General features: G+C 59.1%; 58 protein-coding genes and 1 pseudogene (2 of these 59 only partly in view). 31 read left to right on the forward strand and 28 right to left on the reverse strand.

Features of this window, described 5'->3' with window-relative positions; translation table 11 throughout:
* Together glp and moaB are read right to left on the reverse strand one after the other, a co-directional pair.
* On the reverse strand, positions 1-1,031 hold the 5' portion of the coding sequence (glp, locus tag EL257_RS18670; protein WP_126365111.1) for a gephyrin-like molybdotransferase Glp. The gene continues 196 nt to the left of window position 1, outside the view; 1,031 of the gene's 1,227 nt are visible here — the first part of the coding sequence; its start codon is at positions 1,029-1,031; its stop codon lies beyond the left edge, outside the window.
* Positions 1,015-1,554 (reverse strand): molybdenum cofactor biosynthesis protein B, encoded by a 540-nt coding sequence (gene moaB / locus EL257_RS18675; RefSeq protein ID WP_042560237.1) that lies wholly within the window; start codon positions 1,552-1,554, stop codon positions 1,015-1,017. Before moaB ends, glp begins: the two co-directional genes overlap by 17 nt.
* Positions 1,555-1,635: 81 nt before the next feature.
* Here moaB and mobA point away from each other — a divergent pair, with 81 nt between their 5' ends.
* Together mobA and EL257_RS18685 are read left to right on the forward strand one after the other, a co-directional pair.
* Entirely contained in the window at positions 1,636-2,238 is a 603-nt protein-coding gene (gene mobA, locus EL257_RS18680) for a molybdenum cofactor guanylyltransferase MobA (protein ID WP_126365113.1), read from the forward strand.
* Between the two features lie 78 nt (positions 2,239-2,316).
* A complete protein-coding gene (locus EL257_RS18685) occupies positions 2,317-2,538 on the forward strand; it encodes a YgdI/YgdR family lipoprotein (protein ID WP_126365115.1) in 222 nt (73 codons plus the stop codon).
* 77 nt (positions 2,539-2,615) lie between these two features.
* Here the strand turns inward: EL257_RS18685 and EL257_RS18690 are convergent, their stop codons facing one another.
* The 3 genes from EL257_RS18690 to EL257_RS18700 form a co-directional block, all read right to left on the reverse strand.
* Complete coding sequence (locus tag EL257_RS18690; protein ID WP_126365117.1) at positions 2,616-3,506, reverse strand: pseudouridine synthase; 891 nt, start codon at positions 3,504-3,506, stop codon at positions 2,616-2,618.
* A 70-nt stretch (positions 3,507-3,576) separates the two neighbouring features.
* The gene (locus EL257_RS18695; RefSeq protein WP_126365119.1) at positions 3,577-3,894 is read right to left on the reverse strand and encodes a transcriptional regulator; all 318 of its coding nucleotides are present in this window, start codon (positions 3,892-3,894) and stop codon (positions 3,577-3,579) included.
* A 163-nt stretch (positions 3,895-4,057) separates the two neighbouring features.
* A complete protein-coding gene (locus EL257_RS18700; RefSeq protein WP_126365121.1) occupies positions 4,058-4,294 on the reverse strand; it encodes a glutaredoxin family protein in 237 nt (78 codons plus the stop codon).
* Positions 4,295-4,502: 208 nt separating this feature from the next.
* Here EL257_RS18700 and EL257_RS18705 point away from each other — a divergent pair, with 208 nt between their 5' ends.
* Positions 4,503-6,215, forward strand: a complete 1,713-nt coding sequence (locus EL257_RS18705; RefSeq protein ID WP_126365123.1) for a cation:proton antiporter — start codon at positions 4,503-4,505, stop codon at positions 6,213-6,215.
* Here EL257_RS18705 and EL257_RS18710 read toward each other — a convergent pair.
* The gene (locus EL257_RS18710; protein ID WP_126365125.1) at positions 6,212-7,420 is read right to left on the reverse strand and encodes an ammonium transporter; all 1,209 of its coding nucleotides are present in this window, start codon (positions 7,418-7,420) and stop codon (positions 6,212-6,214) included. The two genes, EL257_RS18705 and EL257_RS18710, sit on opposite strands and share 4 nt — an antisense overlap.
* A gap of 303 nt (positions 7,421-7,723) precedes the next feature.
* Between EL257_RS18710 and EL257_RS18715 the strand changes: the two genes are divergently transcribed.
* From EL257_RS18715 to EL257_RS18750, 8 genes are all read left to right on the forward strand, one after another.
* Positions 7,724-8,038: a DUF883 family protein gene (locus EL257_RS18715; RefSeq protein ID WP_126365127.1), complete on the forward strand. Its 315-nt coding sequence runs from the start codon at positions 7,724-7,726 to the stop codon at positions 8,036-8,038.
* 2 nt (positions 8,039-8,040) lie between these two features.
* On the forward strand, positions 8,041-8,427 hold the full coding sequence (locus tag EL257_RS18720) for a phage holin family protein (RefSeq protein ID WP_126365129.1): 387 nt from the start codon (positions 8,041-8,043) through the stop codon (positions 8,425-8,427).
* Positions 8,424-8,756, forward strand: coding sequence for a hypothetical protein (locus EL257_RS18725; RefSeq protein ID WP_126365131.1), 333 nt, complete (start codon positions 8,424-8,426; stop codon positions 8,754-8,756). Before EL257_RS18720 ends, EL257_RS18725 begins: the two co-directional genes overlap by 4 nt.
* 124 nt (positions 8,757-8,880) lie before the next feature.
* A complete protein-coding gene (locus EL257_RS18730) occupies positions 8,881-10,044 on the forward strand; it encodes an EAL domain-containing protein (RefSeq protein WP_126365133.1) in 1,164 nt (387 codons plus the stop codon).
* 69 nt (positions 10,045-10,113) lie between these two features.
* A complete protein-coding gene (locus EL257_RS18735; RefSeq protein ID WP_126365135.1) occupies positions 10,114-11,442 on the forward strand; it encodes a deoxyguanosinetriphosphate triphosphohydrolase in 1,329 nt (442 codons plus the stop codon).
* A 325-nt stretch (positions 11,443-11,767) separates the two neighbouring features.
* On the forward strand, positions 11,768-12,394 hold the full coding sequence (locus tag EL257_RS18740) for a response regulator transcription factor (protein WP_126368184.1): 627 nt from the start codon (positions 11,768-11,770) through the stop codon (positions 12,392-12,394).
* Between the two features lie 8 nt (positions 12,395-12,402).
* Positions 12,403-16,047, forward strand: coding sequence for a transporter substrate-binding domain-containing protein (locus EL257_RS18745; protein ID WP_126365137.1), 3,645 nt, complete (start codon positions 12,403-12,405; stop codon positions 16,045-16,047).
* A gap of 48 nt (positions 16,048-16,095) precedes the next feature.
* Positions 16,096-19,041 carry an HD domain-containing phosphohydrolase gene (locus EL257_RS18750; protein ID WP_126365139.1) on the forward strand — a complete coding sequence of 982 codons (2,946 nt, stop codon included), beginning with the start codon at positions 16,096-16,098 and terminating at the stop codon, positions 19,039-19,041.
* On the opposite strand, the gene EL257_RS18755 is transcribed toward EL257_RS18750, so the two are convergent.
* Together EL257_RS18755 and EL257_RS18760 are read right to left on the reverse strand one after the other, a co-directional pair.
* Entirely contained in the window at positions 19,042-19,524 is a 483-nt protein-coding gene (locus EL257_RS18755; protein WP_126365141.1) for a GAF domain-containing protein, read from the reverse strand. It lies immediately after the preceding gene.
* Positions 19,521-20,411, reverse strand: a complete 891-nt coding sequence (locus EL257_RS18760) for an ATP-binding protein (protein WP_126365143.1) — start codon at positions 20,409-20,411, stop codon at positions 19,521-19,523. The genes EL257_RS18755 and EL257_RS18760 overlap by 4 nt, the downstream gene beginning before the upstream one ends.
* 166 nt (positions 20,412-20,577) lie before the next feature.
* On the opposite strand from EL257_RS18760, the gene EL257_RS18765 reads away from it, so the two are divergent.
* The gene (locus EL257_RS18765; protein WP_126365145.1) at positions 20,578-22,899 is read left to right on the forward strand and encodes a hybrid sensor histidine kinase/response regulator; all 2,322 of its coding nucleotides are present in this window, start codon (positions 20,578-20,580) and stop codon (positions 22,897-22,899) included.
* Here EL257_RS18765 and EL257_RS18770 read toward each other — a convergent pair.
* From EL257_RS18770 to msrB, 3 genes are all read right to left on the reverse strand, one after another.
* On the reverse strand, positions 22,883-23,344 hold the full coding sequence (locus EL257_RS18770; protein ID WP_126365147.1) for a MarR family winged helix-turn-helix transcriptional regulator: 462 nt from the start codon (positions 23,342-23,344) through the stop codon (positions 22,883-22,885). The genes EL257_RS18765 and EL257_RS18770 overlap by 17 nt on opposite strands.
* On the reverse strand, positions 23,341-23,826 hold the full coding sequence (locus tag EL257_RS18775) for a glutathione peroxidase (RefSeq protein WP_126365149.1): 486 nt from the start codon (positions 23,824-23,826) through the stop codon (positions 23,341-23,343). The genes EL257_RS18770 and EL257_RS18775 overlap by 4 nt, the downstream gene beginning before the upstream one ends.
* A 188-nt stretch (positions 23,827-24,014) precedes the next feature.
* Positions 24,015-24,410 carry a peptide-methionine (R)-S-oxide reductase MsrB gene (msrB, locus tag EL257_RS18785; protein WP_126365151.1) on the reverse strand — a complete coding sequence of 132 codons (396 nt, stop codon included), beginning with the start codon at positions 24,408-24,410 and terminating at the stop codon, positions 24,015-24,017.
* Between the two features lie 213 nt (positions 24,411-24,623).
* On the opposite strand from msrB, the gene EL257_RS18790 reads away from it, so the two are divergent.
* Together EL257_RS18790 and htpX are read left to right on the forward strand one after the other, a co-directional pair.
* The gene (locus EL257_RS18790; protein WP_126365153.1) at positions 24,624-25,835 is read left to right on the forward strand and encodes a pyridoxal phosphate-dependent aminotransferase; all 1,212 of its coding nucleotides are present in this window, start codon (positions 24,624-24,626) and stop codon (positions 25,833-25,835) included.
* A gap of 303 nt (positions 25,836-26,138) precedes the next feature.
* Positions 26,139-27,026, forward strand: a complete 888-nt coding sequence (gene htpX, locus EL257_RS18795; RefSeq protein ID WP_126365155.1) for a protease HtpX — start codon at positions 26,139-26,141, stop codon at positions 27,024-27,026.
* A gap of 191 nt (positions 27,027-27,217) precedes the next feature.
* On the opposite strand, the gene EL257_RS18800 is transcribed toward htpX, so the two are convergent.
* Positions 27,218-27,874 carry a thiopurine S-methyltransferase gene (locus EL257_RS18800; protein ID WP_126365157.1) on the reverse strand — a complete coding sequence of 219 codons (657 nt, stop codon included), beginning with the start codon at positions 27,872-27,874 and terminating at the stop codon, positions 27,218-27,220.
* Positions 27,875-27,976: 102 nt separating this feature from the next.
* Between EL257_RS18800 and EL257_RS18805 the strand changes: the two genes are divergently transcribed.
* Positions 27,977-28,744, forward strand: coding sequence for a DODA-type extradiol aromatic ring-opening family dioxygenase (locus tag EL257_RS18805; RefSeq protein WP_126365159.1), 768 nt, complete (start codon positions 27,977-27,979; stop codon positions 28,742-28,744).
* 165 nt (positions 28,745-28,909) lie between these two features.
* Here the strand turns inward: EL257_RS18805 and EL257_RS18810 are convergent, their stop codons facing one another.
* Positions 28,910-30,583, reverse strand: a complete 1,674-nt coding sequence (locus tag EL257_RS18810; protein WP_126365161.1) for a DEAD/DEAH box helicase — start codon at positions 30,581-30,583, stop codon at positions 28,910-28,912.
* Between the two features lie 422 nt (positions 30,584-31,005).
* Between EL257_RS18810 and EL257_RS18815 the strand changes: the two genes are divergently transcribed.
* A complete protein-coding gene (locus tag EL257_RS18815; RefSeq protein ID WP_126365163.1) occupies positions 31,006-31,797 on the forward strand; it encodes a crotonase/enoyl-CoA hydratase family protein in 792 nt (263 codons plus the stop codon).
* Between the two features lie 108 nt (positions 31,798-31,905).
* On the opposite strand, the gene EL257_RS18820 is transcribed toward EL257_RS18815, so the two are convergent.
* Positions 31,906-32,661, reverse strand: coding sequence for a spermidine synthase (locus EL257_RS18820; RefSeq protein ID WP_126365165.1), 756 nt, complete (start codon positions 32,659-32,661; stop codon positions 31,906-31,908).
* Positions 32,662-32,813: 152 nt separating this feature from the next.
* On the opposite strand from EL257_RS18820, the gene EL257_RS18825 reads away from it, so the two are divergent.
* Positions 32,814-34,160 carry a class II 3-deoxy-7-phosphoheptulonate synthase gene (locus EL257_RS18825; protein ID WP_126368186.1) on the forward strand — a complete coding sequence of 449 codons (1,347 nt, stop codon included), beginning with the start codon at positions 32,814-32,816 and terminating at the stop codon, positions 34,158-34,160.
* Between the two features lie 600 nt (positions 34,161-34,760).
* On the opposite strand, the gene EL257_RS18835 is transcribed toward EL257_RS18825, so the two are convergent.
* Positions 34,761-35,990 (reverse strand): winged helix-turn-helix domain-containing protein, encoded by a 1,230-nt coding sequence (locus tag EL257_RS18835; RefSeq protein WP_126365167.1) that lies wholly within the window; start codon positions 35,988-35,990, stop codon positions 34,761-34,763.
* Between the two features lie 64 nt (positions 35,991-36,054).
* Complete coding sequence (locus EL257_RS18840) at positions 36,055-36,276, reverse strand: DUF1127 domain-containing protein (protein ID WP_126365169.1); 222 nt, start codon at positions 36,274-36,276, stop codon at positions 36,055-36,057.
* 97 nt (positions 36,277-36,373) lie between these two features.
* Between EL257_RS18840 and EL257_RS18845 the strand changes: the two genes are divergently transcribed.
* A complete protein-coding gene (locus tag EL257_RS18845) occupies positions 36,374-37,228 on the forward strand; it encodes a LysR substrate-binding domain-containing protein (protein WP_172604561.1) in 855 nt (284 codons plus the stop codon).
* Here EL257_RS18845 and EL257_RS18850 read toward each other — a convergent pair.
* Positions 37,218-37,964: a sulfite exporter TauE/SafE family protein gene (locus EL257_RS18850; protein WP_419866584.1), complete on the reverse strand. Its 747-nt coding sequence runs from the start codon at positions 37,962-37,964 to the stop codon at positions 37,218-37,220. The genes EL257_RS18845 and EL257_RS18850 overlap by 11 nt on opposite strands.
* A 111-nt stretch (positions 37,965-38,075) precedes the next feature.
* On the opposite strand from EL257_RS18850, the gene EL257_RS18855 reads away from it, so the two are divergent.
* From EL257_RS18855 to EL257_RS18870, 4 genes are all read left to right on the forward strand, one after another.
* Positions 38,076-39,032 carry a LysR substrate-binding domain-containing protein gene (locus EL257_RS18855; RefSeq protein WP_126365173.1) on the forward strand — a complete coding sequence of 319 codons (957 nt, stop codon included), beginning with the start codon at positions 38,076-38,078 and terminating at the stop codon, positions 39,030-39,032.
* 74 nt (positions 39,033-39,106) lie between these two features.
* Complete coding sequence (locus tag EL257_RS18860) at positions 39,107-39,562, forward strand: MarR family winged helix-turn-helix transcriptional regulator (protein WP_126365175.1); 456 nt, start codon at positions 39,107-39,109, stop codon at positions 39,560-39,562.
* Between the two features lie 338 nt (positions 39,563-39,900).
* A complete protein-coding gene (locus EL257_RS18865) occupies positions 39,901-40,320 on the forward strand; it encodes an organic hydroperoxide resistance protein (protein WP_007940002.1) in 420 nt (139 codons plus the stop codon).
* Positions 40,321-40,356: 36 nt separating this feature from the next.
* A complete protein-coding gene (locus tag EL257_RS18870; RefSeq protein ID WP_126365177.1) occupies positions 40,357-41,367 on the forward strand; it encodes an alpha/beta hydrolase in 1,011 nt (336 codons plus the stop codon).
* 93 nt (positions 41,368-41,460) lie between these two features.
* Here the strand turns inward: EL257_RS18870 and EL257_RS18875 are convergent, their stop codons facing one another.
* Together EL257_RS18875 and earP are read right to left on the reverse strand one after the other, a co-directional pair.
* Positions 41,461-42,030 (reverse strand): elongation factor P, encoded by a 570-nt coding sequence (locus tag EL257_RS18875; protein WP_123466546.1) that lies wholly within the window; start codon positions 42,028-42,030, stop codon positions 41,461-41,463.
* Between the two features lie 48 nt (positions 42,031-42,078).
* The gene (gene earP / locus EL257_RS18880) at positions 42,079-43,221 is read right to left on the reverse strand and encodes an elongation factor P maturation arginine rhamnosyltransferase EarP (protein ID WP_126365179.1); all 1,143 of its coding nucleotides are present in this window, start codon (positions 43,219-43,221) and stop codon (positions 42,079-42,081) included.
* A gap of 124 nt (positions 43,222-43,345) precedes the next feature.
* On the opposite strand from earP, the gene EL257_RS18885 reads away from it, so the two are divergent.
* On the forward strand, positions 43,346-43,765 hold the full coding sequence (locus tag EL257_RS18885; RefSeq protein ID WP_126365181.1) for a hypothetical protein: 420 nt from the start codon (positions 43,346-43,348) through the stop codon (positions 43,763-43,765).
* A gap of 2 nt (positions 43,766-43,767) precedes the next feature.
* Complete coding sequence (locus EL257_RS18890) at positions 43,768-44,250, forward strand: GreA/GreB family elongation factor (RefSeq protein ID WP_126365183.1); 483 nt, start codon at positions 43,768-43,770, stop codon at positions 44,248-44,250.
* 9 nt (positions 44,251-44,259) lie between these two features.
* Here EL257_RS18890 and cysB read toward each other — a convergent pair whose 3' ends face one another.
* The 5 genes from cysB to EL257_RS18915 form a co-directional block, all read right to left on the reverse strand.
* Positions 44,260-45,234, reverse strand: coding sequence for an HTH-type transcriptional regulator CysB (cysB, locus tag EL257_RS18895; protein ID WP_007908591.1), 975 nt, complete (start codon positions 45,232-45,234; stop codon positions 44,260-44,262).
* A 113-nt stretch (positions 45,235-45,347) separates the two neighbouring features.
* The gene (locus EL257_RS18900) at positions 45,348-45,851 is read right to left on the reverse strand and encodes a universal stress protein (RefSeq protein ID WP_126365185.1); all 504 of its coding nucleotides are present in this window, start codon (positions 45,849-45,851) and stop codon (positions 45,348-45,350) included.
* 95 nt (positions 45,852-45,946) lie between these two features.
* The gene (locus tag EL257_RS18905; protein WP_126365188.1) at positions 45,947-46,852 is read right to left on the reverse strand and encodes a 5'-nucleotidase; all 906 of its coding nucleotides are present in this window, start codon (positions 46,850-46,852) and stop codon (positions 45,947-45,949) included.
* 23 nt (positions 46,853-46,875) lie between these two features.
* The gene (locus tag EL257_RS18910) at positions 46,876-47,832 is read right to left on the reverse strand and encodes a putative 2-dehydropantoate 2-reductase (protein WP_126365190.1); all 957 of its coding nucleotides are present in this window, start codon (positions 47,830-47,832) and stop codon (positions 46,876-46,878) included.
* Entirely contained in the window at positions 47,829-48,215 is a 387-nt protein-coding gene (locus EL257_RS18915) for a thioredoxin family protein (RefSeq protein WP_126365192.1), read from the reverse strand. The genes EL257_RS18910 and EL257_RS18915 overlap by 4 nt, the downstream gene beginning before the upstream one ends.
* On the opposite strand from EL257_RS18915, the gene EL257_RS18920 reads away from it, so the two are divergent.
* Both EL257_RS18920 and EL257_RS18925 read left to right on the forward strand, forming a co-directional pair.
* Positions 48,214-48,657 carry a PilZ domain-containing protein gene (locus EL257_RS18920; protein WP_126365194.1) on the forward strand — a complete coding sequence of 148 codons (444 nt, stop codon included), beginning with the start codon at positions 48,214-48,216 and terminating at the stop codon, positions 48,655-48,657. The two genes, EL257_RS18915 and EL257_RS18920, sit on opposite strands and share 2 nt — an antisense overlap.
* 143 nt (positions 48,658-48,800) lie before the next feature.
* Positions 48,801-49,877, forward strand: a complete 1,077-nt coding sequence (locus EL257_RS18925; RefSeq protein WP_126365196.1) for a 3-deoxy-7-phosphoheptulonate synthase — start codon at positions 48,801-48,803, stop codon at positions 49,875-49,877.
* Between the two features lie 61 nt (positions 49,878-49,938).
* Here EL257_RS18925 and EL257_RS18930 read toward each other — a convergent pair whose 3' ends face one another.
* Positions 49,939-50,220, reverse strand: a complete 282-nt coding sequence (locus tag EL257_RS18930; RefSeq protein WP_003226804.1) for a GNAT family N-acetyltransferase — start codon at positions 50,218-50,220, stop codon at positions 49,939-49,941.
* A gap of 639 nt (positions 50,221-50,859) precedes the next feature.
* On the opposite strand from EL257_RS18930, the gene oprI reads away from it, so the two are divergent.
* Entirely contained in the window at positions 50,860-51,111 is a 252-nt protein-coding gene (gene oprI / locus EL257_RS18935; RefSeq protein ID WP_003183784.1) for an outer membrane lipoprotei OprI, read from the forward strand.
* 125 nt (positions 51,112-51,236) lie between these two features.
* On the opposite strand, the gene EL257_RS18940 is transcribed toward oprI, so the two are convergent.
* The 3 genes and pseudogenes from EL257_RS18940 to EL257_RS18950 all read right to left on the reverse strand — a co-directional run.
* Positions 51,237-52,205 carry a L,D-transpeptidase family protein gene (locus EL257_RS18940; RefSeq protein ID WP_126365198.1) on the reverse strand — a complete coding sequence of 323 codons (969 nt, stop codon included), beginning with the start codon at positions 52,203-52,205 and terminating at the stop codon, positions 51,237-51,239.
* Positions 52,206-52,387: 182 nt separating this feature from the next.
* The gene (locus EL257_RS18945; protein ID WP_003226812.1) at positions 52,388-52,681 is read right to left on the reverse strand and encodes a hypothetical protein; all 294 of its coding nucleotides are present in this window, start codon (positions 52,679-52,681) and stop codon (positions 52,388-52,390) included.
* A gap of 57 nt (positions 52,682-52,738) precedes the next feature.
* Positions 52,739-53,026, reverse strand: a pseudogene (locus tag EL257_RS18950) (arylesterase); the annotation flags it as partial.
* Positions 53,027-53,072: 46 nt separating this feature from the next.
* Here EL257_RS18950 and EL257_RS18955 point away from each other — a divergent pair.
* The 4 genes from EL257_RS18955 to hxsB all read left to right on the forward strand — a co-directional run.
* Positions 53,073-54,524 (forward strand): tyrosine-type recombinase/integrase, encoded by a 1,452-nt coding sequence (locus EL257_RS18955; RefSeq protein WP_126365200.1) that lies wholly within the window; start codon positions 53,073-53,075, stop codon positions 54,522-54,524.
* Positions 54,525-54,734: 210 nt separating this feature from the next.
* The gene (hxsA2, locus tag EL257_RS28490; protein ID WP_095007815.1) at positions 54,735-55,019 is read left to right on the forward strand and encodes a His-Xaa-Ser repeat protein HxsA2; all 285 of its coding nucleotides are present in this window, start codon (positions 54,735-54,737) and stop codon (positions 55,017-55,019) included.
* Positions 55,019-55,321 (forward strand): His-Xaa-Ser system protein HxsD, encoded by a 303-nt coding sequence (hxsD, locus tag EL257_RS18965; RefSeq protein ID WP_095007814.1) that lies wholly within the window; start codon positions 55,019-55,021, stop codon positions 55,319-55,321. Before hxsA2 ends, hxsD begins: the two co-directional genes overlap by 1 nt.
* Positions 55,314-56,124: the 5' portion of a His-Xaa-Ser system radical SAM maturase HxsB gene (gene hxsB / locus EL257_RS18970; protein ID WP_126365202.1), read on the forward strand. 647 nt of this gene lie beyond the right edge of the window; 811 of the gene's 1,458 nt are visible here — the first part of the coding sequence; it begins with the start codon at positions 55,314-55,316; its stop codon lies beyond the right edge, outside the window. Before hxsD ends, hxsB begins: the two co-directional genes overlap by 8 nt.

Raw genomic sequence — 56,124 nt, forward strand, 5'->3', positions numbered from 1 at the left:
CAGTCAAAACCCGCTGGCACCGGGAACCTCAAGGGTTCGACGTCCTTGACACCTTGACGGCGCAGCAAATAGGGACGGGCGAGCAAGGCGAAGGTGACGAGCGTCGAAGCCGGGTTACCGGGCAAGCCGATCACTGGCACGTTGCAGAAATGGCCGACGGTCAACGGTTTGCCGGGTTTGATCGCCAGTTTCCAGAGTGCCAGTTCGCCTTCTTCTCGCAATGCGATGCCGAGAAAGTCAGCTTCTCCCACCGAAACACCGCCGGTGGAGAGAATCAGGTCGACATCCTGCAACTCGCCCAGTCGAGCGCGAGTGGCCGCCAGATCATCCGGCAGAATCCCGGCATCAACCACTTCGCATCCCAAGCGCTGCAGCCAGCTGCAAAGAAGCACACGATTGCTGTTATAGATCTGCCCCGGGCCCAGCGCCTGTCCGGGCTCGACCAACTCGTCACCGGTGGACAGCACCGCGACACGAGCCTTGCGCACAACGTTCAGACCGGCGCAGCCCAAGGAAGCGCACAAGCCTTGTTCGATCGGGCCCAGGCGATTTCCGGCTTGCAGAATCAACTCACCAGCGGTGGTTTCCTGGCCTTGCGGGCGAATGTTCTGTCCTACCGTCAGGGCCTCGTTGAAGCAAACCCGTTCATCGCCTTGAACCACGGCGTTTTCCTGCATTTCAACGCAATCGGCACCTGACGGGACTGGCGCGCCGGTGAAGATCCGCGCGCACGTGCCAGGCTGCAACGGTTCAGGGGCTTGCCCGGCGAAGATCTTCTGGCTGACGGGCAATGCCTCGCCGGTCCAATCGGCCAACCTGAGGGCGTAGCCATCCATGGCACTGTTCGGCCATGGCGGGAGGTCCAGCGTCGAGATCAGATCGTCGGCCAGCACGCGCCCATCGACCTGGGCCAACGGCAGATATTCGCGCTCGGTGATCGGCGAGGCCTCTGCCATTTCCAGCAGACGGGCCAGTGCGGCCTCGACCGGCATCAGCGTGCCGGTCTTGCCCGGCTTACCCACGGGATTCACAAGGCGCCGCCTGTTTGAGATGGGTAACGAAATTGCACGGACGATGACGCGCGTCCAGTTGCTCGCCGAGAATGCCGTCCCAGCCGGTACGCACGGCGTTCGTCGAACCTGGCAAGCAGCAGACCAGCGTGCCGTTGGCCAAACCGGCCAGCGCGCGGGATTGCACGGTTGAGGTACCGATATCCGCCACCGAGATTTGCCGGAACAACTCACCGAAGCCGTCCACTTGCTTATCCAGCAAGCAGGCAACGGCTTCCGGGGTGCTATCACGTCCGGTAAAACCGGTACCACCGGTGATCAGCACGACCTGCACAACATCGTCGGCAATCCAGTTCGCGACTTGCGCGCGAATTTTGTACAAGTCATCTTTAAGCAACACCCGCGCTGCCAGGTTGTGGCCAGCCGCTGCCAGGCGGTCGACGAAGACCTGGCCGGAGGTGTCGGTTTCCAGCGTTCGAGTATCGCTGACAGTCAGCACCGCTATATTGAGCGGTACGAAAGGTACATCAGCCTTGGCTTTCATAGGCTCATCCAGTTGTAGGGGAAACAGCCCGGTGTTATATCACAGCGCCCCCTTTTTTCGCCGCCCCTGTGGAGAGCCGCCATGCCCTTGAATAAGCCATTGCCACTCTGTTCGATTCTGCTTCTGGCGGGCGGACGCGGCCAGCGCATGGGTGGCCAGGACAAGGGGTTGCTTCCATGGCTGGGCGAGCCTCTGATTGCACACTTGCAGCGCAAGGTGCGTGCGCTGACGGACGATCTGATTATCTCGTGCAACCGTAATCGAGAGCTCTACGCGCCATTTGCTGATCAGCTGGTGATGGACGACGAAAGCGGTTTTCCAGGGCCACTCGCCGGGATTCGTGCAGGCCTGAAAGCCGCGCGCCATAGCCATCTGCTGGTGTTGCCGTGTGACGTACCACGCATCGACGCTGCCCTTCTGCAAAGCATGCGCGAGAGCGCTGATCTGCATTCTGAAAAACCTTTAATGTTGCGCCATGGCGAACACTGGGAACCCTTGTTGTGTGTCATTCCGGTAGCGCTTTCATCGGCATTCGATGACGCCTGGAATGCCGGCGAACGCAGCCCCGGTCGGGTGATGCGCAGCCTCGGTGCCACGGCTCTGCAGTGCCCTGAGAACGACCCGCGCCTCGCCAACCTCAACACCCCCGAACTGTTAAGTTCTTACAACACTGTGTCAGACTGACACCACTCAAGGAACTTGCACGCCTTGCATACGTCTCAAGCTCAGTAACCAAAAGAATTCCCATTCGGAGACACACCCATGACTCAACGGACCCTCGCCACTTTCATGCTCGCACTGGGCCTGGCCACCCTCGCCGGTTGCTCCTCGCCTACAGTGATCACCTTGAATGACGGTCGCGAAATCCAGGCCGTCGACACCCCGCAATACGATGATGATTCGGGCTTCTACGAGTTCCAGCAGCTGGACGGCAAAGAAACCCGCATCAACAAGGATCAGGTTCGTACCGTTAAAGAGCTGTAAGCTCGGCGTCGAAACCAGATACAGAAAAGCCCGCATTCAATGCGGGCTTTTTCATGGGCGCTGGAAATCCTCGGGTGTTACCACTGCAAAGTGATTCGACTTTCGAATTGACGTTCTTCGCCGCTCACCGGATCGATGAATCGCAACCCCTGAGCAAGAAGCTTCAACGGATTGGCGTAATCGTCTTCGATGTCTTGCAGGACGTTGGGATAGAACGGATCGTTGCAAATGCTGGCGCCCAACGCGGTCATGTGGACTCGTAGCTGATGCTTCTTGCCGGTCACCGGAAACAACCCGTAGCGCCACAGATCGCCGTTCTTCTCCCTGACTTCCACTGCCGTTTCGGTGTTGCTGACTCCCGGCCCTTCCTGCATGCGGAAAAACGGTTCGCCATCAACCAGACGACTTTTGTGCACCAAAGGAAAATTCAGCTCAGGCAATGCCGGTGCAATCGCTTCATAACGCTTGTCGATCTGCCGCGTCGGAAACAACGACTGGTAAGCCGCGCGGGTTTGCGGATTGGCCGAGAAAATCACTAGCCCTGCGGTATGTCGATCGATCCGGTGCAGCGGCACCAGATGGGTATTGTCCAGACGACGAATCAGCCGCCGCAGCAAAGTTTGCTCAACGTATTCACCTGCGGGCGTCACCGGCAGAAAATGCGGTTTGTCTGCCACGACCAGATGTTCATCGGCATACAGAATCGACTCGACCACCGGAATCGGTTTTTCGTCCGGCACTTCGCGAAAGTAATGAATGCGCAAACCTTCCTTATACGGCAGATCCAGCGCAATCGGCTGACCCTGACTATCCAGCACCCTACCCCGTGCAATGCGGTCCAGCCATTGCTCACGGCCGATGGCCCGGAAGTGCTCGCACAGGCAATCGAGAACCGTCGACCAGTTGCCCGGAGGCAGATACAACGTGCTGGCCTGTTGCTGTGCAGCAGAAAATGATGGGGTGGACATACGGATATTCAAACTCTCGAGGCAGGCCGGCATTATCCAACACTTGAGTCAGAAGCAACTAGCCCAATCCTCAGGCCGGAATCGACCTGAGCGCCGCCGCTTCTGTGAACTCCTTCAGCCAGCGCAACACGTCGACCGCCTCCCAGCGCCCCGGATCATACAAGGCGTATAACAAGCCCTGGTAACCGACCACATCCAGTTGTTTGTGGTAGCCGGCGCGTTGAAACAGCGCCTCGATCTCGGCAAAACACGTATTGAAATGCACTTTGTTAAAGGGCGTCTTGCCTTCCGTGACCAGGCCGTCGAGGCGCAATTCGATGACGGCCTCGCGCACCACGTCAACCGACATCCGGTTCACGCTGTTCTTCAACTGTTCGACATTGACCACGGTTTATCCCTCTGACGTCCGGTTTCCTGCGCCACCCTGTGATAACCACGGGATGCAGCAGGCTGAAGCATTTACTGTATGAACATACAGTAACCGAATAAACGGCAAAGTGCCAAGGAATGGATAAACGCGCACGACCAGCGGAATGCCCAAAAAAATCGCCTCAGCGAAGGAAAGCCACCACTTGATCGGCGCTGAACGGCCAGTCCAGCTCCGCACCGGTATCAACGCGGCGCAGCACCGGAATACGCAAGCTGTAAGCCTCGTACCACGACTCATCTTCGGCAATGTCCACCAGTTCCACCAGCAGACCATGCTCGACAAAGGGCATCAATTCGGCTTCGGCGACTTCGCACAGATGACATCCAAGGGTGCCGAACAACTGACATTCAGGAGGCATGATGACTGGCCCAGGTAATGGAGCGCCCATTCTAGGACGCGCTGGAAAACCCGTCGACCCACCGCCGCCGAAAGGTCCAAGCACACCTGCGGCCACTGCCGCGCAAAACCCTGACGCACATCAGTCCGGCAAAAAAACGATTAAGCGATGCTCTCGGTCTTTTTGCCTCTACGCTTGAGAGGCCAATGCCCTGACATCGGAGTGTCCAGTGTTTGCCAATCTGTTGATCATCCTCGCCTCGTCGCTCGTGGTAATTGCGCTGTTTCGCCGCCTGCGTCTGCCTCCGGTGCTGGGCTATCTGTGCGTGGGTTTGCTGGTCGGCCCCAGCGCGTTCGATTGGGTCAACGAAAGCGAGCATCTGCCAGATGTTGCGGAGTTGGGCGTGGTGTTCCTGCTGTTTTCCCTCGGGCTCGAGTTCTCGTTGTCGAAGATGATCGCGCTGCGCCAAGTGGTGTTTCGCCTCGGCAGCCAGCAGGTGCTGATCAGTACCGCGCTGTTGGGATTGCTGCTGATGTGGCTGGGCATGCCGCTGACGCCAGCCCTGATGCTCGGCGCCGGACTGTCCCTGTCGTCAACGGCGATCGTCAGCAAAGAGCTTGGCAGCCTTGGCGAGGTATTCACCAGCCACGGCCAGAATGCGATTGGCGTTTTGCTCTTTCAGGATGTAGTGGCGGTTCTGTTACTGACGCTGGTGCCGGTATTCGCCGGCAACGGTACGCAAGCATGGTACTGGGCACTGCCGCTGACACTGGTGAAAACCGTGGTGCTCTTTGTCGGGCTGCTGCTCGCCAGCCGCTGGCTCTTGCCACGGCTGTTTCACGAAGTGGCGGCCTCGCGCTCGGCGGAATTGTTCGTTTTGCTCGCGCTGGTGATCGTTCTGCTCACTGCATGGCTGACGCATTTGCTGGGGCTGTCGCCGGCGCTCGGTGCCTTTCTGGCGGGCATGCTGCTCGGTGAAAGTCATTATCGGCACCAGATCGAGGCTGATATCCGACCGTTTCGCGACATCCTGCTCGGGGTATTTTTCGTCAGCATCGGCATGCTGATCGATCTGCAACTGTTCGCCAGTGATGGGCTGCTGATCATCGGGCTCACCGTCGGCTTGATGGTGATCAAGGGCATCGTTGTCGCCCTGCTGGTGAAATGGCGCGGCAGCGACGGTGAAACAGCATGGCGCAGCGGCCTGGCCCTGGCTCAGGGCGGTGAATTCTGCTTTGCGCTAATGGCGCAGATGCAGCAAAACAGCCTGCTGCCTGAACGGCTCGGCGCCCTGCTGTTGGCGGCGACGTTTTGTTCGATGGTGATGACTCCGCTGTTGCTGCGGGTCGCGCCACGTATAGCAGCGGCGTTGCATCGCAAACCCAATCAGGCGGCGCAGATCGAAAAGATCAGCGCGCTCAACGCCGACCTCGACCAGCACGTGGTGATTTGTGGCTACGGCCGAGTCGGCCAATCCATCGGGCGTTTCATGCGCAGCGCCCGGCAACCTTTCATCGCGCTGGACAGCGACCCGGTGCGCGTGCAAGAAGCTGCGACCAGCGAAAACGACGTGCATTACGGCGACTCATCACGCGGCGATCTGCTGACGGCGGTTGGCTTGTTGCGCGCGAGATTGCTGGTGATCGCCGTCGATCAGAGCGACGTCGCCCTGAGCATTCTCATGCAGGCGCGCCGGCTCAATGCCCATGTGCCGATTCTGGTGCGCACCCGCGATGACAGTCAGTGGGCCGAGCTGAAAGCCGCCGGCGCCACCGAAGTGGTGCCGGAGCTGCTGGAATCGAGCCTGATGCTCGCCTCTCACGCGCTGGTCATGCTCGGCCTGCCGGCGCACCAAGTGCAGGAACAGGTCGATCAGGTGCGCATCGACCGCTATCGCCTGCTTCACGGTTTCTATTCGGGGGCCGAAGGTGAGGAGACTTAGTCCTGGCTCACTGCGCCGATCTTGTGCAGCGAGAGGTCGGCGCCGTAATACTCTTGTTCCTGGCTCAGGCGCAGCCCATGCAACGCCTTGATCACGCCATATACGAGGAAGCCACCGATCAGCGCGACCGCAACGCCGAGTGCGCTGCCGATCAATTGGCTGATCAGGCTGACGCCGCCGATGCCGCCGAGTGCGCTCTGGCCGAATATGCCACAGGCGACACCGCCCCATACGCCGCACAAGCCGTGCAATGGCCACACGCCCAGCACATCGTCGATGCGCCACTTGACCTGCGCGGCCGTGAAGCACCAGACGAACAACGCGCCGGCAATCGCCCCGGTGACCAGCGCGCCTACCGGGTGCATCAGGTCGGACCCGGCACAGATCGCTACCAAGCCAGCCAACGGGCCGTTGTGCAGAAAGCCTGGGTCATTGCGCCCGACGATCAACGCCGCCACAGTGCCGCCGACCATTGCCATCAACGAATTGACCGCCACCAGGCCGCTGACGCCTTGCAACGTCTGCGCGCTCATGACGTTGAAGCCGAACCAGCCGACGATCAGAATCCACGAGCCCAACGCCAGAAACGGAATGCTCGACGGCGCGAAAGCTACCAATCGGCCATCGCGATACCGGCCGTTACGCGGACCAAGCAACAGCACCGCGGCGAGCGCCAGCCAACCGCCCATGGCATGCACCACCACAGAGCCGGCGAAATCGTGAAAAGCTGCGCCGAACTGCTCCGTCAGCCACGCTTGCAGACCGAAATTGCCGTTCCAGACCATGCCCTCAAAGAACGGATAGATAAACGCTACGATCAATGCCGTCGCGCACAACTGCGGTACAAACCGCGCACGCTCGGCAATGCCGCCGGAAATGATTGCCGGGATCGCGGCGGCAAAGGTCAACAGGAAGAAAAACTTAACCAGCCCGTACCCGTGATCGGCGCTCAAAACCGCCGCCGGCTGCATGAAGGTCACACCGTACGAGATCCAATAGCCTATAAAGAAATAGGCCAGCGTCGAAACGGCAAAGTCACTGAGGATTTTCGACAAGGCGTTGACCTGATTCTTCTGCCGGACCGTACCGACCTCGAGAAAGGCGAAACCGGCGTGCATCGCCAGCACCATCACAGCGCCGATCAGAATGAACAAGGTGTTGGAGCTGTGAACCAGCGTGTCCACAGCGCTTTGCAGATTTTCCATAGAACGGCAGACCTGAAGGCGGAAAAAGCACCAAAGCGGTTCATGTGCACATTCCATGCACCAATGTGCGACGGCAGATCATTCACGCGAAAACTGAATGAGCCACTTTGGCGCACATGGCCGATGTCCTGACACGAACCGGGCTTATTTAGGATAAGGTTTTCGAGGCATACGCTCGGCAACAGCGCACAACCTCAAGGCAACGCACCACGACACAGCAAAAGTTGTACCAGCCATTTCCACTGAACCTTCACGCAAGGCTCATACTCGAACGCTTCAGACGTCACCTACGGAGATCCACCAATGGCCAGCATCAAGGCAAAAAACGCTCAAGAAATCCTGATGAACGACTTCCAGACCCTGGTCGCCGACACCGAACGGTTGCTCGAGCACACCGCCACCCTGGCCGGCGATCAGGCAGATGAACTGCGCGAACAGATCCATGAAAGCCTGTTGCGAGCCCGTGAAACTTTGAAACTGACCGAAGAAACGCTGCGCGAGCGCGGCCAGGCAGCAGTGACTGCGACCGAAGATTATGTTTCGGCCAACCCATGGCAATCGGTCGGTATCGCCGCAGGCGTGGGCTTCCTGATTGGCCTGCTGGCCACTCGGCGCTGATCATGTCGATCGGTGAATCCGGCCCGACTGCGGGCACCGCCTCTTCCACGCGGCGTCTGGGCGCCGCCGTTCTCGGTTTGCTGCACAGCCATGTCGAACTGTTCGGCATAGAGTTGCAAGAGCAGAAGTCGCGCACCGTCAGCCTGCTGCTGTTTGCAGGCCTGGCGCTGGTCTTCGCCCTGTTGCTGCTGGTGGGGTTGTCGACGCTGGTGATGATCCTCTTTTGGGACACCTACCGCCTGCCAGCGATCATCGGCCTGTGCGTGTTTTACACGCTGGCGTCGATCTTCTGCGGCGTGCGTCTGAAGGCAGCGATCTTCGATGAATCCTCGCCATTCCACGGCACGCTCGAAGAGCTGGCCAACGATCGGGAGCGCCTGCTGCCATGAGCCTGCCTGAACTTCCACACAACAGCTCGCGACGAGAAATGCGCAAGGCGTTGATTCGCCTGCGCATGGAAATGCACCGCCAGGAAATCCGTCAGGAAGCCGGGCAAGTGCTGCAACCGCTGCATCGCATGCGCGGCATGACGCAAAACCTGCAGAGTGGTTTTGGTATCAAGCACGCGCCATTGTGGGGCGTAGCGGCTGTCACCCTGCTGGGCTTTCTCACCGGCAAGGGCGCGAAAAGCGGCGGCGGTGGGGCGAGCCGGTTGATTCGGCTCGGTACCACCCTCGGCCCGTTGATCAAACTGGTCATGCAGTCTGGCAAACGCTGAGCAGACGCATCTGGCTACATTCTTGCAACACTGTCGGGATGGACCTCCGTATCCGGAGGTTCAATCCCGCGCGCCTACCCGGCCGGCGGGGTCAAACCAGAACAACAATGACTAAGGAGGCTCCGTGATCGACGGGCAACCGCTCGCCTGCTTTCAGCCTTTCATCGATACCGCCACCGGACGCATCGCAGGCGTTGAAGCATTGGGTCGCCTGCGCCAGGCCGATGGCCAACTGACCTCGGTCGGACCGCTGTTCGCCGACCCGCGCACACCCGCCATCGCTCTGCGTCGCATGGACCGGCAGATCCGGGACAATGCACTGAGCCGTCTGCGCGACGCGCCGCCTGAATGGTTTCTCAGCCTGAACATGTCGCCCCGCTGGATCAGTCGCCTGCGGGCCGATCAGGCCCTGCCCAGTCTCAAACAACTGGCGCGGCACGACGTTGATCCACAACGCATCGTCTTCGAAATCACCGAACTGGGTGGTAACAGTCAACGCTTGAGCGAAGTGGTTGCGCGCTATCGCGAAGCCGGCGCAAGAATTGCCATCGACGACTTCGGCGCCGGTTATTCGCAACTCGATCGCGTGCTCGCGCTGCAACCGGATATTCTCAAACTCGACATGCGCCTGTTCCAGGCCGCGGCGTTGGGCGGCCCCAGTAGTGATGTGGTCAAGGCACTGGCGCAAATGGCCGAGAAAACCGGCTGCTGGATCATCGCCGAAGGTGTCGAGACCGAGGCGCAGCTGAATTTCGCCCTGGAATGCGGCTCGCGTTATGTGCAGGGCTTTCTCTTCGCGCGGGCCGAAGAAGCGTTTTTCGCCAGCGACGCGTTCGTGCCGCGGTTCGCCGAATTGCGTCAGCGCTATGTGCAGCAGAAGCTTATCGAACGCGGTCGGTTGATGCAGATGCGCCAGCAACTCAGCGAGTTGATGGCGATCCTGCAAGCCTGGGCGCAGACCCATGCGCCTTTGAGCGCGTTACCGCAACTGGAGGCGTTTCCATGGTTGCTGCGGTTCTATCAATGCGACCGCCATGGCACGCAACTGACGCCCAATCTTGAGTGGCGACACAACGGTTGGGTCGCTGACAATCGTTATCTGGGACACAACTGGTCGTGGCGCCCGTACTTCTATCATTTGCTGGCTGAAGGTTGGGAAGAACGGCGCTTGACGCTTTCCAACACCTATCGCGATGCAACCAGCAATCAGTATTGCCTGACCGCCGGACAGTTTTTTGATAACGGCGATCGGCTGCTGTTGATCGACATTGATGCGGCGGGCCTGTAGTTCCGCTTGCAGGCGCCGGGCTGAACCGGGAAGCTAGGGTGATCAGTCACCAGACGGAGAGAATCAGCCTTGGATTGGCAAACCCTGCTCAACCGCGAACGACTCGGCAAGCCGCTGCACAGCCCTCAGGAACTCGGCCGAAGCCCTTTCCACAAAGATCATGACCGCATCATATTTTCCGGTGCCTTTCGCCGCTTGGGTCGCAAGACTCAGGTGCACCCGGTGTCGAGCAACGACCATATCCATACGCGCCTGACCCACTCGCTGGAAGTCAGTTGCGTCGGCCGTTCGCTGGGCATGCGCGTCGGAGAAACCCTGCGCAGCGCCCTCCCCGACTGGTGTGATCCGGCCGATCTGGGCATGGTCGTGCAATCGGCCTGCCTGGCCCACGATATCGGCAATCCGCCTTTCGGCCATTCTGGTGAAGATGCCATTCGCCATTGGTTCCAACAGGCCGCCGGGCGTGGCTGGCTGGACGGCATGAGCGAAGCGGAGCGCGGTGACTTCCTCAATTTCGAGGGCAACGCCCAAGGCTTCCGCGTGCTCACGCAGCTCGAATACCATCAATTCGACGGCGGTACGCGCCTGACCTACGCGACGCTCGGGACCTATCTGAAATATCCCTGGACCGCTCGGCATGCCGATTCGCTCGGTTACAAAAAGCACAAGTTCGGTTGCTACCAAAGTGAACTGCCGCTGCTTGAGCTAATCGCCCACAAACTCGGCCTGCCGCAACTCGAAGATCAACGCTGGGCGCGGCATCCATTGGTGTACCTGATGGAAGCGGCCGATGACATCTGTTACGCGCTGATCGATCTGGAAGACGGTCTCGAAATGGACCTGCTGGAATACGCCGAAGTCGAGTCATTGCTGCTTGGCCTGGTCGGCGACGATCTTCCGGAAACCTATCGCCAGCTCGGCCCGGAGGATTCGCGCCGACGCAAACTCGCCATTCTTCGCGGCAAAGCCATCGAACATCTGACCAACGCTGCGGCGCGGGCATTTGTCGAGCAGCAGGACGCATTGCTCGCCGGCACGCTGCATGGCGACCTGGTGGAACACATGCACGGCCCCGCCAAGCGTTGCGTGTTGAATGCCAAGGACATGGCGCGCAAGAAAATCTTTCAGGATAAACGCAAGACTCTGCACGAAATCGGCGCCTACACCACGCTGGAAATCCTCTTGAATGCTTTCTGCGGTGCCGCACTTGAACAACACAATGGGCGCACACCCTCCTTCAAGAGTCGCAGGATTCTCGACTTGCTCGGCAACAACGCGCCTGACCCGAACAGCCCGCTGCACGCGTCTTTCCTGCGCATGATCGACTTCATCGCGGGCATGACCGACAGCTACGCCAGCGACATGGCGCTGGAAATGACCGGTCGCTCCCACCGTTGAAAACCCACCGCTGGACCGACCCGTCAACGGGTCGGTCGAGTACCCACAACGACATTGACCGCACTCTTGCCAACGGTTCGAAAACAAAACTCTTAAACAAACAACAACACGACGGGCAAACTGTCTTCGCCAACACAACGTTCTCGACTTTCGCCTATAAACACAAGTGCTGTTACTTACGCACGGCCCAGCACAGTGGTAGTCCCAGTCCTTTTTAATTGTAGGACTTTTCCCATATAGCCTCTGAGACCCCATCGGTCCCTGCGACCATTCATTCATCTGAGCTAAGGTGCGCGCTTTATTCGTGCTTGTATGGGATTTGATTATGAACTCCGTTTTTATTGTCGACGATCACCCGGTCATACGTCTTGCCGTTCGAATGTTGCTGGAACATGAGGGTTACAAGGTCGTCGGCGAAACCGATAACGGGGTCGATGCCATGCAAATGGTCCGTGAGTGCGCGCCAGATCTGGTCATCCTCGATGTCAGCATCCCCAAACTGGATGGTCTCGAGGTACTCGCCCGTTTCAACGCGATGGGCTCACCGTTGAAAATCCTCATCCTGACGGCGCAATGCCCCACCTTGTTCGGCATTCGGTGCATGCAATCGGGCGCATCCGGTTATGTCTGCAAACAGGAAGACTTGAGCGAACTGGTGAGTGCGATCAAGGCTGTACTTTCCGGTTACAACTATTTCCCCAGCCAGGCATTGAATCCCGTGCGCAGTGATGATGCCCGCTATACGGAGCTAGAGTTATTCAAAGCGGTGAATGACCGCGAGTTGATGGTTCTGCAGTTATTTGCCCAGGGACGCACTAACAAGGAAATCGCCAAAGGCATGTTTTTGAGCAACAAAACAGTCAGCACTTATAAAAAACGGCTGATGCAAAAACTCAAAGCCAAGTCCCTTGTAGAACTTATCGAGATGGCCAAACGAAACGCACTTGTGTGAGAGGCAACATGCCCAGTCGATTGAAGGACTACCTGATTGCATTGAGCATTTTTATTTGCTTGTGCATGCCTTTGCGCACCAGCGCCGACACCTCGTCAGACTTTGCCTTGTTGAGCCGGTCGGCGAGCGAATCGGTCCAGGTTGTTTTCGAGGCACCGCAACGGCAATGGTTGCAGACCCGCAACGAACTGGTCCTGGGAACCTCCGCCCCTGATTACCCGCCCTTCGACATGACGGTCAGCGGTCGTGACTACGAAGGATTGACCGCCGATTACGCCGGCTTGCTGAGTCAGGCCACGCAGTTGCCCATCCGCATCCGCCGGTTTGCCTCCCGGGCTGAAGCGATCCGGGCGCTGGTCGACGGGAAAATAGATCTGTTGGGCACGGCGAACGGTTTCGAAGCCGACGACGCCCGACTTGCATTATCCCAGCCTTACGCCGTCGACCAGCCCGTCCTGGTCACCCGCGAAGGTGAAACCCGTCGCCTCAGCGAGGGACTGGCCGGAATGCGCCTGAGCATGGTTTATCACTATTTGCCGCTGGCCGAAGTCAAAGCGCTGTACCCCAAAGCACTGATTACCTGCTATCCCTCCTACCAGAATGCGATCAACGCCGTGGCCTTCGACCAGGCCGACGTCTTTCTCGGCGACACGCTTTCCACCCATTACATGATCAACAAGGGCTATCTGAACAACGTGCGCATGGCCAATTTCGGCAAGCAGGAAGCCAACGGTTTCAGCTTCGCAGTGCGCCGGGACAATACCTCGCTGTTGAGCGTCATCGATCAAGTGATCAAAGCGATACCCCGTGGCGAGCGCGACAATATCGCCAAACGCTGGACTGCTGGCAGCGACCTGCTGCTTACCGACCAAAAGCTGCAGTTGACCCAGCGGGAAGAGGATTGGCTGAAACGTCACCCAGTGGTCAAGGTGGTGGCAAACGAGGCTTTTGCACCGCTGACGTTTTTCGATAGCGATGGCAATTTGCGCGGCATCAGCGCGGATCTGCTGGAGTTGATCCGCCTGCGCACCGGCCTGCGCTTCCAGATCCGCCGCAGTCGAAACGATGCCGAAATGATCAAACAGATCGACGCCCATCAGGCTGACCTGATCGCAGCGTTGCTGCCGACCACGGAACGGGAAAAAACCCTCAGCTTCAGTCGTCCGTATCTGGAGAACTCTTACGTCCTGTTGACCCGCAAGACTGCCGACAGTCCGTCGCACCTGAACCAGCTCAAGGACAAGCAACTGGCAATCGCCCAGGGCAATCCGATGGTCGAATATCTGCGCCGCGAGTTCCCCCGCATTCACCTGATCGAGACAGCGGACACCTTCAGCGCCGTATCAATGCTCGCCGACGGTCACGTCGATGGCGCCATCAACACGTTGGTCATTGCCAACTATTTCATCTCGTCACGGATGTTTGAGCAGCCGCTACAGATCACTACCACCATCGGCACCGGTCAGGCCGCTTTCTCACTGGCCACTGCACGGGACAACCCGGAGCTGGCCTCGATCCTCGACAAAGCCTTGTTGAGCATTGCCCCTGAAGAACTCGGCGTCATCAACGGTCGTTGGCGGGGTTACTCTGCCGCATCGCAAAGCGCCTGGCGCAACTACCAGCGATTGTTCTATCAGGTGGTGCTCGGTGCGTGTCTGCTGCTGATGCTGCTGCTGGCGTGGAATGCCTACATGCGGCGCCAGATCAATCAACGCAAGGCAGCGGAGCGCGCGTTGAGCGATCAATTCGAATTCATGCGCTCGCTGGTCAACGGTACACCTCACCCGATCTACGTCCGCGACCGCGCGGGACTGTTGCAGAGTTGCAACGACAGCTACCTGCAGGCGTTCAGCGCCCAGCGCGAAGACGTAATCGGCAAAACCGTGATGGAGGGCTCATTGAGCAATGCCTTCGAAGCCCGCGCTTTTCACGCCGATTATCAGCGCGTGATTGCCGAAGGCCGTCCGCTGGTGCTGGACCGCCCGTTGCACATCGGCAGCCAGCGTCTGACCATTTACCACTGGATCCTCCCCTACCGCGACTCCAGTGGCGATGTGCAGGGCATTATCGGTGGCTGGATCGATATCAGCGAGCGCCGACAGTTGCTGGACGATCTGCGCGCCGCTAAGGAACAGGCCGATGACGCCAATCGGGCCAAAAGCACCTTCCTCGCCACCATGAGCCATGAAATCCGCACGCCGATGAATGCCGTGATCGGCATGCTGGAACTGACACTCAGGCGCATGGCCCCGGAGCATGCCGATCGTTCATCGATCGACACTGCCTACCAATCCGCCAAAGACCTGCTCGGACTGATCGGTGACATTCTCGATATCGCCAGAATCGAATCAGGGCGTCTGAGCCTGACGCCTGAGCGGGTCAACCTCATCGACACCGTCAACGCTGTGGTGCGCATCTTCGAGGGTCTGGCCCGGCAGAAAAACCTGTCGCTGCTGCTGACGATTAACCCGCCGGAACTCGCGGTCGACGTGTGCCTTGATCCGCTGCGCTTCAAGCAAGTGCTGTCCAATCTGATCAGCAATGCCATCAAATTCACAGAGCAGGGCCAGGTGAGGATAACGCTCGACCTGATCCCTGCAGACGCTCCGGCACACGGCCTCCTCCAAGTGACAGTGCAGGACAGCGGCGTCGGCATCAGTGCCGAGGACCAGCAGCGTCTGTTCGAACCCTTCGCCCAGGCCGACAGTGGCGGCCAGCGCAGCCGAAGCGGCGCGGGACTGGGTCTGGTCATCAGTCGCAGCCTTTGCGAAATGATGGGCGGCCAGCTGCTCTTGAGCAGCCACCCCGGCATCGGCACCCGGGTCATCATGTCGCTGCCCATGGAGACTTTTGCCGCCGAGGCCACCACGGCAAAACCCGAACCCGCCATCCACACTTCCGCTGCGCCGTTAAACGTTCTGGTGGTCGACGATCATCCGGCCAATCGCTTGCTGATGTGTCAGCAACTGGAGTTCCTCGGCCATCGCTTCTGCACCGCTGAAGATGGGCGCAGCGGCTTCGAGCAATGGCAGAAGGGTCAGTTCGATCTGGTGATTGCCGATTGCAACATGCCGTTGATGAATGGATATGAGTTGACCGGTGCCATCCGCCAGCATGAGCTGCAGAACAGACAACCGCCCTGCATCGTGCTCGGCTTTACGGCCAATGCCTTGCCTGAGGAAGTGCAACGCTGCAAACAGGCGGGAATGGACGACTGCCTCTTCAAACCCCTGAGCCTGAACGTGCTCAGCCAATGGGTCGGAGGCGTCCAGCCCGCCGCACGTTGTCCTGCCTTCAATGTTGACGGATTGAGTTTGCTCACCGGCGGTAATCCCGCCCAGGCCAGGCGCCTGATGACCGAACTGCTCAACAGTAATCGCGCTGATCGTGAGGAATTGCTGGCGTTGTCCGCCGAAAACGATCGTCATGCGCTGGCGCTGATCGCCCATAAAATCAAGGGCGCCGCGCGCATCGCACAGGCAAAACAGCTGATCGAATGTTGCGACGCCCTCGAACAAGCCTGCGCCCAGGCGTTGTCGCCCCACGAGATCAATCAGCGACGCGACGCGAGCGGCATTGCGATGCTCGATCTTGAGCAAGCACTGGAGCAACAATTGACCCTGACCGGGCAAGGCAAAATGAACGGGGCTTAACTATGCTTGGGCGCTGAGCAGTGAGTTAAACATCATGGAGAGTCCGAAATGCCCAGCCCACTGCGCCCGGAGCAACACCGGTTTCCGCTGCACGTGCACATCAGTGTCATGTTCACCTTCCTGTTGTTGCTCACCGGCGTGGTGCTGGGCCTGTTCCACTACCGCCAGACCACGCAGATCATTCTCTCCAGCAGCGAAAAGCTGTTTGAACGGATCGAGCAGGATGTGCGCCTCGACATGGCGGCCACCTACCAGCCGATCCGGCATTTGCTGAGCCTGCTGGCGGAGAACCCGGCCAGCCAGGCCACCCACCTTGAACAACGCTTGCCGTTGCTCAAGCCGTTCAGCCAGTCACTGACCGACAACCCCAACCTCGCCTCGCTCTACCTGGGCTATGCCAATGGCGATTTCTTTATGGTGCGGCCGCTGCGGACGGCCGCACTCAGGGACCAGCTGAAGGCACCGGATGCTGCCGTCTATCAGGTCTGGAGCATCGAACACGATGGGCAAGGCACTGCGCAGTCGCAATCGCTGTTCTTCGATCGAACCTTGACGCCTATCGGGCAACGGGACAACAGCGACGAGGCCTACGATCCGCGCAGTCGCGCCTGGTTTGCCGACGCACGCAGCAAATCCGAACAGATCACCACTGAACCCTATGTGTTTTTTTCCACGCGCAATGTCGGTACGACCCTCGCCCGGCGCAGCGGTGAAAACGCGGTCATCGGTGCCGATCTGACCCTGGCGACGCTGTCCGCCACCCTGAGCAAGCACAAGGTCACGCCGTCGACGGAAATTGCCCTGTTCGATGCCGATGGCAATGCAGTGGCCTACCCCGACAGCCGCCGTCTGATCGTCGATGACCGAAATGCGCATCTGGCCAAAGTCGCCGACCTGAGCCCGGCCCTGCATGCCCTGCTCGACGGTCAACACCGCGGCAATCGGCTGCAAGTTGACGATCGCCAATGGATCGTCGCCCGCAGTAGCATTCAGGAGGGTGGCCCGCAAGGTCTGCAACTGGCTTTGCTGGTGCCCGAGGACGAGTTGCTGGTCGATGCCTATCGCCTGCGCTGGCAAGGCGCGCTGATCACCCTGACCACTTTGCTGCTGTGCCTGCCGCTGGGCTGGCTGATCTCCCGGCTGCTGGTCAAACCGCTGCGCGCATTGGTCAAGGAAGCCGACGCTATCCGCAGCTTCGACTTCGACTTTCCGCTCGCACGGCGCTCGCCGGTGCTGGAAATCGACCAGCTCAGCCTGTCGATGGCGCGGATGAAAGACACCCTGGCGAGTTTTTTCCGGATCACCGACACGCTCGGCGCCGAAACCCGTTTCGCACCGTTGCTGCAACGGGTGCTGTTCGAAACTGTGCAGATCGCCCAGGCTCAAGCCGGTTTGATCTACCTGCGTGAAAGCGATGGCAACCGGATGGAGCCTTACGGACTGGTCATCAACGGCACGTCCCAAGCGCTGGAGGCGTTCGATATTCAGGGCCATGACTTGCAGAACAACACGGGGCCGACATGGTTTCAGCAATTGGTCAGTCGCAACAATGTGGTCTGCCATTTGGGTTACGATCAGGCGGCAGATCTGCAGAAGGTTCTGCTGGCCATGGAGGCGCCACGTATCCACCTGATCGGTATTCGCCTGCACAATCGCCACGACGAAACCATCGGCCTGCTGATTCTCCTGTCAAACGACAGCGGCGCTGCGGGCGAACTGGAGAAACTGCGACCTGACCGCATTGCCTTCCTGCAGGCCGTTTCCGGTGCGGCGGCGGTCAGCATCGAAAGCCAGCGACTGCAAGCCCGACAAAAGCAGCTGCTCGATGCATTCATCCAATTGCTCGCCGGCGCCATCGACGCTAAAAGCCCCTACACCGGCGGCCATTGTCAGCGTGTACCCGAACTGACTCTGATGCTCGCTCAGGCCGCCGCTGCCAGCCAGGCCCCGGCCTTTCGCGCCTACCAGCCGACCGAAGACGAGTGGGAGGCCCTGCACATCGCCGCATGGCTGCACGACTGCGGCAAGATCACCACCCCGGAATATGTAGTCGACAAAGCCACCAAACTGGAAACCATCAACGACCGCATTCATGAAATCCGCACACGTTTCGAAGTACTCAAACGCGATGCCTGGATAGATTACTGGCAAGCGCTGGCCAAGGGCGGTAACGAGGTTGCACTCAGCGAAATGCGCGACACCACGCTGGCAGCGCTGGACGAGGACTTTGCGTTCGTCGCTCGCTGCAACCTGGGCGTGGAAACCATGGCCGAGGCAGATCGGCAACGCCTCGATGGCGTGGCGCAACGCACCTGGGTGCGCACACTGGACGACCGTCTGGGCGTGTCATGGGAGGAAAGCAAGCGGCAGGCGCGTACGCCGGCGCCGCGCTTGCCGGTCAGCGAACGGCTTCTGGCGGACAAGCCCGAGCATCTGCTCGAACGCGACGCCAACGAACTGATCCCGGAAGACAATCCCTGGGGTTTCAAGCTGGATGTGCCGCATTACAAATACAATCGCGGCGAACTGTATAACCTGAGCATCGCTCGGGGCACGCTGACCCGTGAAGAGCGCTACATGATCAATCATCACATGGTGCAGACGATCATGATGCTCAGCCGCCTGCCCTTCCCAGGCCACCTGGACAGCATCGCCGAAATTGCCGGCGGCCATCATGAGAAAATGGACGGCACCGGTTACCCGAAACGCCTGAAGCGTGAGGAAATGAGTCTGCCTGCGCGGATGATGGCGATTGCCGACATCTTTGAAGCGCTGACGGCAGCGGATCGGCCATACAAGAAAGCCAAATCTCTGAGCGAGGCGCTGGGCATCATGGCAACGATGTCCCGGGAAGCGCACATCGATGCGCAATTGTTTGGCCTGTTCATCAGCGAGGGCGTGTACTTGCAGTACGCCAGCCGTTTTCTCGACCCGCAACAAATCGATGCAGTGGATCCGGCCAGCCTGCTGCGCAAGGCTGGCCTTCAAGAGTGATCAGCAGTCGGTCAGGCGCAGGAAAATCGCTGCCAGTTGCTCGATGCCTGCTTGGTCCTGCTCGCCAAAACGCGCCAGCTTCGGACTGTCGAGATCGAGAACACCGATCAGGCGGCCGTTTTTGACCAGCGGCACGACCAGCTCGCTGTTCGACGCACTGTCGCACGCGATATGGCCGGGAAACGCATGAACGTCTTCCACCCGCTGCGTCTGCAACGTCGCCGCTGCTGCGCCGCAGACACCGCGACCAAATGGAATGCGCACACAAGCGATCTGCCCCTGAAACGGGCCGAGCACCAGTTCTTCGTTGCGATTGAGGTAAAAACCCGCCCAGTTCAGGTCATCGAGCTGGTTGAACAGAAACGCCGAAAACTGCGCCGCGTTGGCGATAAAATCACGCTCGTCCGCCAGCAGCGATTCCAGCTGTGCGGCCAACATGCCGTAACCTTCCAGGCCTTGGCCGCTTTGTTGCAAATCAATCATGCCTTGTGCTCCAACAATTTCAGTCCCACCCAGTAACGAGCGAATTGGTACGCGCAACGTCCGTTGCGGTTACCGCGGCCGGTGGCCCAGCGCACCGCAAGGATGTCCAGTGCTTCGTCACGCTGCCAGCTCAGGCCGGCCTTCGCAGCCAACTGGCCGATCCAGTGTTCGACGACGTTCAGGAAGTGTTCTTGAGTAAACGGATAAAACGACAGCCACAGGCCGAAACGATCAGACAGTGCGATCTTGTCTTCCACCGCTTCACTTGGGTGCAGTTCGCCGTCCACGCGTTTCCAGTTTTCGTTATCGCTTTCCTTCTCCGGCACCAGATGGCGCCGGTTGGAGGTGGCGTACAGCAACACATTGTCCGGCGCCTGCTCGAGCGAGCCGTCGAGCACGCTTTTGAGGACGCGGTAATCACCCTCGCCCGATTCGAACGACAAATCGTCGCAAAACAGCACGAAGCGCTGCGCAAGCTTGCCGATCTGCTCAACCACCCGCGGCAGGTCGGCCAGATGATCACGCTCGATCTCGATCAGTCGCAGACCAACACCGGCGTGTTCGGCCAGCAGCGCGCGTACCAGCGAAGATTTGCCGGTACCGCGCGAACCCCACAGCAAGGCATGGTTGGCCGGCATCCCGTCAAGGAATTGCTGGGTATTGCGCCCCAACTGCTCCACTTGACGATCTACGCCAATCAGATCGGACAGACGCATGTCGAGACTGACTTCCAGCGGCATCAGATAACCGCTGCGGCCGTCGCGCTGCCAGCGTGCGGCCAGACAGGTGCCCCAGTCGATGTCCGGGCGTGGCGCCGGCAGCAACGGTTCGATGCGCGCCAGGACCGACTCGGCGCGTTCAAGAAAAGCATTCAATCGGGAATCCACGTCTTCTCCTCGGGCACTTTCACAGTGATGATGGCGATTTCGCGACGACACACGGACCAAAATACCCGCACAGCGCCTTGTTACAAGGCGATTCGGGAACCTCGGTATCCATCCATGATCGACTATGCTTGAGCAGCGAAGGGAAACGGAAGTGGTTCAACACCCCATGGATATCAAATTCACCCACCGGCTGTCATACAAGCAAGCCAGGCTTACTGTGCTGGTCGGGTTCATTCTGGGCACGCTGCTCAGCCTGCTGCAAATCGGCATCGATTATGCCAGTGAAGACGCGTCCATCAACCGTGAAATCCTGTCTTTGCTGGAAATCAGCCATAACCCGGCTTCACGCATTGCTTACAACATCGACGCCGAACTGGCCCAGGAACTCACCATGGGCCTGCTGCGCTCGCCAGCGGTGATTGCTGCGCAACTGACCGATAACAACGGTACCGTGCTGGCGAGCGTCAAACGCCCGGGACTGCAAAGTGGTTATCGGGTGATCAGTGACTTCCTTTTCGGCGCCGAGCGGCAGTTCGAGGATCGCCTCTATCTCGACCATTTGCCTGGCGAATCCCTCGGTGTCCTGCGCCTTGAGGTCGACACCTACGCCTTCGGCAGCCGTTTTCTGCGCCGGGCCGAGGTCACGTTGCTCAATGGCTTCGCCCGCAGCCTGATTCTCACTGGCCTGCTCCTGGCGTTGTTCTACGTGATGCTGACCAAACCGCTGGTGCGGGTGATTCGCGAGCTCAGTGACCGCGACCCGCGCAGCGCCGAGCCGACCATCCTCGAATGCCCCGCCGGGCACAACAACGACGAAATCGGCGTGCTGGTCAAAGTGGCCAACCAACAGTTCGAAAATATCGCCACGGAAATACAGCAACGCCGCAACGCCGAAAATCGCTTGACCGACTACCTCGGGCAACTGGAAACCATGGTGTCGGCGCGCACCGCCGAACTCAAAGCAATCAATGCTCGGCTCAGCCAGTCCAATCAGGAACTTGAAGTTGCACGCAGCACCGCGCTGGAGATGGCCGAAGCGCGATCGGTGTTTCTGGCCAACATGAGTCATGAAATTCGCACACCGCTCAATGGCTTGCTGGGGATGATCGCGCTGTCGCTTGATGGTCCGCTGAATCCCGAACAACAGCAGCAACTGTCGATTGCCCACGACTCGGGCAAGGTCTTGGTGGAGTTGCTCAACGATATCCTCGATCTTTCGAAATTTGATGCCGGGCAACTGGAACTGGAGCACATTCCGTTCGACCTCGCCTCGCTGGCCGAGGACACGGCCAATCTGCTTTCGCAAAATGCCGCGCCGAGCGTCGAACTGACGTGCCTGATCGATCCGCATTTTCCGGCGCTGGTGCTGGGCGATCCGACGCGTGTTCGCCAGATCGTCAGCAACCTGCTCTCCAACGCGTTGAAGTTCACTCGTTTTGGCCGTGTCGACGTGCGGCTCTCAGTCAACAAGGACGGCGTGCGTATCGAAGTCTGCGACACCGGCATCGGCATCGCGCAGGACGCGCAGGTGAAAATATTCCAGCCGTTCACCCAGGCCGGCGCCGGCATTACCCGTCAGTACGGCGGCACCGGGCTGGGGCTGGCACTGACTTACAACCTCTGCGAAGCCATGCAGGGGCGGCTGACCATCAGCTCCGAGACCGGTTTCGGCAGTCAGTTCTGCGCCGAGCTGCCACTGCCCTGCCACACACGTGCGCTCGCCCTGCCCCCTTTGAACGGTAAAGTCCTGGCAATCACGTCCGCGAGCAGTGGCCTCGCCGAACTGTTGCAACGTGTGCTGCCGGTGTGGGGGCTGGACTATCAGCAACGCACCATCGACGATTCCCTTCTGGGCCTGTCGCCGGACGTGCTGATCACCGATTGCCCGGAATGCCTGTTCGGTCTGCGACCGGCAATCGTCGCCCCGATTCTGCTGGTGACTGCGTACGGCAGCTTCCTGCCCAGCGAAGAGGCCGCCGCCCTCGCGCCGTTGCAGCAACAGGCGCGACCGTTGGCGCGCAACGCGCTCTATCAGAATTTGCGCAGGACCCTGCAACCGGATATGGCCACGGTCAACGATGCACGGCTTGAAACAGCACCGGCCTTGATCCGCGGCCGCGTGCTGCTGGTGGAGGACAACCCGGTCAACCAATTGGTCGCCAAAGGCATGCTCGGCAAGCTTGGCTGCGAGGTCGTAGTCGCCGCCCATGGCGCCGAAGCGCTGGACCAACTGGAGTTTCATGACTTCGACCTGGTTCTGATGGACTGCAACATGCCGGTGATGGATGGTTATGAAGCCAGCCGGCAGATCCGCCAGAGCGGGCGCTGGCCGAATCTGCCGATCGTTGCGTTGACGGCCAACGCCATGTCCGAAGAGCGCGAGCGCTGCCGGGCGGCGGGCATGAGCGACTACCTGGCGAAACCGTTCCGCCGCGAGGAGCTGGCGGCATTGCTCGACCAATGGATGCCGTCTACGACAACGCCTTGATCTGCCCCAGGAGATGATCGAGACCGGCGCGCAGATCGTTGAGGCGATCCAGATCCACACCGCTGTCACACAACAGGCGCGCTTTCAGCGGCCCAACCTGCTCGCGTAACGCCCGGCCGCCGGGGGTCAGGCTCAAATGCACTTCCCGCTCATCGCGCGCCGAACGTTGACGCTGTACCAACTGCAGTTGCTCCAGTCGCTTGAGCAAAGGCGTCAGCGTGCCGGAATCCAGCGCCAGACGTTCGCCCAGCGCCTTGACCGTCGGTTGCTCCGGCGCGTCGTCCTGCCATTCCCACAGCACCAGCAGTGCCAGGTATTGCGGGTACGTCACGCCGAGCTGATCAAGCATTGGTTTGTAAGCGCGGATCACTGCCCGGGATGCGGCATACAGCTTGAAACACAACTGGTTGTCGAGCTTCAGGGAACCAGCGGGCAAACGTTTCATTTGAGCAGGGCTTCGATCTCGTTGCTCAGGTCCTGCGGTTTGGTCGTCGGCGCGAAGCGCTTGACCAACTGACCATCCTTGCCGATCAGAAACTTTGTGAAGTTCCACTTGATCCCTTGGGAGCCGAGTACACCCGGGGCGCGCTTTTTCAGCTGCACGAACAGTGGGTGAGCATCGGCGCCGTTGACGTCGATTTTTTTGAACAGCGGGAAGCTGACGCCGAAATTCAGCTCGCAGAACTCACTGATGGCGCCCTCGTTACCGGGCTCCTGCTTGCCGAACTGATTGCAGGGGAAACCGAGCACCACCAGGCCTTGATCCTTGTAGGTTTGCCACAGTTCTTCGAGGCCTTTGTACTGGGGGGTAAACCCGCATTTGCTCGCGGTATTCACCACCAATACCGCCTTGCCGGCGAAATCTGCCAAGGTCTTCTGTTCACCTTTGATCGTGGTGCATGGAATGTTCAGCAGGTTGTCGCTCATGGCATGAAGCTCCGTTGGCAATCGTGAAGGGCCAAACATAGCGAGCAATTAAATTGTGTGCAATTCAATTGTTTAAAAATATCCCCGTGTAGGAGCTGCCGAAGGCTGCGATCTTTTGATCTTGATTTGCAAAAACAAGATCAAAAGATCGCAGCCTTCGGCAGTTCCTACAGGGGTTGATCGGCTGGCTACCCGCGGGGTTCGAGGTTCAGGCACACCGAGTTGATGCAATAACGCAGGCCGGTCGGTGGCGGTCCATCGGGAAACACGTGGCCCAGATGGGCATCGCAGCGCGCGCATTTCACTTCGGTGCGGATCATGCCGTGGCTGGTGTCGCGGATTTCGGTCATCGCACTCTCACCAATCGGCTGGTAAAAGCTCGGCCAGCCGCAACCGGAGTCGAATTTGGTCGTCGAATCGAATAGCGGCTCGTTGCAGCACACACAGTGGTAGACACCGTCGGTTTTGGTGTCGTTGTATTTGCCGGAGAACGGTCGCTCGGTCGCACTGAGACGGCAGACGTTGTACTGCTCGGGGTCGAGCATGGCTTTCCATTCTTCCAGGGTTTTTTGCAACTTTTCCATCATCACACCTCGGCGGCTGAAAAAGCCCGATCTGTACCTTTTCCACGGATCGGGCGGCACGTATGATTGCGCCTCATTTGATGCCAGTCTGGCAGCCGCGTTACACGCACTCAAACGGATTTTTTCCGGCAGCCGGCTGGCAAGCAAACGCAGGAATCCCAGTACGGTAGTTCATACAGCGTCTGGATCGTTCATTTTCGGGATCACATCGCCATGCAGTTCAGCAAATCGAACAAGCTCGCCAACGTCTGCTATGACATTCGCGGCCCGGTGCTCAAGCACGCCAAACGACTGGAAGAGGAAGGCCAGCGCATCCTCAAGCTGAACATCGGCAACCCGGCACCGTTTGGTTTCGAGGCGCCGGATGAAATCCTTCAGGATGTGATCCGCAACCTGCCGACCGCGCAGGGTTACAGCGACTCTAAAGGCCTGTTCAGCGCACGCAAGGCGGTGATGCAGTATTACCAGCAGAAACAGGTCGAAGGTGTCGGCATCGAAGACATCTACCTGGGCAACGGCGTGTCCGAACTGATCGTGATGTCGTTGCAGGCCTTGCTCAACAATGGCGACGAAGTGCTGGTGCCAGCTCCGGACTATCCACTGTGGACCGCCGCGGTCAGCCTGGCCGGTGGTAACGCCGTGCACTACCTGTGCGACGAAGGCGCCGACTGGTTCCCGGACCTGGCCGACATCAAGGCCAAGATCACCCCGAACACCAAAGCGATGGTCATCATCAACCCGAATAACCCGACCGGCGCGGTGTATTCGAAGGAAGTCTTGCTGGGCATGCTGGAAATCGCCCGCGCGCACAACCTTGTGGTGTTTTCCGATGAGATCTACGACAAAATTCTTTACGACGGCGCCGTGCACATCTGCACCGCATCGTTGGCGCCCGATGTGCTGTGCCTGACCTTCAACGGTCTTTCGAAATCGTACCGGGTCGCAGGCTTCCGTTCCGGCTGGATCGCCATTTCCGGGCCGAAGCACAACGCGCAGAGCTATATCGAAGGCATCGATATGCTGGCCAACATGCGCCTGTGCGCCAACGTGCCGAGCCAGCATGCGATCCAGACGGCATTGGGCGGTTATCAGAGCATCAACGATCTGGTGCTGCCACAGGGCCGTCTGCTGGAACAGCGCAACCGCACCTGGGAATTGCTCAACGATATTCCCGGCGTAAGCTGCGTCAAACCGATGGGCGCGCTGTATGCATTCCCGAAAATCGATCCGAAGGTCTGCCCGATCCACAACGACGAAAAATTCGTTCTCGATCTGCTGCTTTCCGAAAAACTGCTGGTAGTGCAAGGCACCGCGTTCAATTGGCCGTGGCCGGACCACTTCCGCGTGGTCACACTGCCTCGCGTCGATGATCTGGAAATGGCCATCGGCCGAATCGGCAACTTCCTCAAGTCCTATCGCCAGTAACTGGCCAGCAGTGCGCGACCGACCGATGTCGCGCACTGTCTGATTCAGCAACACTTCTGCAGTCCGCATCTTTGCACGCCTTCTACACTTGCGATTCATATCGATCACATGCGTCTGACGTAATGGCGACGGGTCGCGGCTCGTCGTCCTCCATGCCCGTAGCGGGCGTGGGAAACGGGGTACCCACCGAAGAATCAGCTGTAGGACACAGTTTGAAATAGTCACTCAGTTGAATAGCCCGGTGCGGCACCTTATATACCCCGCAGTACGCTACATCTTTAGCTTGAGGAGATTTCTACAACCATGATGCGCATCCTGCTGTTTTTGGCCACTAACCTGGCGGTCGTGCTGATAGGCAGCATCACCCTGAGCCTTTTTGGCTTCAACGGGTTCATGGCGGCCAACGGGGTCGATCTCGACCTCAGTCAGCTGCTGGTTTTCTGTGCGGTCTTTGGTTTCGCCGGCTCGCTGTTCTCGCTGTTCATCTCCAAGTGGATGGCGAAAATGAGCACTGGCACCCAGATCATCAGCCAGCCTCGCACTCGTCACGAGCAATGGCTGCTGCAAACGGTCGAGCAATTGTCTCGCGAAGCCGGGATCAAAATGCCTGAGGTCGGTATTTTCCCGGCGTACGAAGCCAACGCGTTCGCCACCGGCTGGAACAAGAACGACGCGCTGGTTGCGGTCAGCCAAGGCCTGCTCGAGCGGTTCTCGCCCGATGAGGTGAAAGCCGTACTGGCCCACGAGATTGGCCACGTTGCCAACGGCGACATGGTGACGCTGGCGCTGATCCAGGGCGTAGTGAACACCTTCGTGATGTTCTTTGCGCGAATCATCGGCAACTTCGTCGACAAGGTCATCTTCAAGAACGAAGAAGGCCAAGGCATCGCCTATTACGTGGCGACCATTTTCGCCGAACTGGTGCTGGGCATTCTGGCCAGCGCAATCGTCATGTGGTTCTCGCGCAAACGCGAATTCCGCGCCGACGAAGCCGGTGCTCGTCTGGCCGGCACCAGCGCAATGATTGGCGCGTTGCAGCGCCTGCGCGCCGAACAAGGCCTGCCGGTGCACATGCCGGACACCTTGAACGCCTTTGGCATCAACGGTGGCATCAAACAGGGCTTCGCCCGCATGTTCATGAGCCACCCGCCGCTGGAAGAGCGGATCGACGCGCTGCGTCGCCGCGGTTGATTCCAAGCATGTAAGAAAAGGCCCGCAGTGATGCGGGCCTTTTTTTGCCTTGAAGAATCGGCTGTGTGTGACGGCCCCATCGCTGGCAAGCCAGCTCCCACAAAGTCCGGGTTGCACACAACATTTGTGATCAATGCCGAATCCGTGGGAGCTGGCTTGCCAGCGATAACGGCCGAACTCATTACACAGAATTATCTGGGAGATACCCGATAAATCCGTTCCACCAGCCACTGCGCCCCGGCCTGCAAAAACTTCGGGCTTTCGCTCAACACATCCCGCACATCCAGCTGGTCGACCTGCCAACCTCCACCCAGCAAGTGCTGAACCTCGTCATCGCTCACCGCAAACGGCGGCCCAGGGATCTGCGCCTGGTCATAATCCAGGGTAATCAACAGTCCCTTCGTCTCTCGAGGTAGCAGCCGCTGCAGATGGGCCGCGTAGCGCTCGCGCATCGGCGCTGGCAAGGCGATAAGTGCGGCGCGGTCATAGAACGCCGTGCAACCGACGACATCCTCGGCCGTGAGCGCAAAGAAGTCGCCGCACCACAACTCGATGGCATCGCTGCGGTAGACCTTGAAAGCGCCCTCTTCACTGATTCGCGGCTCAACTTGATGCTCGCTGAAAAAATCCTCCACGGCTTTCTCCGACAGCTCGATCCCGATGACGCGATACCCTTGCTCGGCTAGCCACAGCAAATCCAGACTCTTCCCACACAGCGGCACCAGTACGCGAGCCGCTGGCGCAATCGCCAGATCCGGCCAGTGCCTTTGCAGATACGGGTTGGCCTCGGGTTGGTGGAAGCCAATCTGGTTCGACTCCCATTTCTTGTACCAAAACTCAGGCTGCATGGATCCTCCCGAAAAACCGATGAAAAACCGCTAAAACTTATATTAGATTCAGATCAATGATCTGATTGAAGATGGCTCATCTTAACGCTCAGGAGGCCGTCCATGTTTCCCAGCCTGTTTATCTCCCACGGCTCGCCGATGCTCGCGTTGGAGCCCGGCGCCAGCGGCCCGGCTCTGGCGCGATTGGCCGCCGAGTTACCAACACCGAAAGCCATCGTGATCGTCTCCGCTCATTGGGAAAGCCACGAACTGTTGGTCAGCAGCAATCCGCAACCGGAAACCTGGCACGATTTCGGCGGCTTTCCCCGCGCGCTGTTTGAAGTGCAATACCCGGCCCCTGGCGATCCACAGCTGGCCGCCGAAGTAGCTGATCTGTTGAACGCGCACGATCTGGCGGCGCGCCTCGATCCGCAGCGACCTTTCGATCATGGCGTCTGGGTACCGCTGTCCCTCATGTACCCGCAGGCGGACATTCCGGTGGTGCAAGTCTCACTACCGAGTCGCGGCGGGCCGGCGTTGCAGACGCGAGTTGGCCGTGCGCTGGCGAGCCTGCGCGAACAGGGCATCTTGCTGATCGGCTCCGGCAGCATCACCCACAATCTGCGTGAGCTGGACTGGCATGCCGGTCCGGAAAGCGTTGAGCCGTGGGCCCGGGATTTCCGTGACTGGGTAATCGAGAAGTTGGCGGCTGACGATGAGGCGGCGCTGCACGACTACCGTCATCAGGCGCCCAACGCGGTGCGCAGCCATCCGAGCGATGAGCATCTGTTACCGCTGTATTTTGCCCGGGGTGCGGGTGGCAATTTCAGCGTGGCGCACAAGGGGTTCACGATGGGGGCGTTGGGGATGGATATTTACCGGTTCGGTTAAAAGCGAAATCAAAAGATCGCAGCCTTCGGCAGCTCCTACAGGGGAACGCATTCCAAATGTAGGAGCTGCCGAAGGCTGCGATCTTTTGATCCTGAAAAACAGGCAAAAAAATCCCCGAACCAGTCGGGGATTTTTTTATCTTCGATCAATCAGCCCAAGGGCGGATCAATCCTCGCGATAGCGACGCAGTTTCAACTGCTTGCCAGCAACGCGAGTGTCCTTCAGTTTGGTCAGGAGTTTGTCCAGACCATCTTCCGGCAGCTCGACGAGGCTGAAGCTGTCACGCACCTGGATGCGACCTATCGCTTCACGGGCCAGACCACCTTCGTTGAGAATGGCGCCCAGCAGGTTCTTGGCAGCGATACCATCACGCGCGCCCAGCGCGGTGCGGCAACGAGCACGACCTTCGCCCAGCGGCATTGGCGCGCGACGCTCGCGGTCACCACGATCAGGACGATCACCGGTGCGCTCAGGACGGTCGCCACGCGGTGCGTTGTTCGGCACCAGTGGACGTTCCTTCTCGATGGCAGCCAGGTTCAGCGCTTGACCGTTGGTGGCTTTGCGCAGCAGGGCTGCAGCCAGTGCACGCGGGGTGCAACCGATGTCAGCGGTCAGGCGATCGAGCAGATCACCGTGAGTCGACTCGGCATCGCCAACCAGCGGCGACAGGCTGTTGGTCAGTTTCTTGATGCGTGCATCGAGAACGGCCTGAGCGTCCGGCAGGCGGACTTCAGCAACCTTTTGACCGGTGACGCGCTCGATCACTTGCAGCATGCGGCGCTCACGCGGAGTCACCAGCAGCAGGGCGCGGCCTTCGCGACCGGCACGGCCAGTACGGCCGATACGGTGAACGTAGGATTCCGGATCGTACGGCATGTCAACGTTGAACACGTGAGTGATGCGCGGAACGTCCAGACCACGGGCAGCAACGTCAGTCGCAACAACGATGTCCAGACGGCCATCCTTGAGCGAGTCGATGACGCGTTCACGCTGGTTCTGCGCGATGTCGCCGTTCAGCGCCGCGGCTTTGTAGCCTTTGGCGTCGAGGGCGCTTGCCAGGTCCAGGGTCGCTTGCTTGGTGCGCACGAACATGATCAGAGCGTCGAAGTCTTCCACTTCCAGCAAGCTGAGAACGGCAGAGGTCTTCTGGTCAGCGTGAACCAACAGGTGAGCCTGTTCGATCGCGGTAACGGTCTGGGTCTTGGTCTGGATCTTCACGTGTTGCGGATCGCGCAGGTGGCGTTCGGCAATGGCGCGGATCGACTGCGGCAGGGTCGCCGAGAACAGAACGGTCTGACGGGTCGCTGGCAGAGCCTTGAAGATGACTTCCAGGTCATCCATGAAGCCCAGCTTCAACATTTCGTCCGCTTCGTCGAGAACCAGGTGGTTCACGGTCGACAGGACTTTCTCGTCGCGACGCAGGTGGTCGCACAGACGACCCGGAGTAGCGACAACGATCTGTGCGCCATTACGGATTGCCTTGAGTTGCGGGCCCATCGGCGCGCCGCCGTAAACGGCCACGACCGTGACGCCTGGCATTTGCTTGGCGTAGGTTTCAAAAGCGGTTGCTACTTGCAGCGCCAACTCTCGGGTTGGCGCCAGGATCAGGGCTTGCGGTTCGCGCTTGGCAGGATCGATGCAATGCAGAATAGGCAGTGCGAACGCGGCGGTTTTACCGGTACCGGTTTGCGCCTGGCCAATCATGTCCTGGCCGGCCATGATGATCGGGATCGATTGCTGCTGAATCGCCGAAGGCTCTTCGTAGCCGGTCGCTGCGACGGCTGCAAGAATATTCGGATTGAGATTAAAAGCGGCGAATCCGCCGGTTTCCTGGGTCATGGGTCTGCCTCTAAGTGCATCCGCAAAGACCCATGCTCCAAAGCTGCGCATGCCGTGTTGAGACTCAAGAGTCGCCCTGGCAGCTTTGTCGGCGGGGATTTGCGAAAACGAATGAATGAAAAAAAGAATCGTCCGGGAAGAGCCCGCAGTGCGGACATGCAGCCGAAGCTGACTTCGGGAATTGCGCTACCTAAACGCGGCCCGGTTAAAGGCCGGCGCGCACTATACCGGATTTCGCCCGAAAAGGGAGCTTTTTTTATCGCCTGAATCCCTGCGTCGCCGCTGTGTCACGGGGTTTTGCGGATAATCACACAAGCGTCTATTTTTCAAAGGCCCGGCCCCACGGGCGATGACGCTTAATCGATTCACCGATGTGCGGCATTCCGTCGCTGCACCCGCCCTTCCCGCCCGAGGATCTATCCATGAATCAGCCTTGCCCCGGCCGCGTCAGCCGTGAACGCCGTGGTCACCTCCATTTGATTGGCCTGGATCGCGCGGCCAAACGCAACGCGTTCGATCTGGACCTGCTCAACGACCTGAGCCTGGCCTACGGCGAGTTCGAGGCCGACAGCGAGGCACGCGTCGCGGTGGTGTTCGGGCATGGCGAGCATTTTACCGCCGGTCTGGATCTGGTGAATGCGAGCGCCGCACTCGCCGAGGGCTGGCAGGTCCCGAATGGCGGTTGCGATCCGTGGGGCGTTTTCGTCGGCCCACGGGTGAGCAAACCGGTGATCGTCGCCGCGCACGGTTACTGCCTGACCATTGGAATCGAGCTGATGCTGGCCGCCGATATCAACCTGTGCGCAAGCAACACCCGCTTCGCGCAAATGGAAGTGCAGCGTGGGATCTTTCCGTTTGGCGGAGCGACATTACGCTTTCATCAGGTCGCTGGCTGGGGCAATGCGATGCGCTGGTTGCTCACCGGCGACGAGTTCGATGCCCACGATGCACTGCATCTGGGCTTGGTACAGGAAGTGATGGCCAGCGAAGACCTGCTACCGCGCGCGATCGAGTTGGCCGAACGGATCGCCCGCCAGGCACCGTTAGGGGTGCAGGCGACGTTGATGTCGGCGCGACAGGCACGCTATGAAGGTGAGACTGCGGCGGCCCAAGGGTTGCCGGCGCTGGTGAAAAAACTGCTGGCCACCGAAGATGCCAAGGAGGGGGTGCGGTCGCTGGTGGAGCGGCGGCCCGGCAGTTTCAAAGGATGCTGACGAGCCATCCTTGCAGGAGCTGCCGAAGGCTGCGTTCTTTTGCTTTTGAAAAAACAAGATCAAAAGATCGCAGCCTTCGGCAGCTCCTACAGATGACGGGGTCGCCACTCAAGTCGCTGGACGAATCGCATTGATCAACGATTGCAACGAATACCCCAACTGCGGCGCCAATGCTTCAGCCCGGGCCGCCAGCGCCTGCATGTCCAGCATCTGATCCAGATCCGCCGGCACAATCAGAATCACGTTGCCTTCCTTCACCGGCAGCTCCCAGTAATGCCGGTGATAGAGCCCGCGCAGCAACGCCGCGCCCAGCGGTTTGCCGTCATCGGTCGCCCATTGATTGATCACCAGCCAGCCGCCCGGATTCAGGCGTTTCTGACAATCGCCAAGGAAACTCCAGGCCAAATGCCCGACACCGGGGCCGACATCGGTATAAAGATCGACGAAAATCAGATCCGCAGGCTCGGCGGTCGGCAGCAGCTCAAGCGCATCGCCGACGCGGATGTACAGGCGTGGATCGTCATCCAGCCCAAGGTATTCAATGGCCAGACGTGGCACATCCGGACGCAATTCAATGGCCTCAACATCTTCCAGCGGTAGAAACTTGAGGCAGGCCTGGGTCAGCGTACCGGCGCCAAGCCCAAGGAACAGCGCACTTTCCGGCTGCTCATGGCACAACGCGCCGATCAGCATCGCGCGGGTATAGTCGTATTCCAGCCAGCTCGGGTCGGCGGTGAACACGCAGCTCTGCTCGATCGCATCGCCGAATTCGAGAAACCGGTAGTCAGCCACTTCCAGCACGCGAATCACGCCGAACTCATCCTGTACTTCGGCGAGCAGATGCTCGACGCGCTCCTCAGTCATTTCGTCTCCTGATGGTCACCGGGCGCGGTGACGCGATGGCACCGCTGTGGCGCCGTGGCAAAGCGGCGATTGTCGGCGATGGGGCGGGAACAGGTCACGCACTAATTTGCTGATACCATGGCGCTTCCCTGCGCATGAACTTCGAGACCGTGATGAGCCAACCGTGGAGCCCTGACAGCTGGCGTGCCCTGCCGATCCAGCAACAACCGCAATACCCCGACGCGGCGCACCTGCGTCAGGTCGAGCAAACCCTGGCCAGTTATCCGCCGCTGGTGTTCGCCGGTGAGGCACGCGAGCTGCGGCGGCAGTTTGCCGAAGTCACTCAGGGCCGCGCATTTCTGTTGCAGGGCGGCGATTGCGCGGAAAGCTTCGCTGAGTTCTCGGCCGCGAAGATTCGCGACACCTTCAAAGTGTTGCTGCAAATGGCAATCGTCATGACCTTCGCGGCCGGTTGCCCGGTGGTCAAGGTCGGGCGCATGGCCGGTCAGTTCGCCAAGCCGCGCTCGGCCAACGACGAAACCATTGATGGCGTGACGCTGCCGGCTTATCGCGGTGACATCGTCAACGGCATCGGCTTCGACGAAAAGAGCCGTGTGCCGGACCCGGAGCGTCTGCTGCAGTCGTATCACCAATCCACCGCCACGCTCAATTTGTTGCGCGCCTTTGCTCAGGGCGGTTTTGCCGACCTGCATCAAGTGCACAAATGGAACCTCGATTTCATCGCCAATTCTGCGCTTGCCGAAAAATACAGCCACCTCGCCGACCGCATCGACGAGACGCTGGCGTTCATGCGCGCCTGCGGCATGGACAGCTCGCCGCAACTGCGTGAAACCAGTTTCTTCACTGCCCACGAAGCGTTGCTGCTGAACTACGAAGAAGCTTTCGTGCGCCGCGACAGCCTGACTAACGATTACTACGATTGCTCGGCACACATGCTGTGGATCGGCGACCGCACCCGTCAGCTTGACGGCGCGCACGTCGAATTTTTGCGCGGTGTGAACAATCCGATCGGGGTCAAGGTCGGGCCAAGCATGAACACCGACGACCTGATCCGTCTGATCGACGTGCTCAACCCGGACAACGATCCAGGTCGTCTGAACCTGATCGCGCGGATGGGGGCGAACAAGGTCGGCGATCACTTGCCGGCGCTGATCCAGGCGGTGCAGCGCGAGGGCAAGCAAGTGCTGTGGAGTTCCGACCCGATGCACGGCAACACGATCAAGGCGAGCAGCGGCTACAAGACCCGCGACTTTGCGCAGATCCTCGGCGAAGTGAAGCAGTTCTTCCAGGTACACGAGGCGGAAGGCAGTTATGCCGGCGGTATTCACATCGAGATGACCGGGCAGAACGTCACTGAGTGCATCGGCGGCGCACGGCCGATTACCGAAGACGGTTTGTCGGACCGCTATCACACCCACTGCGACCCACGGATGAATGCCGATCAGTCGCTGGAATTGGCATTTTTGATTGCCGAAACCTTGAAACAGGTCCGACGCTAACCCGCAACCGGTGTAGGAGCTGCCGAAGGCTGCGATCTTTTGATCTTGATCTTCAAAAACAAGATCAAAAGATCGCAGCGTGCCGCAGCTCCTACAGGGGGTGGTCGATTATGGCGAATGCCACCCGCAACCGAGCCGCACTCGCGCGCAGACAATGGTCCGGCGCTAACCCGCAACCGGTGTAGGAGCTGCCGAAGGCTGCGATCTCTTGATCTTGATCTTCAAAAACAAGATCAAAAGATCGCAGCGTGCCGCAGCTCCTACAGGAGGCCGCTCAATTGGGCCATTGCCACCCGCAACCGAGCCGCACTCGCGCGCAGACAATGATCCGGCGCTAACCCGCAACCAGTGTAGGAGCTGCCGAAGGCTGCGATCTTTTGATTTTGATCTTGAAAAACAAAAATCAAAAGATCGCAGCCTTCGGCAGCTCCTACAGGGGGTTGTCGATTTTGGCGAATGCCACCCGCAACCGCGCGGCACTCGCGCGCAGACAATGGTCCGGCGCTAGACCGCAACACGTGTAGGAGCTGCCGAAGGCTGCGATCTTTTGATTTTGATCTTGAAAAACAAAAATCAAAAGATCGCAGCCTTCGGCAGCTCCTACAGGGGGGTGTCGATTTTGGCGAATGCCACCCGCAACCGCGCGGCACTTTCGCGCTGACAGTTGAGCTGCACCCGCTCAAGCCCCAACCACTGCGCCATCCGCCGCAAATTCAGCGCCAGCGCCAGCATGCCCTCCTCGTCCAGCCCTGGCTCTTCCTCGTGCACCGCATGCACCGCCAACTGCCCCGTCGCGCGCTCGGCACGCAAATCGATCCGCGCGGCAACCCGCTCATTGTGTAAAAACGGCAACACGTAATAGCCATAAACGCGCTTGTGCTGCGGCGTGTAGATTTCCAGGCGATAGCGGAAATCGAACAACCGCTCGGTGCGGCTGCGTTCCCAGATCAGCGAATCGAATGGCGACAGCAGCGCACTGGCGATCACCTTGCGCGGCACTTTCGGCTCGGGCAGGCAATAGGCGATTTGCCGCCAACCGGCGACCGCGCACGTCTGCAGTTGCCCCGTCTCGACCAGTTCCGCAAGCCGCGGTCGCGCATCCGTCGGACTCAGGCGGAAATAGTCGCGCAGATCCTTCTCCGTGCCGACGCCCAAGGCCTGCGCTGCATGCAGCAATAGACCACGCTGCGCTGCGGATTCCTCGGGCATCGACTGTTGCAGGATCGCCGCAGGAATCACCCGCTCCGGCAAATCGTACAAACGTTCAAAACCACGGCGACTCGCCACGGTCACTTCACCGGCAGCGAATAACCATTCCAGCGCGAGCTTTTCGGCGCTCCAGTCCCACCATGGCCCGGCCTTGTCTGCGCGGGTCGACAAACTGCCCGCGCCCAATGCGCCCTGCTGCTCCACTGCAGCCAGCACGCGGCGAACGGTTTCCTGCTGCTCGCGACCGAATTTGGCCAATTGCTGATAGATGTCCTCGCCACGTCTGGCACGCTGCATGCGCCAGTGCATCAGCGGATACATCGCCAGCGGCAACAGCGACGCTTCGTGCCCCCAATATTCAAACAGAGTGCGACGACGCCCCGAACTCCAGGCAGCCTGGTCGAGCAAGTCGGAAGAATAAGAACCGAGACGGGAAAACAGCGGCAGATAGTGCGAGCGCACCACGGCATTGACGGAGTCGATTTGCACCACGCCCAGCCGTTCGATCAGGCGGTTGACATGCGCGGCGTTGACGAGCGGCGGCTGGCGCCCATTGTATCCTTGGGCCGCCAGCGCCAGACGTCGCGCCTGTTTGACGGAAAGAGACACTGTCGCGGGCATTTATTCCTCCATGTCTGCTCGCAACCTACCTCACCTGAAAGGGGTTTGTGTAGCGATGGCCTCATCATTTATGCATCGGATCGTCCCAGAACGGCCGGACGGTTTCGTGTTCGACGTCGGCGCGACTGATGCCGATGTCCTTCAACGCTTCATCGCTCAAACCGGCGAGCATTTCCCGTTCACGATGCAGTTCGTACCAACGGCTGAATTTGTGCAGCAGATCGGAAACGATATGCCCGTGTCCCGACAGCTGTGCCTCGCTTGCGTACTCTCTTTGACCTTTCATCGTCTTGCCTCCTTTTGTGGATGGCTCAAGTGTCGCGCCGGCGCTAAGATCAATCCAACGAATGTTTCTGATGGCATGCATCACGGAGATTCATCAATTGTCCGCTTATCCCAGTATTGATACCGATGTCCTGCGCACCTTCGTCGCAATTGCCGATCAGGGCGGTTTCACTCGTGCGGGTGAGATGGTCAATCGCACGCAGTCGGCGGTGAGCATGCAGATGAAACGTCTGGAAGAAGACGTGCTGCAGCGCCAGTTGTTCGAGCGCGACGGTCGCCAGGTGCGGCTGACGGCCGAAGGCCAAGTGCTGCTCGGTTATGCGCGACGGATCCTCAAATTGCACAGTGAAGTGTTCAACACCTTGCGTGAGCCGCACATGGTCGGCACCGTTCGGATCGGCACGCCGGATGATTACGTGATGCGGTTTCTGCCGGGAATTCTTTCGCGGTTCGCGCAGTTCTATCCGTTGATCCAGATCGAAGTGCATTGCGAGTCGAGTAAACAATTGCTGCAACGCACCGACCTCGACTTGTCGATCGTCACCCGCGAGCCGGGAAATGAAATCGGCCAGCTGCTGCGCAAGGAGCGTTTTGTCTGGGCCGAGGCGCAAAACTTCAGCGCCCATGAACAAACGCCGCTGCCGCTGGCGATGTTCAACAGTGATTGCTTCTGCCGTTTATGGGCGTGTAACGCGCTGGACGCGATGGGCCGTGACTACCGGATCGCTTACAACAGTAGCAGTTTGTCGGCGCTGATGGCCGTGGTCAGCGCGGGTCTGGCGATCACCGCGCAACTGGAGAGTCTGATCACCCCGGACATGCGCATTCTCGGTGCTGCCGAAGATCTGCCGGTGTTGCCTGAAGCCAGCATCATGCTGATCCGCAACCTGAACAATCCTTCGCCGATCACCGAGTGCCTGGCCGAACACATCGTTGAAGGCTTTAAACTTTAAACGCGAGCATCACCGCACAGAGCACGAGAAAACCGCAGAACAGCCCGCGCAGTTGCTTTTCCGGCATGGCGTGGGCGATTTTCACGCCCCAACTGATGCTGGCCAGGCCGCCAATGGCTAACGGCAAGCCAATCATCCAGTTCACTTCGTGGTGCACCGCGTAGGTCACCAGCGTCACGCCGGTACTCGGCAACGCCAGCGCCAAAGACAAACCCTGCGCGACCACCTGCGTGGTGCCGAACAGGCTGGTCAACACCGGCGTTGCGACGACCGCGCCGCCCACTCCGAACAAGCCGCCCATGGCCCCAGACGCCGCGCCGAGCACACCGAGCCAAGGCCATGAATGGCGCATTTCGGCAGTTGGCGCGGGTCGGCGCCCGAACATTTTCACCAGGTTGTAGGCCGACAGCGCCACCAGAAAAGCGACGAAGCCGATGCGCATGGTTTGCGCATCGATGCCCACCGCCCAGATCGAGCCGAGCCAGGCGAAGCAGAATCCCATCACGGCCAACGGCAATGCATGGCGCAATTCGATGCGATTGCGTTGGTGATAGCGCCACAGGGCGAGCATTACGTTCGGTACCACCATCACCAACGCCGTGCCTTGAGCGATCTGCTGATCAAGCCCGAACCACACGCCCAACAAAGGAATGGCGATCAAGCCACCGCCAATGCCAAAGATTCCGCCCAAAGTCCCGAGGGCAGCGCCGAACAGCAGGTACAACAGAAAATCCATCACGACAGTCATCCTCTTGGGTCATGCCAGTCATGCTACGCAGTCACGCCTAGCGGGGAAACGCATAGCAACGCACAATGGCTATGCCGATCTTGCACAAGCGTGTTTCTCATGAAGCCAAATCAACTGACCGATCAGCTCGGATTGTTCCTCGACGTACTAGAGAGTGGCAGTTTTTCCGCCGCCTCGCGTCGCCATCCGCTGACGCCTTCCGCCGTGGCCCGGCGTATCGACAGCCTGGAAAGTGCGGTGGGCAGCCAGCTGTTCGTGCGCAGCACCCATGCCGTGCTGCCGACGTCGGCCGGTCTGGCGTTTGCCGAACGGGCGCGCCGGATCATCGCCGAGCTGCAACTGGCGCGCGCCGAGGCCGTATCCCTGAGCAGCGCGCCGGAAGGCCTGATTCGCATCGACGCACCGGCGGCGTTCGGGCGTCGGCATCTGGCGCCGGTGATCGCTGATTTCCTGCTTCTGTATCCGGGACTCGACGTGCAGATCCACCTGATCGACAGCTTCATCGACATGGCCGGGGCCAACCTGGGCAAAGTCGATCTGGTGCTGCGGGCGGGGCAACTGGCTGATTCGCGGCGGGTCGCCACGCCGCTGGCAAGCATCGTCCGCGTGGCCTGCGCCAGTCCCGATTATCTCAAGCGTCGCGGCGTGCCCGACCATCCTGCGCAGTTGGCCAACCATGATGGCCTGGATTGGGAAGGCCTCGCCCCGCCCTTCGCGTGGAAATTCGAGGTGGACGGGCAGATGCAATTGCACCGACCGTCCCGGGTACGCCTGAGCGCAAACAATGCGGAGGCACTGGCGTGTGGCGCGGCGGCGGGTCTGGGCGTCGCACACCTGCCGACCTGGTTGGCCAGCGAATACCTGTTGCGTGGCGATCTGCTGCCGCTGTTTTGCCAAAACGGCCTGCCGCCGCCGGAGCCGGCGGGCATCTATGCACTGCGCATGGAACAGCAGATTCATTCGCGTGGCCGGTTGTTGCTGGAATATCTGAAGTCGCGCTTCAGACCCGTGCCGCCATGGGATCTGGCGCTGCAGCGGCAATTCGCTCAACACTAACGCAGGGCATATTTATCTGGCGCATTAAAGGTTCGAGCGCTAGATTCTGAACGATCAACGATCAAGGCTTTGACATGACTTCCGAACGCGACAACTGCGACGACCTGCTGCTCGACAATCAGGCGTGCTTCGCCCTTCACTCGACCTCACTGATGATGACCAAGGTCTACAAGCCACTGTTGCAGGCGCTGGGCCTGACCTATCCGCAGTATCTGGCGATGATGGTGTTGTGGGAGAAGGACGGTTTGACCGTAGGAGAAATCAGCGCACGCCTGCTGACAGATCCGGGATCGCTGACGCCGTTGCTCAAGCGTCTGGAAGGCGAAGGTCTGCTCAGCCGCACCCGCAGTCGCGAAGATGAGCGAGTGGTGATCGTCGAACTGACCGAAGCAGGCCGGGCCTTGCGCGATAAAGCGCAAACCGTGCCGCAGTGCATTCTCGGCGCCAGCGGCTTCACCCTTGAGCGCTTGCAGAAGCTGCAAGCCGAGCTGCAGGCGTTGCGGGGGCATCTGCAAGACAGCCTGACCTGATCCCATTTCCGAGCACAACACTGTCCCTGTGGGAGCGGGCTTGCCCGCGATGGCGACCTGTCAGCCGACATCATTGTGACTGACACACCGTCTTCGCGGGCAAGCCCGCTCCCACATTGATTTCAGCGCCAACAAAAATATTTTTCACGCCTGTATTTCCTCGCCAAGCCGTCTAAATCAAGCCTTGCGTCCCCCTTCCATGCTTAGCCATTGAGCAAAACGCGCTTTTTGTTAAAAATTTATCTTGCGCACTAAACATTAGCGCTATACATTCTCTTCACACCTAATTAGCGCGCAAACAATTAGCGCACAACACCACAACCAATGAGGCTCACATCATGCAAACTCTCTACACCGCAATCGCAACTTCCACTGGCGGCCGTGACGGTCGCGCGATCTCCAGCGACAACGTGCTCGACGTCAAACTGGCCACGCCAAAAGAGCTTGGCGGTGCTGGCGGTGCGGCAACCAACCCTGAACAACTGTTCGCTGCCGGTTACTCGGCCTGCTTTATCGGCGCACTGAAATTCGTCGCCAGCCAGACCAAACGCAAGATTCCCGACGACGCTTCGATCACCGCCCACGTCGGTATCGGGCAGATCCCTGGCGGTTTCGGTCTGGACATCGACTTGCACATCAGTCTGCCAGGCCTGGAACAAGCCGACGCGCAATCGCTGGTCGACGCTGCGCACCAGGTCTGCCCGTACTCCAACGCCACCCGTGGCAACGTCGATGTCCGTCTGCACGTGACTGTGTAACCACCGAAGCCCCCGGCCCGAACATGGAAATTGAACATGAACACTTTCAGCAAAGTCTTGACCGGTACCCTTCTCGCCCTGTCGGTGCACAGCGCTTTTGCCGGTGATGTCGAACACAACACCCAGTCATTCCTCGATGCGCTGAATGCCGGCAGCGGCAAGCCGATCGAGCAGCTTTCGCCCAAGGATGCCCGCGCCGTGCTGGTTGGCGCGCAGTCCGGGGTCAAGTTGACGTTGCCCGAAGCCGATGTCAGCGAGAAGACCGTCCAGGTCGATGGCCAACCGTTGAGCCTGACCATCGTCCGGCCGGCCGCGGTCAAAGGTGAGCTGCCGGTGTTCATGTTCTTCCACGGTGGCGGCTGGGTGCTGGGGGATTTCCCGACTCACGAACGTCTGGTGCGGGATCTGGTGGTCGGCTCGGGGGCGGCGGCGGTGTTCGTCAATTACACCCCTTCGCCGGAAGCGCATTACCCGGTGGCAATCAACCAGGCCTATGCCGCGACCAAATGGGTGGCGGAACATGGCAAAGAGATCAACGTCGATGGCAAGCGTCTGGCGGTGGCCGGCAACAGCGTCGGTGGCAACATGGCGGCAGTTGTGGCGCTGATGGCCAAAGTCAAGGGCACCCCGGCGATCAAATTCCAGGTGCTGCTGTGGCCGGTGACCGACGCCAACTTCGACACCGGTTCCTACAACCAGTACGCCGAAGGGCACTTCCTCACTCGCAACATGATGAAGTGGTTCTGGGACAACTACACCACCGACGCCAAGCAGCGTAACGAGATCTACGCTTCACCGCTGCGCGCCACTATTGCGCAGCTCAAAGGTTTGCCGCCAGCGCTGGTGCAGACTGCCGGTGCCGATGTATTGCGGGATGAAGGCGAGGCTTATGCACGCAAACTCGACGAGGCTGGTGTGCCGGTGACGGCAGTGCGTTACAACGGCATGATCCACGATTACGGTTTGCTCAACGTGGTCAGCCAAGTGCCGGCGGTGCGTTCGGCGATGTTGCAGGCTGCGCAGGAGCTCAAGGAACACCTGAAGTAAACTCCTACAACGGATTCGTGTTGATGCAAATCCCGCAGGCATAAAAAAACCCGACTCAATGGTCGGGTTTTTTCTTTCCGCAGAAAGCAGTGCTTATTTCGCACGGCCTTTGTAGGAACCGCCTTCGCGGGTATCGATCTCGATCATGTCGCCGATTTCGATGAAGTCAGCAACCGACAGCTCGGTACCGTTCTTCAGTTTGGCAGGCTTCATCACCTTGCCGGAAGTGTCACCGCGAGCGGAACCTTCGGTGTAGTCAACCTGACGCACGATAGTGGTCGGCAGCTCTACGGAAACCAGACGCTCTTCGAAGAACACTGCTTCGCAAACGTCGGTCATGCCTTCTTCCACGAACGGCAGAACGGCTTCGATGTCTTCAGCGTTCAGCTCGTACATGGTGTAGTCGGTGGTGTCCATGAACGTGTAGGAGTCACCGCTGATGAAAGACAGGGTGGCTTCTTTGCGATCCAGGATCACGTCGTCCAGTTTGTCGTCCGCACCGTAAACGGTTTCGGTCTTGTAACCGGTCAGCAGGTTCTTCAGCTTGGTCTTCATGATCGCGCTGTTACGGCCCGATTTGGTGAATTCAGCTTTCTGAACCAGCCAAGGATCGTTGTCGATACGGATCACGGTACCGGGTTTGAGTTCTTTACCAGTTTTCATTGCGAATATCCGAATTTGGATGGGATTTACAAAAATCTAGGCCGCGTATCATATCCAATTTAGGTAAAACTGTACCAGCGCTGCGGCAAGATCCGCCTGCAAGCCTTGTTCCAGACACCACGCTTCGGCGTTTTCCTGCAATTGCGGCCAGTGTTCACGGGCCGTGAGCCAGTGTTCGCCGATGGGTTGCCCCGCACACCACGCGCGCCAGAGACCGTTCATCGCCTCGGCCGCGGCCGGCGACAAGCCCTTGGTGTAGAGCGCCAGGAAAGCGTCGAGCTTGTCCAAGTGAATGTCTTCGTCCTGCTGATAGATGTGCCAGAGCATCGGCCGCCCGGCCCATTGCGCGCGAACGAACGAATCCTCGCCGCGCACCGCGTTGAAATCGCAGCACCAGAGCAAATGATCGTATTGATCCTGTCGGACGAACGGCAGCACTTGCACGGTCAGCGACTCGCGCACATGAATCGCGCCGACGGTCAGGGTTTCCACTTCGAGCCAGCGCGCGACATCGCCGAGAATCCGTCCTTCCGGCACCAGCAGGTGGGTCGATTGCCGATCGCTGGCCAGCACGTCGAGCCAACCGGCCAACCCGGGGTTTTCATAGGCGAACAGCGAGATCAGTTGCGCGTCGGGCGCAGGATCGATGCCCAGCGCTTGCAGGAATTGTCGCTGCGCCCGGCGATCCTGCTGAAATTGCCGACGCTGCTCGAGCAATCCTCGTTCACGCAGCAGTCCGCCGGTCCCCGGCTGAAACCCCGGAAAGAAAAAATACTTCTGCACCGATTTGAATTTGACCGACGGCAAACCGTGGCAGCCCACCACCCAGTCTTCGGCGCTGAGATAGTCGAGGTTCATCCACAATGGCGGCTGCTCCCGCGCTGCCATGGCTTCCATGTAATCGCCCGGCAATTGACAGGCGAATGCAGCAATCACGACGTCTGCCGCCTCGGCGTGCGACCACTCGGCAGGCCAATGACGCACGTCTACGCCCTGCTGCGATTGCTGCGCGGCATCGATGTCGATCTGCGGGCAGATGCGTTCGAAAGCGCGCAGGTCATCAACCCACAAGCGCACGTCGAGCCCATGTTCAGCCACCAATTGCCGGGCCAGACGCCAGGTCACGCCAATGTCGCCATAGTTGTCGACGACCGTGCAAAAAATATCCCAGCGGGTTTTCAGTACCGGCATGCAAATCTCCCGTTGGCAAAAGCGCCGATTGTCCGCATAAATCACCTCGCGCAGAAGAGCCGACGGCGATTAATCTTCGTGCGACAATCGCCACTCGCCCGACACCATCCGCCAGGAGGCAGCCATGCCCTATCGCCCAAATCCGCGTCGCCCCTTGCCTGTTCAGCTTAGTGTGCTGCAGTTGACCGGCAGCATTGCCTTGGGCATGTGGCTGGGTTTCCTTGCCATCGCGCTGACCTGCTGGCTGCTGTCACGCTTGCTGTTCACGGAAGAGCTGGCGCCCGTCGCCCAAGCGGTGCAGCAACTGGCCAATCCGCCGGCACCAGCAGCGGCACCGGTAGTGCGGCCGGATATCCCTCCGCAAAGTCCTTTGTTCGATCAGTACGAAGAAAACCTGCGCAAGCGCGAGCAACAGGTGCGCCTCGATCAGGCCCGCAGCAATAATCGTAATCAGTCGAACCCTAAATGCCAGTTCTGGTTGCAGCAGGATCAGACGGCTCCCAGCGAAAAGAGTCGCGCCAACGTTTTGCAATTTTGCGATTGATCATGAACAAGCACAGTGTCCACCAACTGATTCTGGAAAAATTGCGCTTCGACCTCGACATCGCCGAACGCGCCGCGCAAACCGCCTACGAAACCGCGACCCACGAAGAAAATATCGCCGAAAACAAATACGACACGCTCGGGCTCGAGGCGTCTTATCTGGCGGCGGGTCAGGCGAAACGGGTCGAGGAAATCCGCCAGTCACTGGCGCTGTGCCAGAACCTGACGTTGCGCGCCTATGATGAACAGCGTCGCATTGAAGTCGGCGCCCTGCTCGGTCTGGAAGACGAAAAGGGTCGCGAGCAATGGCTGTTTCTGGCGCCGGATGCGGCGGGCCTGAAAGTTGATGTGGTCGGCCAGCCGATTACCGTCATCACCCCGCGCTCACCGCTGGGCAAAAGCCTGCTGGGCAAGTTCGAGGGCGATGAGGTGGAGATTCTGGTGGCCGGCACCCGGCAACAGTTCGCTGTTACCGAGGTGCTCTGAAACGAAGGATCAGTGAACCGGCAATTCGACGCCGTCGAAGAGCTCTTCCAGTTCCTGCTTGTTGTGACACTGAATGGCTTTGGCCATGACTTCGCGAGTCAGATGCGGGGCGAACTTCTCGATGAAGTCGCACATGAAACCGCGCAGAAAGGTACCGCGACGGAAGCCGATCTTGGTGATGCTCGACTCGAACAGCTCGCTGGCATCCAGCACCACCAAATCGTTGTCGAGTTTGGTATCGACCGCCATTTTAGCGACGATGCCTACGCCCAGACCAAGGCGCACGTAGGTTTTGATCACGTCGGCGTCGGCGGCGGTAAACACCACTTTCGGCGTCAGGCCACGATGGCTGAACGCTTCATCGAGCTTGGAACGACCGGTGAAACCGAATACGTACGTCACGATCGGGTATTCGGCCAGGGCTTCCAGGGTCAGCTTCGGCAGCTTGGTCAGCGGGTGGCCCTGAGGCACGACCACGCAACGGTTCCAGCGGTAGCACGGCATCATCACCAGATCGCCGAACAGCTCCAGCGCTTCGGTGGCAATGGCGAAATCGACGGTACCGTCCGCGGCCATTTCGGCGATCTGCATCGGCGAACCCTGGTGCATGTGCAGCGCCACGTCAGGATATTGCTTGATGAAATTGCTGATCACCGGCGGCAACGCGTAACGCGCCTGGGTATGCGTAGTGGCGATCGACAGCGTGCCCTTCTTCTCGTTGGAAAATTCCTGGGCGATCTGCTTGATGCTTTCCACCTTGCGCAAAATCTCGCCAGCGGTGGTGATGATGCGCTCGCCGGCCGGGGTGACGCGGGTCAGGTGCTTGCCGCTGCGGGCGAACACTTCGACGCCGAGTTCGTCTTCCAGCAGGCGGATTTGTTTACTGATGCCCGGTTGCGAGGTGTAAAGGCTTTGGGCTGTAGCGGAAACGTTGAGGTCGTGGTGCGCCACTTCCCAGATGTAGCGCAATTGTTGAAGCTTCATATGTATCCCTCAAAGCAGATAGACGCCACGGGCATCAGCGACGGTATATAACTATATTAATGGTTTGAAGAATAAATCTAGAACTTTTTTATCAAAGTGCCATTATTCCCGCATCAGCGATCTTCACGCCGCCGACGCTCCACCAGTGGCACCAGATAAACCGGCACCTTGGCCAATTGCAGGACCCGAGCCGCCGTGCGCCCTAACGGCGTTTCCGCCCCCACCCCGTGGCTGTGGCTTCCTACGATCAGCAAATCGACCGAGAGTTTCTGTACCTGGTCGAGAATCACCTGCGACGGATCGCCCTGCACCACGCGCACGGCACGGATGCGTTGCAGATCCTGCTCGCCCTCTTCCCCCAATTCTTCGCGGAAACTGTCGAGCACTCGCTGCTCGATGCTGGCGATGACTGTTTTCAGACCCTGGCTATGGAATTCGTTCAATGACTGCTCATCGAGATAGCTCTGCAACACCGATTCGGCGAACAGCCCCATCGGTTCAACCGCGTGCACCACATACAAATCGGCATTGAACGTCCGCGCTAACGCCAGGGCGTGCTGCATCACCAACGGCGCGTACAGACCGAGGTCGGTGGCATACAGCATCGAGCGAATCATATGACCTCCTCGCGACCAACATGGCGGAGATTGATTCAGCTTAGCAGTGCCTTGGCGAGTACGACGTGCGGCGTAACGTCTTGAACCACAGCGTTTTAAATCGACGGTTCGTTGCTGATGCCATGAGGCACGTGGCCGGTGGCGACGACTTCGCGCGCCAGTTCGCAATGGCCGGCCTGATCGTCGAAGAACACGTCGGCAGCGAATGCTTCGAGGAACGCCGATTTGGTCAGCCCACCAAGAAACAGCGATTCGTCGAGACGGATATCCCACTCGCGCAAGGTGCGGATCACCCGCTCGTGCGCCGGCGCCGAGCGCGCAGTCACCAGCGCCGTGCGAATCGGGCAATCGTCGTCGGGAAACTCGCGCTGCAACAGATTGAGCGCCGCCAGAAACCCCTTGAACGGTCCGCCCCGCAATGGTTCGCGGGCCGCTTCGCGCTCCTTGGCCTGAAACGCTTCCAGTCCGCCCGACTGATAAACCCGCTCCGACTCGTCGGAAAAAATTACCGCGTCACCGTCGAAGGCGATGCGCAATTCGTCGCTGGCCGCGCGACTGGCACCGCCGGACAAAATTGTCGCGGCGGCGAACCCGGCGTCCAGTGCGGCGCGCACGTCCTCGGCATGGGTGGAAAGAAACAAGTCGCAACCGAAGGCTTTCAGATACGGATACGGACTGCGCCCGCCGACAAACGCCGCGCGGGAAATCGCCAGACCGTAATGGTGAATCGAGTTGAATACGCGCAACCCGGTGTCGGCGCTGTTGCGCGAAACGAGGATGACTTCGACCCGCGCACGACCGAGGCGACTATTGAGATTCAGCAGTTTTTCCACCAGCGGGAACGCATCGCCGGGCGCAAGGATTTCGTCCTCGTGATCGATCTGATACTGCCGGTAGGCTTCGACGCCGCTGGACAGGTAGACCTTGTGGCTCTCGCTCAGATCGAACAGCGCACGCGATGAAATCGCCAGCACCAGTTTGTCATCAATGTTATTGGCCATGCTTTCCCCCGGAGCGGACCGACTCACGCGTTGCGTCGGTCAATGAATCGCAAAGTGCGGTACAGCGCATCGATACGCGGCAAATCACAGCCCGCCGCTTTTGCCGCTGCCAGTGGCCGAGCGTAAATGGCCTCGAGCTCCAGCGGTCGTTTATGCACAAAATCGTGGTGCATGCTCGGCCAATAGTCGGGCATTTTCTCGGTCATCGTGAACAGGTAGTCAGCGTAGCCCGGCGGTATTTCGTGGCCGCATGCCGTGGCACCTTGCACGACTTCGGCCATCAGCGCCTGAATCAGCCCACGGCTGTCGGCATCGGCCATCAGCGGCGAGGTGCCGGCACCGAGCAGCACCGAAAGGCCGTTATAAGGAATATTCCACACCAGTTTCTGCCCGCGCGCCTGCTGCAGATCGGGGATGGCCCGGGATTCTACGCCGGCCGCGCCGAACAGGCCGGCACCTTCCTCGACAATCGCCATCCGCGCCTGCTGATCCGCCGCCGCGCCGCTGTGATAACCGACACTGACCATACCGAGCGCCTGATGGGTGATCAGCCCCGGGCCATCGCGATGCACGCAGATCAGGCACAGACCACCGAGCAGGTGCAGTGAATCGGGCAGCAAAGGGCGCAGGCTGTCCTCGACATCCAGACCGTTTTGCAGCAACAGGACTTTCGCGTCAGGTTTTGCCGCTTGCAGGATCGCCGGTGCCAGATCGACGTTGCTGGTAGTTTTCGCGCCTATCAGCAGCCAGTCGCACTTGGGCATGTCCTCGGCCGCAGAATAGGCCTGAGCCGGATGCAGCGTCAGCGGGCCGTGCACCGCACTGTTAATGTGTAATCCTCGCTCGGCCACTGCCGAAAACTCGCTGCGCAATAAAAAGTGCACATCGAACCCGGCGCGCGCCAGCATTACCCCGTAGAAACCACCGATTGCACCGGTACCGATAATCCCGATCACCGGTTTGTTGACTGCCGCCATCATGGCAACTCCTCTGCGATTCGATTCAGCGCCTGCGCCAATCCCTCGTTGAGTGCTTCGGCGGTCAGGCGCGCGTGCAATGCGCCAAAGAACTCACCGTCGCGCACGACAAACAGCGCCGGCAAATGGAAAACCTGATAACGCTCCACCAATCCGCCGTTGTCCCCGGCATCGATCCAGCACAGCCGATCAACCGCCAGACCGAGTGTCGGCAATACTTCGCGGGCATAGCGGCAACTGGCGCAGCCGACGCTGGTGAAAATCACCAGTGAAACGCCGCTCATCGCCAGTAGCCGCTGGTCGGCGTCGAAATCGGTCAGTTCGGATTCGACCACTATACTGGAGGAAACAATGTCAAATGGCTGACACAGGGAGTCTGTGCTCATGGGACGTTTCATACCTCATCCGGACGAAGTACCGGTTGAATTGACCTTGCTCAAGCCTGAATGCATTTCCAGACACCGGCTGCACACTATCAGCCTCGGCGGCATCGCTTGCAATTACCACCGTGCCTGGCGCCATGGCACCGCGTTGCAAGTCCGTCTGCCCACAGTCAACGCCGATATCTGTTATCCAGGCTACGTCGCATGGTGTTTGCGGCGCAAAAAAGGCTATCTGGTGGGCATCGCGTTCACCGATGAGCAGACGCTGTTCAGTGCGCGAATGGGTGAACAGGTGTGTCAAATCGAGCGTTACTGCCGCATGAACGACGCCCACGATGATCTGCAGGATATTCAGGCCCTGGCCCTGCAATGGGTCGAGCAACATGCCGATGAGTTTTCCCATGACAGCGTGTGCAAGGCTTTCGCCCAATCGCTGGCGGACTAGCGCTGTGTTCCAAACACCTATTTGCCCATTGTCGAGCAGGCGCTTTACGCGCTAAGGTTCCGCTCCCCGACGCGCTTAAATCTGCTGTGCTCCGCCGCGCGGGGATCGCTGGCGGCCGGCACCCGTGACCTGACGAGTAAACGATGGCTGATTTACCGATCAACGACCTAAACGTCGCCTCTAACGAGACCCTGATCACTCCCGATCAGCTCAAGCGTGATATCCCTCTGAGCGACGCTGCCCTGCGCACCGTTACCAAGGGCCGCGAAGTCATTCGCAACATTCTTGATGGCACCGACCACCGTCTGTTCGTAGTGATCGGCCCGTGCTCGATCCACGACATCAAGGCTGCCCACGAATACGCCGATCGCCTGAAGGTGCTGGCGGAGGAAGTCTCCGACACGCTGTATCTGGTCATGCGTGTGTATTTCGAGAAGCCGCGCACCACCGTCGGCTGGAAAGGCCTGATCAACGATCCGTATCTGGACGACTCGTTCAAGATCCAGGACGGTCTGCACATCGGTCGTCAGTTGCTGCTGGATCTGGCCGAAAAAGGTCTGCCAACCGCGACGGAAGCCCTCGACCCGATCTCCCCTCAGTATCTGCAGGACCTGATCAGCTGGTCGGCCATTGGCGCGCGGACCACCGAATCGCAGACTCACCGTGAAATGGCTTCCGGCCTGTCTTCGGCCGTCGGCTTCAAGAACGGCACCGACGGCGGCCTGACCGTGGCGATCAATGCCCTGCAGTCGGTTTCCAGCCCGCACCGTTTCCTCGGTATCAACCAGGAAGGTGGCGTGTCCATCGTCACCACCAAAGGCAACGCCTACGGTCACGTGGTTTTGCGCGGCGGCAATGGCAAACCGAACTACGATTCGGTCAGCGTCGCCCTGTGCGAACAAGCGCTGAACAAGGCGAAGATCAAGCCGAACATCATGGTCGATTGCAGCCACGCCAACTCCAACAAGGATCCGGCCCTGCAACCACTGGTGATGGAAAACGTCGCCAACCAGATCCTCGAGGGCAACCAGTCGATCATCGGCCTGATGGTCGAAAGCCACCTGAACTGGGGCTGCCAGGCGATTCCGAAAGACCTCGCCGATCTGCAATACGGCGTATCGATCACCGATGCCTGCATCGACTGGTCTGCGACCGAGACCACCCTGCGCAGCATGCACGCCAAGCTCAAGGATGTGTTGCCCAAGCGTGAGCGCACCTGACAGCGTTTCGCAGGCATAAAAAAACGCCGGGCATTGCCCGGCGTTTTTGTGTGTACGCGGTTCAGATCTTCGCGGCGCGGCGCTGGTGGCGCTCCATGTAGCGCTCGACGTAAGAGCACGACGGGATCACCGTGTAGCCCATTTCCTCGGCGTATTGCAGTGCGCTTTCGGTCAGCGCAGCAGCGATGCCACGACCACGCAGGGCGTTGGGCACGAACGTGCGATAGATATCCAGGGTCTGTTTCCCCAGATCCATATAGGTCAGATACGCACGATGACCGTCCACATTGGTCTCGAACTGATGACCAGCCTGGTCATGGTGGATGGACAACGCCTCGCTCATCACTACTCCTCGCGGGTCTTGAATTCTGACCCCTACCTTACCGATGTTTTTCCGGCGAAGGAACAGCTACGCCACCCCGTGCCTGATGGACACCGAGAAGAGCCACACCGATCTCGCGCAACCGAGCACTTGATAAATAGTAGGCGCCATTGGCAAAAATGCTCAAGGTACGCTCGTCATCAAGCCGATTGGCGGCGGTTGCTTCGATGGATACAGAGGTGACCTGGGAAACAATCTTCCCGGGGCGCTCACCTGAACATTGCCGGATGTTGAGACTTAAGACGCGGAACCTTTTTTTAAAGTCACCTCAACATGCACAAAGATAAGCGAAGCAGCACGCAGAATCGGAACAAAAGTGTGGACGAATTCATCTAGAAAGACTTTAGACAAAACTGCGAAAACAACACATCACAAAGGGAACTTTTTCTGATTGAGTCGCTCTGTACGGGGCCTGTAGCTGGATGTTTTTTATCCAGTGCAGTTAAAAGTTGCTCGAAAAAGAATCAGCGCCTACAATTTTTTTTGCTTCTTGCGCTACGTCAGTTTACTTACTACAAGTAATGGGTAGTATGTACGCCGGCTATTTCCTCAATCGTGAGGAGACAGTCACTTAATTGAAAGTCCTTGAAGGGGAACACGATGAACAACGTTCTGAAATTCTCTGCTCTGGCTCTGGCCGCAGTTCTGGCTACCGGTTGCAGCAGCGCATCGAAAGAAACCGAAGCACGTCTGACCGCTACTGAAGACGCAGCTGCTCGCTCCCAGGCTCGTGCAGACGAAGCTTACCGTAAAGCTGATGAAGCTCTGGCTGCTGCTCAAAAAGCACAACAGACTGCTGACGAAGCTAACGAGCGTGCTCTGCGCATGCTGGAAAAAGCTAGCCGCAAGTAATAGTCCTTCGGGATTGTTATCGAGCCGACCCATTTTTTGGGTCGGCTTTTTTGTGCCTGGAGTTTTTGTCCGGGCAATAAAAAACCCGCCGACGCTGCTCGCATCGGCGGGTTTTGTCAGGGCTGTTACTGCAGTTCGACCGGTGTGCTCGAGACCATCGGCGCTGCCGCATTCGGCGTGCCGATTTCGGTAGGCAGACCATCTTCGGCCGCAACCACGTCACGCACCACATCCCAATCCATACGCAGGTTATTGGTGACGTCTTCACGCTTGAGCATCGCGTTGATTACCGCGGTGTGCTTGTCGACCACTGACGGGTTGCCCTTGTCGTCGATCGGCGTGTGCGCTTCCAGGTAAACCTTGCCATTGCTGCGACCGAACTTGTACGTGTCGTTGAGGATGCGCACCGACGTGCCGACCGGCACCATGCTGGCCATTTCCAGCACGTTGTTGTTGAACATGCGGAAGCAACCGTGGCTGGTACGCATACCGATGCCGAATTTCTTGTTCGAACCGTGGATCAGGTAACCCGGCGTGCCCAACGTGAACTTGAACGGCCCCAGCGGGTTGTCAGGACCGGCCGGCACCACATTGGGCAACGGATCACCGTCGGCGGCGTGTTCCGCCTTGATCGAGGCCGGAGGCGTCCAGGTCGGGTTCGGCGTCTTGGCAATGATCGAGGTGTGCGCGATTGGCGACCCCCAGCCTTCACGGCCGATGCCCAACGGGAAGGTGTAAACCACGTCCCGGCCTTTCGGGTAGTAGTAGAGGCGGTATTCGGCCAGGTTGATGACGATGCCTTCACGCGGGCCCGGCGGCAGGATGAACCGCGTCGGCAGGACGATCTCGGTGCCGGCGCCCGGCAGCCAGGCGTCGATGCCCGGGTTGGCCGCGACCATTTCCGAATAGCCCAGATCATAGGTGGTGCCCAGATCGGCAAACGTGTCTTCGTACTTGGCTTTGATCACCTGCACCTGGCCGATGATGTCCTCACCGGGCGGAGGCAAGGGAAACTCCAATGCAGCAACGGGACCGGCCACACACAGGGCGGCAAGTGACAGGCAGCGGGTGACGGCAGGAAAGCGCGGCAACATCCGGAAAATCCTTCGCATGATCATCAAGGGTATAAGGGCGCGATTGTACACCGCGGCTTGGGGATTCGGGAGAGACGCCGATAGACCGTGTCGCGTCTTGAAAAGATCGCAGCCTTCGGCAGCTCCTACATTTGGAATGTATTCCCCCTGTAGGAGCTGCCGCAGGCTGCGATCTTTTGACCTTAAAGCTCGAACCGCAACTCAGGCCAGATCGGCGAGGTGCCGCGCTTCTGCGACTCCAGAATCGCCCGGCACAGCGAGCACAGGCGCTGATCCTGAAACACCCGGCGGTCGACGCTCGACCAGCGCGGTTGTGCCGGCAGCAGACTCCCACAAAGTGTGCGATCCGCCGAGCCACCGAGCTCCAGCTGACGCGTCACCAGATGCACCCGCACTTCCTGGCAGGCGAACAGGTCCAGCTGCTCGTCAGGCTCGATCAGTTGGTAGGCAAACAGGGACCAGGCAGGACGCGGCATCGGGGGCTCCAAATAAGGGGGCGCCACATTAGCCGAAAGCCTGCCACTAGAAAAGCCTCATAACAGCGGTTTCAGCGTCGGCCAGACATTTTCCAGCAACTTGCCCTGAGCCCCGGCTGCCGGGTGCAGGCCGTCAGCCTGCATCAGGTCCGGATGCCCACCAACGCCTTCGAGAAAAAACGGCACCAGCGGGATCTTTTTATCGTCGGCGAGTTTGCCGTAGACCTCGGCGAAAGCCTCGGTGTAGCGCTTGCCGTAATTGGGCGGCAGTTGCATGCCGAGCAACAGCACCTTGGCGCCACTCTGGCGCGAGCTGTCGATCATCGAGGCAAGATTTTGTTGCAATCCCTCCCTGAGGACAGGAACCCAATAAACTCAAGGGTTCCGACTAATGACCACCTCCAAACATCCTCAAAGTGGGACAAACCTGTTACAAACCGCCCTCGCCAAGCCGTACCACTATCGTCGGTCTGGTCGCTATTACCTTCGGCTCCGACCTCAGGGCACCGCTAAGGGCTTCTTCACGCTATCGCTCAGAACTACCGACAAGGCCACCGCAATGACCATCTCCCAAGAAATCCTCCAGACCCTCAAGGCCTTCCACTTCGACAACCCAGCGGCCACTTGGGACGAACTCCGTGAGCGTCTGGTAGACATTGCTGAAAGCTGCTTAACGATGGCCCATGGGGATGGCTCTTTGGTGGCCTACGAGATGATCCACGATGAGCAGCATGTTGCCCTCCGTGAGGCCAGCGCCAAGCTACCGCTGAGCGTCAATCAGCAAAAGGCCGTGAGCAAGGCATTGGAGATCCTTGAGGCAGCTCAGGAGCGCTTGGAAGGCCGACCGGGGAAGCTGGTCGAGATCGTAAGGGACCTCAAGGGCGAAGCTTGTAGCACGCCTGTAGCCTCGTCTCCATCCCTATCTGTTTTACCGCCTCAAGAGCCCCTAACGTGGGACTACCTGTCCAACCAGTACCTGACCGAGCACAGCGTCAACATCAAGGATTCCACCAAGGCGAGCATGTTGGTCAATTACAAGGCCATCAAGGGCGCCTTTGAGGAAACCGGATTGACGGACTTGAGGAACCACAACCGGGACCACATGGTGGCAATCAGGACGGCCTTGCTTGTGGGTCGTCAACACTCAACCGTGAACAACATCCTAACCAAGATGATGACCGTCATGGACTGGGCAGTGGATAACGACTACTTGACCAAGGCTTACACCTCCAATCTCAAACTGACCAAGGGAACCGATAGCAAGCGTGAAGGCTTCACCAAGGATCAAGTAGTCGCCCTCATGAACCATTCGGCAAAACTGCCAGCCGACTCATGGGAACGCTGGGGCCTGTCCCTTCTGGCAATCACTGGGGCTCGTGTCGGAGAGATCGCCTACCTGACCAAGCAGGACATCAAGCAGGTCGATGGCCTCTGGTGCATTCATATCAATGAAAATGGCCCCAACAAGTCGATCAAGAACAAGCACAGCGACCGAACCATTCCCCTGATTGACGGCGCATTCAACACGTTTGAGCTGAAAGAGTTCCTCAAGGCTGTCGAAGCGGGCGCCCTACCTTCTGATCATGGCGTCAATCCAGTGAAGGCCAGTAAGAACCTCGGTCTCTTGATGAAGGAAATCCTTGGGGAGACCCGTGAGACAACCCAGACGCTGCACTCGCTGAGACACTTCTTGTCGTCCGCCCTGCAAGCTGAAGGGGTTCCCGTAGCTTTCGCTCAAGCCATCACCGGGCACTCATCGCGCACCATCACATTCGGGACCTATGGCTCTGCAATTCCTGTAGGGAAGCTCGCTGAGGAACTCAAGAAGGTGCTCAAGGCATAGACCCAGCGGGAGCACGAGGATATTTGGCGCCAGTAACGAGCTGAGCTCAGCAGGACGCTGCATAAGGCTGTACTACAAGCTACCCACGCTGAGAGCCATCCGTCGGATTGTCACCGCGAAAAACGCCATTAATCGATTGCACATTGACATCATAGATGCGCGTCACCGAGACTAACCAAATAACCATCACAGCGATAGGGATATCCCGCAATGAAAAAGCGCTCCTTCCTGGTTCCCCTGGCCACTCTGGCCGCAGCCATAGCTACAGAACAGGCTTCCGCCCTAACTTCTCATGACGTTGTCGAGCCCAGCTCAGAAGCCAAGAACACATTTCAAGCTGAAGCTCAAAGCGAGAATCTTTCTGTTCGCGGTGGCAATGATCTGTTCGCCTTCGTTCTCAAGCGCGGGGATCAGGGGCAACTGATGGCTTACCACAGTTCCCATAGCTCCCACTCTTCGCACAGCTCCCATAGCTCCCACTACTCGGGTCGATAATGGCTTTCTCTCATACGCTCGTCTTTGATGAGCGGCTTTATGACGCACAGGTTTTGCAGAAAGCTGCTTATCGATCGATCAATGCCCTGACGGTTGATATCACACCCGATGAGGGACAGTTTATCTGCGCTTTGTCATCGAATATCGGCGTGGACGAGCCGTCCTTTCTGTCTGCCATCCAAGAGTTCAAGAAGGATGTGCTCGACTATCAGCTGCGCCACCGATTGGCAGTTGAGACGCAGCCGATCAAGAACCTGATCCTCGGACTGGCCTTTTCAAAAACCGGGCTTATTAGTGAGTAAATTCCAAAAGCTGGAGTTCTACGCGCAGCAACGTCCCTACGAGTTGCTGCCCTTTAAGTTCGACCGCCTGAATGACGACGAGTATGTCATTACCAACATGGCAGGCGAATTTCATGTCATACCGGTGCCGATGCTGGAACCGATCATTAGCAAGACGCTTCCGCTCTCATCAGAGCTAATCCCTACGCTTCGGTCCAAGCAGTTCATTCGCTTCACCAATGAGCAAGCACCACTTCAGCTCCTGGCACTCAAGATTCGCACGCGATTGTCCAGGCTGGCCGAGTTCACCAATCTGCATATCTTTGTAGTGACTCTTCGGTGCGACCATAGCTGTCCATATTGCCAGGTTTCAAGGCAATCGGAGAGCAAAGGCGAATTCGACATGACCACAGAGATGGCAGACAAATCGCTGGATTTCGTCTTTAGGTCTCCCAATCCAGCCATCAAAATTGAATTTCAGGGTGGCGAGCCGCTGCTGAACTTCGAGATGGTGAGGTACGTTGTTCTTGAGGCCAAAAAACGTAACGTCAAGGAAGGACGTGACCTACAGTTCGTCATTGCGACCACGCTTTCGCTACTGACCGATGACGTGCTCGACTTCTGTAAGCAGCACAACATCGTGCTTTCATCTTCGCTCGACGGGCCAATGGATCTGCATAATGCAAATCGCCCACGACCAGCCCGAGATAGTCATCAGCGTTTCGAGGAAGGCTTGAAGAAAGCCCGTGCAGCCCTCGGCTATGACCAAGTGTCAGCCCTGATGACAACCACAGATATAAGCCTGCCACGAGCACGCGACATCA

It is taken from the genome of Pseudomonas fluorescens, assembly GCF_900636825.1.
GTDB classification, from domain to species: Bacteria; Pseudomonadota; Gammaproteobacteria; order Pseudomonadales; family Pseudomonadaceae; genus Aquipseudomonas; species Aquipseudomonas fluorescens_BG.

Coding starts and splice junctions, on each gene's coding strand:
- EL257_RS18805 (WP_126365159.1), top strand. CDS start 27,977: ATGTTTCCCAGCCTGTTTATCTCCCACGGCTCGCCGATGCTCGCGTTG.
- EL257_RS18860 (WP_126365175.1), top strand. CDS start 39,107: ATGACTTCCGAACGCGACAACTGCGACGACCTGCTGCTCGACAATCAG.
- EL257_RS18725 (WP_126365131.1), top strand. CDS start 8,424: ATGAGCCTGCCTGAACTTCCACACAACAGCTCGCGACGAGAAATGCGC.
- EL257_RS18850 (WP_419866584.1), bottom strand. CDS start 37,964: ATGGATTTTCTGTTGTACCTGCTGTTCGGCGCTGCCCTCGGGACTTTG.
- EL257_RS18875 (WP_123466546.1), bottom strand. CDS start 42,030: ATGAAAACTGGTAAAGAACTCAAACCCGGTACCGTGATCCGTATCGAC.
- EL257_RS18710 (WP_126365125.1), bottom strand. CDS start 7,420: ATGGAAAATCTGCAAAGCGCTGTGGACACGCTGGTTCACAGCTCCAAC.
- oprI (WP_003183784.1), top strand. CDS start 50,860: ATGAACAACGTTCTGAAATTCTCTGCTCTGGCTCTGGCCGCAGTTCTG.
- EL257_RS18690 (WP_126365117.1), bottom strand. CDS start 3,506: ATGTCCACCCCATCATTTTCTGCTGCACAGCAACAGGCCAGCACGTTG.
- msrB (WP_126365151.1), bottom strand. CDS start 24,410: ATGGAAAAGTTGCAAAAAACCCTGGAAGAATGGAAAGCCATGCTCGAC.
- hxsD (WP_095007814.1), top strand. CDS start 55,019: ATGGCTTTCTCTCATACGCTCGTCTTTGATGAGCGGCTTTATGACGCA.
- EL257_RS18945 (WP_003226812.1), bottom strand. CDS start 52,681: ATGCCGCGTCCTGCCTGGTCCCTGTTTGCCTACCAACTGATCGAGCCT.
- EL257_RS18925 (WP_126365196.1), top strand. CDS start 48,801: ATGGCTGATTTACCGATCAACGACCTAAACGTCGCCTCTAACGAGACC.
- EL257_RS18900 (WP_126365185.1), bottom strand. CDS start 45,851: ATGATTCGCTCGATGCTGTATGCCACCGACCTCGGTCTGTACGCGCCG.
- EL257_RS18940 (WP_126365198.1), bottom strand. CDS start 52,205: ATGTTGCCGCGCTTTCCTGCCGTCACCCGCTGCCTGTCACTTGCCGCC.
- EL257_RS18750 (WP_126365139.1), top strand. CDS start 16,096: ATGCCCAGCCCACTGCGCCCGGAGCAACACCGGTTTCCGCTGCACGTG.
- EL257_RS18905 (WP_126365188.1), bottom strand. CDS start 46,852: ATGGCCAATAACATTGATGACAAACTGGTGCTGGCGATTTCATCGCGT.
- EL257_RS18865 (WP_007940002.1), top strand. CDS start 39,901: ATGCAAACTCTCTACACCGCAATCGCAACTTCCACTGGCGGCCGTGAC.
- EL257_RS18855 (WP_126365173.1), top strand. CDS start 38,076: ATGAAGCCAAATCAACTGACCGATCAGCTCGGATTGTTCCTCGACGTA.
- EL257_RS18775 (WP_126365149.1), bottom strand. CDS start 23,826: ATGAGCGACAACCTGCTGAACATTCCATGCACCACGATCAAAGGTGAA.
- EL257_RS18840 (WP_126365169.1), bottom strand. CDS start 36,276: ATGAAAGGTCAAAGAGAGTACGCAAGCGAGGCACAGCTGTCGGGACAC.
- EL257_RS18745 (WP_126365137.1), top strand. CDS start 12,403: ATGCCCAGTCGATTGAAGGACTACCTGATTGCATTGAGCATTTTTATT.
- hxsA2 (WP_095007815.1), top strand. CDS start 54,735: ATGAAAAAGCGCTCCTTCCTGGTTCCCCTGGCCACTCTGGCCGCAGCC.
- EL257_RS18800 (WP_126365157.1), bottom strand. CDS start 27,874: ATGCAGCCTGAGTTTTGGTACAAGAAATGGGAGTCGAACCAGATTGGC.
- EL257_RS18915 (WP_126365192.1), bottom strand. CDS start 48,215: ATGAGCACAGACTCCCTGTGTCAGCCATTTGACATTGTTTCCTCCAGT.
- moaB (WP_042560237.1), bottom strand. CDS start 1,554: ATGAAAGCCAAGGCTGATGTACCTTTCGTACCGCTCAATATAGCGGTG.
- EL257_RS18955 (WP_126365200.1), top strand. CDS start 53,073: ATGACCACCTCCAAACATCCTCAAAGTGGGACAAACCTGTTACAAACC.
- EL257_RS18770 (WP_126365147.1), bottom strand. CDS start 23,344: ATGAAACGTTTGCCCGCTGGTTCCCTGAAGCTCGACAACCAGTTGTGT.
- EL257_RS18765 (WP_126365145.1), top strand. CDS start 20,578: ATGGATATCAAATTCACCCACCGGCTGTCATACAAGCAAGCCAGGCTT.
- EL257_RS18740 (WP_126368184.1), top strand. CDS start 11,768: ATGAACTCCGTTTTTATTGTCGACGATCACCCGGTCATACGTCTTGCC.
- EL257_RS18825 (WP_126368186.1), top strand. CDS start 32,814: ATGAGCCAACCGTGGAGCCCTGACAGCTGGCGTGCCCTGCCGATCCAG.
- EL257_RS18700 (WP_126365121.1), bottom strand. CDS start 4,294: ATGCCTCCTGAATGTCAGTTGTTCGGCACCCTTGGATGTCATCTGTGC.
- EL257_RS18910 (WP_126365190.1), bottom strand. CDS start 47,832: ATGATGGCGGCAGTCAACAAACCGGTGATCGGGATTATCGGTACCGGT.
- EL257_RS18885 (WP_126365181.1), top strand. CDS start 43,346: ATGCCCTATCGCCCAAATCCGCGTCGCCCCTTGCCTGTTCAGCTTAGT.
- EL257_RS18820 (WP_126365165.1), bottom strand. CDS start 32,661: ATGACTGAGGAGCGCGTCGAGCATCTGCTCGCCGAAGTACAGGATGAG.
- EL257_RS18810 (WP_126365161.1), bottom strand. CDS start 30,583: ATGACCCAGGAAACCGGCGGATTCGCCGCTTTTAATCTCAATCCGAAT.
- EL257_RS18755 (WP_126365141.1), bottom strand. CDS start 19,524: ATGATTGATTTGCAACAAAGCGGCCAAGGCCTGGAAGGTTACGGCATG.
- EL257_RS18715 (WP_126365127.1), top strand. CDS start 7,724: ATGGCCAGCATCAAGGCAAAAAACGCTCAAGAAATCCTGATGAACGAC.
- cysB (WP_007908591.1), bottom strand. CDS start 45,234: ATGAAGCTTCAACAATTGCGCTACATCTGGGAAGTGGCGCACCACGAC.
- EL257_RS18790 (WP_126365153.1), top strand. CDS start 24,624: ATGCAGTTCAGCAAATCGAACAAGCTCGCCAACGTCTGCTATGACATT.
- mobA (WP_126365113.1), top strand. CDS start 1,636: ATGCCCTTGAATAAGCCATTGCCACTCTGTTCGATTCTGCTTCTGGCG.
- EL257_RS18920 (WP_126365194.1), top strand. CDS start 48,214: ATGGGACGTTTCATACCTCATCCGGACGAAGTACCGGTTGAATTGACC.
- EL257_RS18720 (WP_126365129.1), top strand. CDS start 8,041: ATGTCGATCGGTGAATCCGGCCCGACTGCGGGCACCGCCTCTTCCACG.
- EL257_RS18930 (WP_003226804.1), bottom strand. CDS start 50,220: ATGAGCGAGGCGTTGTCCATCCACCATGACCAGGCTGGTCATCAGTTC.
- EL257_RS18815 (WP_126365163.1), top strand. CDS start 31,006: ATGAATCAGCCTTGCCCCGGCCGCGTCAGCCGTGAACGCCGTGGTCAC.
- earP (WP_126365179.1), bottom strand. CDS start 43,221: ATGCCGGTACTGAAAACCCGCTGGGATATTTTTTGCACGGTCGTCGAC.
- htpX (WP_126365155.1), top strand. CDS start 26,139: ATGATGCGCATCCTGCTGTTTTTGGCCACTAACCTGGCGGTCGTGCTG.
- EL257_RS18685 (WP_126365115.1), top strand. CDS start 2,317: ATGACTCAACGGACCCTCGCCACTTTCATGCTCGCACTGGGCCTGGCC.
- EL257_RS18870 (WP_126365177.1), top strand. CDS start 40,357: ATGAACACTTTCAGCAAAGTCTTGACCGGTACCCTTCTCGCCCTGTCG.
- EL257_RS18835 (WP_126365167.1), bottom strand. CDS start 35,990: ATGCCCGCGACAGTGTCTCTTTCCGTCAAACAGGCGCGACGTCTGGCG.
- EL257_RS18890 (WP_126365183.1), top strand. CDS start 43,768: ATGAACAAGCACAGTGTCCACCAACTGATTCTGGAAAAATTGCGCTTC.